Source organism: Rhodococcus aetherivorans (genome assembly GCF_011058165.1).
In the GTDB taxonomy this organism is placed as follows: Bacteria; Actinomycetota; Actinomycetes; order Mycobacteriales; family Mycobacteriaceae; genus Rhodococcus; species Rhodococcus aetherivorans.
This window is the reverse complement of sequence record NZ_JAALEG010000011.1, coordinates 57,672-107,611: the sequence shown is the minus strand read 5'-3', so window position 1 is coordinate 107,611 and position 49,940 is coordinate 57,672. Positions and strand designations below refer to the sequence as shown.

Below are 49,940 nucleotides of genomic sequence, written 5' to 3'. Positions count from 1 at the left end.
AAAAGAGACATCCCGGCCGTGCCGGTGACGGCGGCACCACAGCCCACCGAGGCCGCGCCGCTGGACCTGATGCAGTACGCCCGCGGGTCCGTGCTCAAGCGCGTCGGCCCGGCAGTGGCCGTGTCGGCGCTGGTGGCCCTGATCGTCTACCTGCTGCTGCGGCGCCGCCACCCCTGAGACCGCCTGTTCGCCCCTCCCCTCCTCGAGCGAATGTATCGTTCCGTCGGCCTGATCGAGTGAGCGATACATTCGCTCGGCACGGGCGGGCCGACGGAACCGGCCCCGATCACTGCAGCAGCCGCCAGATCCGGTCGCGGGAGAGCGGCAGCTCGTGCGGCCGGACCCCGATCGCGCGGCGCACCGCGTTCGCCAGCGCGGGCGCCACCGGGTTGAAGGGCGCCTCGCTCATCGACTTCGCGCCCATCGGGCCGAGCGCGTCGTAGGTGTCGGCGAAATACACCTCGGTGCGGGGCAGGTCGGCGTACTGCGGAATGTGGTAGTTCCGCAGCGCATCGGTGACGACGCGGCCGGTGGCGTCGGTGACGAGTTCCTCGTACAGCGCGACCCCGATCGCCTGGGCGGCGCCGCCCTCCACCTGGCCGCGGCACTGCTCGGGGTTGACCACGACGCCGGCGTCGGCGGCCTGCACCGACTGCAGGATCCGCAGCTCGCCGGTGCGCACGTCGACGGCGACGCGGAAGGCCTGCACGTTGAACGACAACGAGCGGGGCAGGCCGCCGTGGCTGCCCTCGGCCCGCAGCGTGCCGCCGGCCGCGTCGAGCAGTTCGCCAGGGCTGACGAGGCGGCCGCCCGCACGCACCCCGTCCGCCTCGGGCACCGCGTCGTCGGGGTCGGTGCCGGTGATCTGTCCGGCGAGTTTGACCATCCGCCGGCGCAGTTCCCGCGCGGCGGCGAGCAGGGCCTTGGCGGCGACGACCGTCCCCGACGATCCGTACGCACCGGTGTCGTGGGTGGTGACGTCGGTGTCGGACTGGCGGATCCGGATGCGGTCGGGGTGGGTGGCCAGCTCGGTGGCGGCGATCTGGGTGTGCACGGTGGTGGTGCCGTTGCCGAACTCGGCGGTGCCGACCCGCGCGAGATAGGTGCCGTCGCGCAGCAGTTCGACGGACGTGTCGGCGACGTGCCCGCCCGGTGGGTTCGACGCGATCATCGCCAGGGCCATGCCCTCACCGACGCGCCACTGCGGCCCGGCCGGTTCCCCGGCACCGCCTCGGCGCATCGCGTCCTGCACCAGGTCCAGGCACTGGTCCAGCCCGTAGCTGCCGAAGATCAGATCGCCGCCCTCCGGGTGCGCGCCCACCAGGTCGTCGCCGGGCACGACGACGTTGCGCCGCCGCAACTCGTACGGGTCCATGCCGAGTTCGACGGCGAGCTCGTCCATCGCTGACTCGATTGCGAAGATGATCTGCCCCAGCCCGTAACCGCGGAACGCGCCGGAGGGACGGTTGTTGGTGTACACGGCCTGGGCGTCGACCCGCTTGTTCGGGCACCGGTACACCTCGACGGATTCGCCGCATCCGTGGAACATCACTCCCGCCGAATGGTTTCCGTAGGCGCCCGCGTCGGAGAGCACATCGATCGCCAGGGCGGTGAGGACGCCGTCGGCACCGGCCGCGACCGTGACGTCCACGCGCATCGGATGCCGGCACGGCGCGACGGTGAGCTGATCGGTGCGGGTGAACTCCCACTGCACCGGGCGTCCGGTGCGCAGGACGGCCGCCGCGACGACGTCCTCGGCGAGCATCTCCTGTTTGGCGCCGAAGCCGCCGCCGACGCGCGCGGCGAACACCCGTACCCGATCGCGGTCGAGACCGAAGATGTGGCACAACTCGTCGCGGACGAGGAACGGCACCTGCGTGGAACTGCGGATCACCAGGCGGCCCCCGGTCGCGAGATCACCGCTGCCGTCGATCCACCCAATGGCGCCGTGGGTCTCGAGGTGGGTGTGCTGCACGCGCTGCGTCTGCCACCGGCCGCGCACGACGGCGGCGGCCGCGGCAACACCGGCGTCGACGTCACCGACCTCGCCGTGCAGTTCGGCGACGAGGTTGCGCGACGGATCGGCGATGCGGTTCTCGGGTCCCTTGTCCGCGTGCAGCAGCGGAGCGCCGGGCCGGCGCGCCTCGTCCGGGTCCAGGACGTACGGCAGCACCTCGTATTCGACGGCGAGCAGGCGACATCCCTCCTGTGCGAGCGCCGGGGTCTCGGCGACGACGGCCGCGACCCGCTGCCCGTGGTGGCGCAGGATCCGGTCGAACAGCACGGTGTCGTCGGGGTCGTCGTCCCGGTGTTCGTGGCGGGCCGTGGAGTACGCGACGGCCGGGGCGTCGCGGTGACAGAGCACCGCGTGCACGCCGGGCAGTGCCTCGGCGGCGGTGGTGTCGATCGAGACGATCCGTGCGTGGGCGTGCGGGCTGCCGAGCACGGCGACGTGCAGCGCACCGGCGACGGTGGTGTCGAAGGTGTAGGGCTCGGCGCCGGTCACCACCCGCGCGGCGGCCGGGGCACGCAGGGACCGCCCGCAGGAGGGCCCGGGCGCGGGCGCCTCCACGTTGGTGACGCCGCGCAGTGCGTCGTCGACGGACCGGTAGCCGGTGCACCGGCACAGGTTCCCCTTGAGCCGGTTCGGCAGGTCCGTCAGATCGTCGTCGGTCAGGGTGGCGGCGGTGACGATCATTCCGGCCGTGCAGAATCCGCACTGGAACCCGGCGGCGTCGACGAACCGCTGCTGCAGCGGATGCAGATCGTCACCGGTACCGAGGCCGGCGACGGTGGTCACGGCGTGGCCCTCGGCACGCACGGCGGGAAAGACGCACGAGTGCACCGCCTCTCCGTCGACGAGGACCGAGCAGGCGCCGCAGTCGCCGGCGTCGCAGCCCTTCTTGACCTCGAAGTGGGCGTGCTCGCGCAGCAGCGTGCGCAGGCACTGTCCCGGCCGGGGGTCGGCGTCGAGTTCGCGGCCGTTGACGGTGAACCTCACGACAGTTCCTCCCGGATCTCGTCGGCCAGGACGGCGGTGACGGCGCGGCGCCAGTCGGCGGCGCCGTGCGCGTCGGTGAAGTACGCGTCGGCCGGCACACCGGTACGCAGCGCGTCGGCGAGTTCGCCGGGCGTGGGTGGCTCGGGGAATCGGAACACGTAGGGCCGCACGGTCGCGGCGGTCACCGACAGCGTGAAGGCGCCGTCGGGGCCGACGCGGCCGATCACCACCGCGCCGGAGCGGCCGAGTGGGGCGAGCGCGATCTTGCGGAACGCGGTGCGCGACGCCAGCGCCGCCGCGGGGACGTGCACGCTGCGCAGCACCTCGCCCGGCCCGAGCAGATTCGTTCCGTTTCCGGTAACGAACTGCTGCACGGGAATCCGTCGCTCCGCGCCGTCCGGCGCCCAGATCAGGGCGGTGGCGTCGAGCGCCGTGGACAGCGAGATCATCGCCCCCGCCGGGAACGCGAGGCAGACATTGCCGCCGACGGTGGCGCGCTTCCAGATCTTCCACGAGGCGAGCAGTGCCGCCGCGCACTGATGGAACAGCGCTGCGCTCGGCCATGTTTCGGTGCCCGACAGCGCTGCGAGGCGTTCCACGGTGCAGGTGGCCGCGATCTCGAGACCCGCGTCGGTGACGGTCAGAGCGGGCCAGCGCAGCCCGGACAGGTCCAGCAGCCGGCGCAGGTACGGCTGCGGCTCGGAGAACAGCCACGTCCCGCCGCCGACGAACGCCGTAGCAGCGTCGGCGACGAGATCCTCTCGGGCGCGGGCTATGTCGTATGCGGTCACGGTGTGCAGGTCCATGCGCTCACCCCGCCTTCGCCACCAGGGCGTCGTGCGCGGCGGCAACCTCCGCGGCCACCGACGTCTCGTCGACGGTGCGCACCTCGTCGCGGCGCACCACCTCGCGACCGTCGATCAGCAGCAGCTCGAGCGGCGGCTGGGAGCCGAGCACGAGCGCCGCGACGGGATCGGTGATGCCCGCATGGGCGAGCGTGTCGATCCGCCACAGCGCGAGGTCGGCAAGCTTGCCGACCTCCAGGGAGCCGATCTCGTTCTCCCGGCCGAGGACCCGCGCCCCGCCGACGGTCGCCAGTTCCAGGCTCTGCCGGACCGTCATCGCGCGCGGCCCGCTGCGGGCCCGGGCGAACAGCGCGGCGTGGTGGGCCTCCTCGAGCATGCAGCACGACTCGTTGCTCGCCGCCCCGTCGACCCCGAGACCGAGCGGCACCCCCGCCGCGTACAGGTCGGCGGCGCGGGCGATGCCGGCACCGAGGCGGGCGTTGGACGTCGGGCAGTGCGCCGCGCCCGTGCCCGAGGCGGCGAGCACCCCGATGTCGCGGTCGTCCAGGTGCACGGCGTGCGCGTACCAGACGTCGGGGCCTGTCCAGTCGAGCGACTCCATGTACTGCACCGGATTGCAGCCGAACCGCTCCATGCAGAAGTCCTGCTCGTCGAGGGTCTCCGCGAGGTGGGTGTGCAGCCGCACCCCCAGATCGCGGGCGAGCACCGCGGACTGCTTCAGCAACTCCGTGCTCACCGAGAACGGCGAGCACGGTGCGAGCGCGATCCGCAGCATGGACCCGAACGACGGATCGTGCCACCTCTCCACGGCCCGTTGGCTCTCGACGAGGATGGTGTCGAGGTCCTCGACGACGTGGTCCGGCGGCAGGCCGCCCGCGCTCGCGCCGAGGTCCATGGATCCGCGGCACGGGTGGAACCGGACGCCGACGTCCGCGGCCGCGGCGATCTCCGCACCGAAGACGTCGCCGCCGTCGCGCGGGACCACGTAGTGGTGGTCGGTGCTGGTGGTGCAGCCGGTGCGGACGAGGTGGGCGAGGGCGCCCTTCGCCGCGACGTGCACGGCGTCGGCGTCGATCCCGCCCCAGACGGGGTACAGCGTCGTCAGCCACTCGAAGAGGGTGTGGTCGACGGCGAGGCCTCGGGTGATCCACTGGTACAGGTGGTGGTGGGTGTTCACCAGGCCGGGCGTCAGCACACAGCCGGTGCCGTCCACGAGGGTGGCGTCGGCGTAGCCGCGCGGCTCGCCGGCGCCCACGGCGACGATCCGGTTGCCCTCGACGACGACGTGCCCGCGCCGGTACTCGGCCCGTCCGGCGTCCATCGTCACCACGTGCGCGCCCTGGATCACGATCGGCCGGGTGGTGTTCGGCTGCATCGGCGTTGCTCCTCACGCTCGTCGACGCTCCCAGTCAACGCCCCGGAAACCGCAACATCCCGGTCGGCACACACGAAACGGAACCGAAATATCGGCTTCGTATTGTGCGATCGTCCAAACCCGTCACCCGGAGGTGAACGCCGTGCTGCTACAGGATGTCCTCGACGCACCGGAGCTCGGAATCCGCCTGCTGCACGGCGACTCCGATGCGCTCACCCGCCCGGTGCTGCGGGCGTGCACGACCGACATGCCCGATCCCACCCGCTACGTGAGCGCGGGATCGTTGGTGTTCACCGGCCTCGTCTGGCGGCGCACCGCGGCGGACGCGGACCTGTTCGTCACGCTGCTCGCCCGCGCCGGGGTCTCCGCCCTCGCCGCCGGGGAGGCGCTGCACGGGCAGGTGCCGTCCGACGTGGTCGAGGCCTGCGTCCGGCACGGGATACCGCTGCTCTCGGTGCCCGAGGAGGTGCCGTTCAGCCGGGTCATCGAGTACATGACCGGCCGGATGGCCGGGGCGCGGATGGACCGGTTGCAGACCGGCCTGGCCCGGCAGCGACGGCTGCTCACCGCGGTCGCCGACGGGTGCAGCCTCGACGAACTCACGGACCGGACCGCCCGGGAGTTCGGGGTGCCGGCGTGGCTGCTCACCGCCACCGGGATGCCCGTCGCCGGCGCCGATCCCCTGCCCGACGAGGATGTCGACGCCCTCACCAGGACCGCGCTGACCGCCGATCGCCTGCCCGCCGAGGTGGCGGGGGGATACACGGTGCTGCCCGTCGGTTCGGGGCTCGCCGACCGGATCGGCTCGTGGTACCTCGTGGTCCGGCACGCCGGCACCCCGGACGCGGAGTGCCTCGACGCCTTCGGCGAACTCGCCGCGGTGGCGGCCCTCGACCGGGTGCGGCGGGAGGAACGCCGCCGGCTCGGGTGGGAGGCCGCGGACCGGACGCCCCCCGGGGGCGACATCGACTGCGGCAGATCACCGGTCGCCGTGGTGGTCGACCGTGCCCCGGCCGGCACCCCGGAGCAGCGCGCCGCGATGCGGGCCGCCGTGCAGGACGCGTTGTCCGGCGCCGTCACCACCGTCGACGTCGCCGGGCGCGTCGTCGCGCTGGTCGACGGCGACGAGTCCGAGGTGGTTGCCGCGCTGCGACGGCGCCTGGGGCGCCTCGCTCCCGCGCTGGCCCGGACTCGCCTACTCGTCGGTGTCAGCGCCTGCGGCACAGGCGAATCCGTTGACGGCGCGGTGCGCTCCGCGGCCGCCGCCGTCGCCGCGGCGCGCGGCGACGCGGGGGCGGTGTGCGTGCGGGCGGCCGAGCTCGATTCCGCGCTCGGGTTGTTCACCGCCGTTCCCGACCAGTTGCGCCGCGCGTTCGCCGGGCGCATCCTCGGGCCCGTGCTCGAGCACGACCGGCGCACCGACGCCGGGCTGCTCGCCACCCTCGAGGCGTTCCTCGACTGCGACGGCTCCTGGCGCCGCACGGCGGACCGACTGCACGTGCACCTGAACACGGTCCGCTACCGGATCGGCCGCGTCGAGGCACTCACCGGCCGCGACCTCGGACGCATCGGCGACCGGCTCGACGTGTACCTCGCCGTGCGCGCCCTGGCATGAGAGCGGCCCGTCAGACGGCGCCGGTGTAGGCGTCCCAGGCGATCCCGGCGTCGGGGGCGTCCTCGCGCTGCACCGTCGCCTGGATGAGACCGTAGGGCCGGTCGTCGGCGTGGAAGACCTCGTTGTCGTTGGCCACGCCGAACCGCTCGAGGTCGTAGACGAAGTGATGCTTGTTGGGGGCCGACAGCCGGATCTCGGCGACGAACGGGTACTTCTCGAGCACGGCGCGTCCCATCTCGAAAAGAGTCTGCTGCAATGCTTTCGACTGAAGGTTCGCGAACCGCTCGAGCATGGTCGCCTTGATCCCGGCGTAGGTGACGTCCCAGTCGACGTCGGTCGTGGTGAACCGCCACTTCGCGACGAGGCTCGTCGCCATCACCCGGTCGCGAGTCGGCTCGAGGACCGTGTACGGATCGGTGAGGAACCCGGCGAACTCGGAACCGGTGGACTTGAGTACGACGAGGTCCTTCAGCCCGCCGATCACCCATTCCCGGCGCGCCCGGCCGGAACCCTGGACGGTCACCGCGGCGGTGCGTACCTCGGAGCCCTTCCGGGTCCAGGTGTGGTCGTGCCCCACACCGTCGACGGCGACGCGCTCCCAGGCGTATTCCTCGATCTCGATGCGAGCCGAGTGGACGGGTTCGACGTCGTCGACGAAGTGCCGCGCGAGGGCGAGGGCGTAGGTCTCGACGAACTCGACGCCCTTGGCGTAGGCGTAGATCGTCTGCTTCTGGGTGTCGGTGGGCAGGACGGTGCCCTGGTCGCCCTCGAGGTGCGCGGCGCCGAAGTCGCCGCGCAGGCAGGACGAGACGTTCATGTCGCGGATCTCGTGCCGCGGGGTGTCGCGGTGGATCCGCACCACGCGGTTCTCGGCCTTGCCGTACTGGTGCGGTCCGAGAACGATCTTGCCGGTCAGTTCGGTCATGGGGTCAGCTCCCGCGGTAGGTGGAGTAGGCGAACGGGGACAGCAACAGCGGCACGTGGAAGTGATTGCCGGCCACAGAGATCCGGAAGGTGACGACGACCTCCGGATAGAAGGGGACGATGTCGCGCTCGGCGAACCAGTCGCCCGTGCCGAAGGTGAGGGTGTAGGTGCCGGGCGGCAGGGGCTCGTCGGTCAGTGCGCGGATCCGGCCGTCGTCGTCGGTGCGTCCCGTCCCGAGGACGCTGCCGTCCGCGCCGGCCAGGGCGACGTGCACTCCGGCTGCCGGAGTCCCGGTGGTGGCGTCGAGCACGTGCGTACTGAGGGTGCTCATCACCCGCCCCCACGGGACGCGACGTCGGCCTCGTCGAGCACGAGACGTTCGAGCCGGAGCCGGGTGATGTCGGCCAGGGCGGAGCGCACCTCCGCGGCCTCGGTGGCGGGATCGTTGCCGAGGCGGCGGTGGAGGATGTCGAGCAGCTCGGCGGCGGACCGCCCGGCCGCGCGCACGAGGTACACGTGCCCGAACCTGTCCTCGTAGGCACGGTTGCCGACGGCGAGGGCGGCAAGGATCCGGGCGTCGGCGGTGGCGACGGCCGACTGCTCCCGCTGCGACGACGCGCTCTCCGAACGTTCCCCGATGCGCGGATGCCCGGCCAGGGCCTCGGCCCGGCCGTGGTCGTCGAGACCCGCGATCGCGACGGACACGGCGTCGAGCAGGGCCGGACGGTCGCCGTACGGGCGTCCGGCGGCCACCCGGGCGGCCCAGGTCGCGCCGGCGCAGCAGGTCGTCAGCAGCGCGACGGCCTCGTGTTCCGGCAGGGCGTCGAACTCGGCGACGGTGTACGGCACGGGAGCCTCCTTCGTTCCGGTGTCTCCACCCTCGCGCAGGCGGGGCGGCTCCCGGGGTGCCCGCAGCTACAAAGTCGGCCGCGGTCCGGCGGAGGGGTTTGGACGATCATCCAGGGCCGCGGTCCGGGCCGACCGCCACCGATCGACCGCCCGGAATGAAACCGGCGGCGACGGAGGTTGGACCCGGCGTGACGGATTCGACGAAGGCAGAGAACACGACGCAGACTCCCCCGCTCGGCCGCTTCGGCGTCTGGCGGCACGCGACCGGCCTCCCACCGGAGACCGGAGCCGAGATCGAGAAGCTCGGCTACGGCACCATCTGGATCGGCGGTTCACCGCCCGCCGACCTCGAGGTGGCCGAACGCCTCCTCGACGCCACCGAGAACATCGTCGTGGCCACCGGCATCGTCAACATCTGGACCGCCCCCGCCGACGAGATCGCGGCCTCCTACCACCGGCTCGAGGAACGCCATCCCGGCCGCTTCCTGCTCGGTGTCGGCGTCGGCCACCCCGAGGCGCACGGTGAGACGTACCGCAAGCCCTACGCGGCACTGGTCGAGTACCTGGACGTGCTCGACCGCGAGGGCGTGCCCGAGGCGCGGCGGGTCCTCGCCGCGCTGGGACCGAAGGTGCTGAAGCTGTCCGCGGACCGGGCCGCCGGAGCCCACCCCTACCTCACCACCCCCGAGCACACCCGCGAGGCGCGCGCCGTTCTCGGCCCGGGCGCCGTGCTCGCCCCCGAGCAGAAGATCGTGCTGTCCACCGACGTCGCCACGGCCCGCACCATCGGCCGCAAGGCCGTGGCCAACCCGTATCTGAAGCTGCGCAACTACCGTGCGAATCTGGAACGCACCGGCTTCACCGCCGAGGAACTCGACAACGACGGCACCGACCGGGTCGTCGACGCGCTCGTCGCGCACGGCGACGCGGAATACATCGCGTCGCGTCTGCGGGAGCACCTCGACGCCGGGGCGGACCACGTCGCGGTCCAGGCCCTGCCGATGCGGGACGACCCGGTTCCGGCCCTGCGGGAGGTCGCCGCGGCGCTCGGGCTCTGAGGCCCGGAACCGCGACGACTCACCGCTCTACGCCCCGGATCCGGACGCAGCAGAACCCCGGTTCCGGGGCGAGTTCCGCGCAGAGCCGGTCGGTCCCGAGTCCGGCGACGACCCCGTCGAGCAGGGCGAGGTTCATCCCGCAGACCAGTTCACGGTGCTCGTTCGCCAGCCGGTCGAACGGGCAGTTCGCCAACCGCATCTGCCCGTCGCCGGACAGGCGCGGCTCGTAGCCGTGCCGGGCGAGCAGCCGCGCCATACGTTCGAGGTCGGTACCTCCCGCGTCCATAGGACCGGGCACCGTTCCGGCGGGCACGGCCGGGGTGGCCGCATTCGCGGCAATACGCCGGCCGTGCTCGACGGCAGCGGTCCGCACCGCCTCCGCGATGGGCACCGAGTCGCGCATCGACCGCTCGATCGCGGCCGCCAGAACCTCCCCGGCGAGGTCGTAGCGCCGCTCGGGCAGGGAGATCGACAGCTCGCGCGACGAGCGCCGATAGAGCTTCGACGGCCGTCCTGCGCCCGGGCCCGTCCGCCCCGAGAGCCTGCGGTACTCCGTCTCGAGCAGGCCCTCCTCCACGAGCCGGTCGAGGTGGAACCTCGCTGCGTGCAGCGGCAGGCCTACCGCGGCCGCAGCCTGCTCGCGCCCGACCGCGTCCGCTTGTGCGGCGACGTAGCGGTAGAGGGACCTTCGAGCCGGGTCTGCCAGCGCACCGATCCCCGACGCCTGTTCGGCGAACTCGTCCTGCACGATTCCCCCTTCTAAAAGAGAAACTTCTTGACGTAATCTACGTCACACCTCTAAAATCAAATCTACTCTCTCTTAGAAGTCAGGAGACTTCGATGAGCCACACGCCCACCTCCCCCACCACGCTCCACTCCACCCCGGCCGGCACGAACGCCGGCGCCCGCCAGGCATTCGTCCTTCTCCGGACCGTGTTCACGGTGGCCCCGATCGCCTTCGGTCTCGACAAGTTCGCGAACCTGCTCACCGACTGGGAGCGCTACTTCGCACCCTGGATCGACGACCTCGTCCCGGGCACCGCCCACCAAGCCATGCTCGCGGTCGGCGTGGTCGAGATCCTCGCCGGCATCGTCGTCGCGATCAGACCCGCCATCGGCGGCTACGTCGTGGCCGCATGGCTGCTCGGCATCATCGTCGACCTGGTCACCCTCGGCGGCTACCTCGACATCGCGCTGCGCGACTTCGGATTGGCGGTTGCCGCCCTCGCCCTGGCCCGGCTGGCCACCGCCCCGGTGACTCGCCGCGGACCCACCCCGGGTACATCGTGAAACCGAGCCACCGGTTCACGGACGTCCGACGGCGACCGTGGACCGGCGGCAGCGACCTCCCCACCGAAAGGTGACTCCGCCATGGACTGGGCCGGATGGGCGCTCTTCGGATCGGTGGCCACCACCGCCCTGACCGCAGTCATGATCGCCGCCCAACTGGCCGGTTACAGCCGCCTGGATCTGCCGCTCGTGCTCGGCACCGTCGTCACCGCCGACCCGGATCGTGCCCGGGTGGTCGGATTCTTCATCCACCTCGCGATCGGCCAGGCCTTCGCACTCGGCTACGCCGCCACCTTCGCGCTGCTCCACCGGGCGACGTGGTGGCTCGGCATGCTGCTCGGCCTGCTGCACGTCGCGGTCGCCTTGACGGTCCTGCTGCCACTACTGCCGGGCGTGCATCCGCGCATGGCCTCCCATCGAGCCGGGCCGCGGAGCACCGCGGTCCTCGAACCACCCGGCCTGCTCGGCCTGAACTACGGTGCGCAGACCCCCGCCGTCGCCGTCGCCGCCCATCTCGTCTACGGCACCGCACTCGGCCTTCTTCTCCAGGTGCGCTGAAATGACTTTCAGGATGACCGATTTCGACGAGAGTGGCATCGAGGACAGGGCGGGCACGCAGACCCGGATCGGGGACTACGGCCTGCTGGGCGACACCCGCACCGCGGCCCTGGTCTCCGGCGACGGATCGCTCGACTGGCTCTGCGTGCCCCGCTTCGACGGAGATCCCGTCTTCGGCCGACTCGTCGGCGGAGCGCCGGCGGGGCGGTTCCGGCTCGGGCCCGAGGGGCATGCCACCGTCGTCCGGCGCCGCTACCGCACGCACACCGCAACGCTGGAAACCACCTGGGACCTCGGCAACACCCGGCTCACCCTGAGCGAGGCGATGATCGCGGAGGTGGCCGGACGGCTGCTCCCGGCGACCGTCCTCGTGCGTCGCCTCTCCGTCGAGGGCGAAACCGCGCGCGCCGTCGTCGAATTCGATCCGAGGCTCGGTGAACGCCACCGCCCCCCGAAGGTGCGGCGCGGTCCCGACCTCGTGTGCGAGTGGGGCTCGCTCGCCCTGTCCCTGGCCTGCGACTCCGGCACCCCGATCCCGCCGGGCCGGCCGACCTCGATCCTCGTGACCCCGCGGCATCCGGTCACCGTCGTCCTGACTGTGGCCCACCGCGAGCCGCTGATCCACCTCCCTCCCGCCGCGGCCTGGGAGCTCGTGACCGAGGACGAGGCACGCTGGCGGGCGTGGACGGCGGAGATCGCTCACGATCTGCCCTGTCGTGAGGCCGTCGTGCGAAGCCTGCTGACGCTGCGGCTGCTCACGTATTCCCCGTCGGGGGCGCCGATCGCCGCCCCGACGACGTCGTTACCCGAGTGGCCCGGCGGGGTCCGGAACTGGGACTACCGCTACGCCTGGCCGCGCGACGCCAGCATCGGCGTCGCAGCCTTCCTGGGCGCGGGCAAGGTCGACGAGGCACGCGGGTTCCTCGGATGGCTCCTGCACGCCAGCCGCCTGCAGCGGCCCCGCCTGCCGGTCCTGTTCACCCTCGACGGCCGGCACGCCCCCGCCGAACGCACCCTGCCGGGATGGCCGGGCTTCGCGGGCAGCGTACCCGTGCGGCTCGGCAACGACGCGGCCGATCAGCATCAGCTCGACGGCTACGGCTGGGTCGTCGACGCCGCATGGACGTTCGTCCGCTCCGGTCGGCCGCTGAATTCGGAAACCTGGCGCATGGTAAGGGGATTCGCCGATCACGTCTGTGCACGGTGGCGTGACCCGGACGCCGGCATCTGGGAGATCCGGGGCGACGCCGACCACCACGTGCACTCCAAGATGATGGCCTGGCTCGCCCTCGACCGGGCCCTGCGCATCGCCGAGACCCACCGCCTGTCCAGCCGTCGTCGCCGGCGCTGGCTCGCGGCGCGAGACGACCTCGCCGACGAGGTGCTCGCCCGCGGCTTCGACCGGATCGGAAATCGGTACACCCGCACCTACGGGTCGCGTGACATCGATGCCGCCCTGCTCGTGCTCCCCGTCCTGGGCATGGAGGATCCGGACTCGCACCGGGTGCGCGGCACGATCGACGCGATCCGCAGCGAGCTGTCGGCCGGAGGCCCTCTGCTCTACCGATATCCCCCCGGACAGGACGGGCTGCCCGGCGTCGAGGGCGCGTTCCTGCCGTGCTCCTTCTGGCTGGTCCAGGCGCTGGCCTTCACCGGCCGGCGGACCGAAGCCGGGGAACTGTTCGAAACGCTGCTGCGGCGCGCCGGCCCCCTCGGCCTGCTCCCGGAAGAGGTGGACCCGGGCACCGGCGCCTACCTCGGCAATTACCCGCAGGCGCTCACCCATGCCGCGGTGGTACAGGCCGCCCTCGCCCTCCGGGCTCACGGGGGAAGCGGATGAGCGGGGCCTCCGGGACCTTCTCTCCCCGGCTCCGGTGTGGAACAGTTTCCTCATGGCGATCCTCACGATCGCAGGCGTCGCGACAGCGGTGAGCGCATTCGCCTTCTACCGCCGGTGGCACCTGCGGTGGGGAGCGACGACCGCCGAGCACGCCGGTGCGATGCCCGGAGACGACATCCTCTCCTCGGCGACGTTCACTGCGACCCGTGCCCTCACGATCGAGGCGCCGGCCGAGTGCGTGTGGCCGTGGATCGTCCAGGTCGGCTACAACCGGGCCGGCTTCTACTCCTACGACCGTCTCGACAATCTGGGGCGGCCCAGCGCGACGACGATCGATCCGCGCCTGCAGTGCATCGAGGTCGGCGACGTGGCGGCGCCGATGGCGAGTCGGGCCACGGCGGCGACGTCCTTCCGGGTGCACTCCTTCGATCCGGGGCGCTGCCTCGTCTGGGCGAAGCCGGATTCGACGTGGTCGTGGCGCCTCGATCCCATCGACGACGGGCGACGGACCCGGCTCGTGAGCCGGTTGAAGGCCTCCTACCGGCCCACGCCGTCGCTTCCGCTCACCGTCGCGCTGATGGAACTGGCCGATTTCCCGATGATGCGCAGGATGCTGCTCGGCATCCGGGAACGCGCCGAACGCCTCGCCGGAGACGATCCCGCCTGCTCCCGGCAACGTCTGGAGGACACATGACTCGTACGACCGGCGACCTCGGCATGCTGCGGGCCGCGATGGAGGGCCCGGTTCTCGGACCCGGCGACGCGGACTACGACGAAGCGCGCACGGTGTGGAACGCCGACATCGACCGCCGCCCGGCCGCGATCGCACAATGCCGGAGCACCGCCGACGTGAAGGCGGCGATCGCCTACGCGACCGAGCACGGAATGGAGATGGCCGTGCGCGCGGGTGCGCACAGCACCGCGGGCGCCTCGGTCGTCGACGACGGCCTGGTGATCGACCTCGGATCGATGGATCACGTCGTCGTCGACCCGGAGAGCAGGCGAGTACGGGTCGGCGGGGGCGCCCTGTTGCGTGACCTCGATGCCGCCACGCAGGCCCACGGGCTCGCCGTCCCGGCCGGTCTGATCAGTCACACGGGCGTCGCGGGACTGACGCTGGGCGGAGGAATGGGCTGGCTCACCCGGCAGGCCGGATTGAGCATCGACAACCTCGAGTCGGCCGAGGTCGTCACTGCCGACGGCCGGATCCTGCGTGCCGCCGAGGACGAGAATCCGGACCTGTTCTGGGCGATCCGGGGCGGCGGCGGCAACTTCGGGGTGGTGACGGAGTTCGAGTTCCGCCTGCACGAGGCCGGCCCCGTCGTGCAGTTCGGGCTCCTGTTCTGGGGCCTGGATCAAGGCACCGAGGTGTTGCGGCTCGCCCGGGAGGTCATCGATACGCTGCCCCGCGAGCTGAACATCGTGATCGCCGGCGTGAACGCCCCACCCGCCCCGTTCGTGCCCGAGCAATACCACCTCCAGCCCGGCTATGCCTTCCTCGTCACCGGTTTCGGAGCACCGCAGACGCACGAGGACGCGCTGGCGCGGATTCGGCGCGCTCTGCCACCGCTGTTCGAGTTCGTCACGCCGATGCCCTACGTCGACGTGCAGCAGCTGCTCGACGAGGGCAACGCGTGGGGCTTCTACTGCTACGACAAGGGTTGCTACGTCGAAGATCTCTCCGACGATCTGATCGCGACAGTCGTCGATGTCGTGCCGCAGAAGAACTCGCCCCTGTCGCTCCTGTTGTTCTACCGGCTGGACGAGGCGTACTGCGAAACGAGGGAGGACGACACCGCTTTCGGCGGCGGACGGACGCCACGCTTCGCCGTCTTCATCGTCGGCGTCTGCCCCGATCCCGGTCTGCTGCCACCGGAGCGGGCGTGGGTGCGGTCCGTCTGGGAGGCCCTGCGCCCGTATTCGGTCGGCATCGGCGCGTACGTCAACTCCATGGCCGAGTTCGAACAGGACCGGGTGCGCGCCGCCTACGGCCCCACCAAATATGCCCGACTGGCCGAGATCAAGGCGAAGTACGATCCGCACAACGTCTTTCATCGGAACCCCAACATCGTTCCCGATGTACGGCGCGCGTGACACCGACGGATGACCGCCCCACGTCCGGTGGGACGTGACCGGGCGACTACTCCCCCGACGGCCGATACGGATCGGTGATCTCACGGAGCAGGGTGAGCGCCTCGCGCAGCTGCTTCATCCGGCGCGCGCCGAGATGCTCGGTCCACTCGGCCTCGATCCGCGCCTCCTCGGCCCGGGCGACGTGGCCGGCCTCGGCGCCGCGCGGAGCGATCCGCACGAGTCGCGCGCGGGCGTCGGTGGGGTCGACCGTGCGTTCGACGTAGCCGGCCCGCTCGAGCTGGTCGACGAGGAAGCTGGCTGTCTGCTTGGCCACCTGGGCCTGTTCGGCGAGAACTGTCAGCCGGGTCCCACCGGGTCCGATCCGGGCGGCCACCCGCGCCTGGGCGAGCGTGATGTCGTCGTAGCCGGCGCGCCGCAGCGCCGCGAGAATGCGGTTCTCCGCCGAGCGCTGGGCGATGAACATCAGCACGGCGGCACTGAGGTCCTCGGCCATCATCCTCCCTTGCCGATAGTCCGATCATCGAACTATATTGGTACCAACATCGTACTGATTGTGCCCGTCCGGGAGGTGCGATATGACCGGCGAACCGATCGCCGGGGACTCGATTCCCCGCGGCCACGACGCCGTGCGCGTCTTCGAGGGCGCGAGTGCTGTCCGGCTTCGCGGACGTCTTCGAGCTCGAACGCACCAGGACCCGGGCACCGGTGTTCCGCTGAGACGGAAGGCTCCGGCGATGAACGACGACGAGGTGTGGGCCGCGATCGACAGCGAGCGACGACGCACGGCCGACCTGCTCGGGCAGCTGTCCGACGACGAATGGGCACAGCCGTCGCTGTGCGACGGCTGGACGGTACGCGACGTCGCGGCCCACCTGACCCTGCAGCAGCTGACCGTCGGGGACTGCGTCCGGATGGTTCTGCGTCATCCCGGCCCGCTGAACTCGATGATCTGCGCCGCCGCCCGCCGACGGGCGACCCTGCCGACCGACCGGTTGATCGCGGACCTGCGCGCGACGATCGGTTCCCGCCGCCGCAACGTGGGGCTGACCAGCCTCGAGCCCCTGAGCGACATCCTCGTGCACGGCCAGGACATCGCGATCCCGCTGCACCGCGACCTCGAGATGCCGGTGACCGCGGCGGCCGCGGCGGCCACCCGCGTGTGGTCCTTCGGCGGCAGGGGCAAGGCCCGGGTCTTCCGCTCCCTTCCGCTGCGCGGCTACCGGCTCACCGCCACGGACGTCGAATGGTCGGCCGGGGAGGGGCCGGAGATCCGGGGGCCGATCTCCGCGATCCTGTTGCTGCTCACCGGCCGCCGCGTGGCGCTGCCCCTGGTGTCCGGGCCGGGCGCGGACGAGTTGCGCGCGCGGTTGCCGGCCGGGTGATCAGGTTTCGGATGCGGCACGGCCCGCCCGGTCCGCTCCGCGCCACACCGCGGTATGACGAGTTCTCAACCCATGTGGGCGCGCAGCAGATCCTGGAACGGCGTGCCGGGGGCGCGCAGCGAGTTCCCCGACGAGCGCGGCCGCGCCGGGGAGGACGCGGGCGTGAAGCCGTCCACACCGGTCCGTTCACCGACGACGAGCGCTGCGAGTTCCTCGGCCGCCCGCCGGATCCGGCTGCCGAGGGCGGCGCCGGCCTCCCCGTCGCCGAAGTCCTCGGTCGCGGCGAACACGCCCGTGGGGACGACCACCGCGCGCAGGAACGTCAGCAGTGGACGCATCGCGAAGTCGAGCACCATCGAGTGCCGGGCCGAGCCCGCGGTCGCGGCGACGATCGCGGGCATGCCGTTCAGCGCGTCGGTGTCGAGCACGTCGAAGAACATCTTGAACAGGCCGCTGTAACTCGCGGTGAACACCGGAGTGACGGCGATCAGACCGTCGGCGTGCGACACCTGCTCACGCGCCCGCGCGACGGCCGGGGCCGGCAGGCCGCCGGTGGCGACCGTGATCGCGAGATCGGTTGCGAGATCGCGGAGTTCGATCACCTCGACATCCGCGGACTCACCCCGCGCGCCGACCGCCGCGGTGACGGCGGCGGCGATCCGGTCCGCCAGCAGACGCGTCGACGACGGTTGCGAGAGCCCGGCGGTGACGACGACGATGCGGCGGCTCATCGGGCGTCGGCCTCCTCGGCGGCGGACAGATCCACCTTTGCGGGAACCACGAGGCGGTGCGGGGAATCCGGACCCGCGGCGACGAGCGAGGCGTGCGTCGGGGGCTCCGACGGCACGTGCGCCGGGCGGCGTCGTTCGAACTCGGTGCGCAGCACGGGCACGACCTCGCGGCCGAGGATCTCGATCTGCTCGAGCACCACGTCGAGGGGCAGACCGGCGTGGTCCATGAGGAACAGCTGCCGCTGGTAGTCGCCCGCGTAGTCGGCGAAGCCCAGGGTGCGCTCGATCACCTGCTCGGGGGTGCCGACGGTCAGCGGGGTCGTCGCGGAGAAGTCCTCGAGCGACGGTCCGTGACCGTAGACGGGGGCGTTGTCGAAGTACGGCCGGAAGACGCGCTTGGCCTTCTCCTCGGTCTCCGCCATGAACACCTGGCCGCCGAGGCCGACGATCGCCTGGTCGGCGGCGCCGTGGCCGTACTGCTCGAACCGGGTGCGGTAGAGGCTGATCATCTGCTGGATGTGTTCCCGGTTCCAGAAGATGTTGTTGTGGAAGAAGCCGTCGCCGTAGAACGCGGCCTGCTCGGCGATCTCCGGCGAGCGGATCGAGCCGTGCCACACGAACGGCGGGGTGTCGTCGAGCGGCCAGGGGGTCGAGGTGTAGCCGCGCAGCGGGGTGCGGAACTTGCCTTCCCAATCGAGGGCCTTCTCCCGCCACAGGCGGCGCAGCAGGTGGTAGTTCTCGATCGCGAGCGGGATGCCCTGGCGGATGTCCTTGCCGAACCACGGGTAGACCGGGCCGGTGTTGCCGCGGCCCATCATGAGGTCGACGCGGCCGCCCGAGAGGTGCTGCAGCATCGCGAAGTCCTCGGCGATCTTCAGCGGATCGTTCGTCGTGATCAGCGTCGTGGCCGTGGAAAGGATCAGTTTCTCGGTCCTGGCGGCGATCCAGCCGAGCATGGTGGTGGGCGACGACGGGACGAAGGGCGGATTGTGGTGCTCGCCGCTCGCGAAGACGTCGAGCCCGACCTCCTCGGCCTTCAGCGCGATCTCCGTCATCGCGACGATGCGTTCGTGCTCGGTGGGTACGCGGCCCGTGGTGGGGTCGCGGGTCACGTCGCCGATGGTGAAGATGCCGAACTGCACGATGAGCCTCCGTCAATAGTTGATTACTCAACTATACGAACCGGTGCGGTGCGGGCGATATTCCGGCCACCCGGACACCGGCGCGGCGGCATGTCAGAAGACGGGCAGGCCCAAGCGGCGCCGCAGGCGCAGGTCGACCAGATACGCCTTCCACGGAATGCTCCACAGTCCCGGCGTCAGCCGGTGCACGGCGCGCAGCAGGCGCAGGTACCGGGCGAAGGCGCGCTGGTCGTCCGACGACCACTCGAATTCCATGACCGCGCGGAATTCCGGCGGTAACGCTCCTCGTGTGACGAGCCGGAACGGGCGGCCGAGCGCTCGGTGTATCGCGTAGCCGGCCCGGCCCAGCCGGACCTCGAGGAAACGGAGGTCCGCCAGGGCGGCGAGATAGGTACGGACTTCGTCCGTCATCGACACCTCGTCCAGGCCCGCACGCCACACGCTGTCGTACTCCTCGCGCGTGACCGGCCACGCCCCGGGCCGCACGTTCAAGGTGGTGCCCAACGTGGCCCCGTCGCGAAGCACCCGCTCGTACTCGGCGTCGGTCAACGGACCGTGCAGGTATTCGTACTGGTCGACGAAGTACTTCAGCAGGCACACCGCCACCCACAACTGCAGCTTGGGAGAGTTGGCGCTGTAGGGGGTCACCGAATCCGGCCCGGACACGACCCGGGCGTGGATTCGCCGTACCGCTTCCCGCACGTAGGCGCGATCGTCCTCGTTGCCGAATACCGCCACCGCGAGGTACGTCGTGGTGGTGCGGGCGCGCTTGACGGGATGCAGATCCGCCCGGCCGGAGTGCACCGCGCTCTCGATCACTCCCTGCCCCACTCCGGGCACGGCCAGTTGCATGATGACATTCGCCGCGTTGATCGATCCCCCCAGAGGCGAGACAAGATCACCGACGGTACGGATCGTCCGCATACACCCTCCATCTGACAACGATCGTACTCACTTTACGCTGCACATCGACCCCACCTCAACGGCCCGCAGACCATTCGATCGAGCGTCGCCGGGTGCTCGCTACGGAGCGGGACGCGAGCGGGACCGTCTGCCGGGTCCACGATTCGGGCCCGCCCTCGGAGGCAGCCGAGGCACCATGTGTCGATCGGCATCGACGCCGGCGCGCCCGACCGCACAGGGCCGGCCGTCCACGGCCGGAAGTCACGAGGAAGGCACGGCATGGAACATGTCGACCGCGGCGCCCTGGACGCCCAGCGCGGACACTGGCAGCGCACCTATCGCGACAACCCGACGATGTACGGGCCCGCACCGAGCGAGCCAGCCCGGCGCGCCCTCGAGCTGTTCGACCGCGAGCAGGTGCGTGAGGTCCTCGAACTCGGCGCCGGCCAGGGCCGGGACACGCTGGCCTTCCTCCGGGCCGGGTTGTCGGTGACCGCGCTCGACTACGCGCCCGAGGGCCTCGGCGAACTCCGGCGCGGCGCGGCCGAGGCCGGCGTGGCCGACCGGCTCACGACCCGCGTGCACGACGTGCGTGAACCCCTGCCCGTCGCCGACGCGTCCGTCGACGCCGTCTACAGCCACATGCTCTTCAACATGGCCCTCACCACCGAGGAGATCGACGCGCTCGGCACCGAAGTGCATCGGGTGCTGCGCCCGGGCGGCTGGCACGTCTACACCGTGCGGCACACCGGCGACGCCCACTTCGCCACCGGGACGGACCGTGGCGACAACCTGACCGAGCACGGCGGGTTCGTCGTCCACTTCTTCGATCGGGCACTCGTCGAGCGTCTGGCGCAGGGATTCACCGAACCGCAGGTGGAAGCCTTCGAGGAAGGCGGCCTGCCGCGGCGACTGTGGCGCGTCACGCAGCAGAAGATCCGGCCCACGCCCGCGGGATGACGCCCTTTCGCGCATTTCGCGCCCCCGGACACCCGCCGGACGCGAGGATGGGCGACATGGTCGGCAGGCTCGCCCTCGTAGGGCTGATCGCGGCGTGCAGCATCGCGACCGCCGCACCCACGGCGGGCGCCGAACAGCGTGCCGCAGAGGCAACGACCGGCCCGCCGCAGGGCACCTTCGGCGCCGCGCTCGCCTACTCGCTGGCGCATCCCGGCGTCGTCCCGGCCGGGACGAACGATGTCGACTGCGTGCCCACACCGGCGCACCCCGAACCGGTGGTGCTCGTCCACGGCTTCCTCGAGAACTCCTACGCCAACTGGGCCGGATTGGCACCGGCGCTGAAGGCCGAGGGGTACTGCGTGTTCGCACTCGACTACGGCGCACCGCCGGGCGAGCCGTTCAAGGCGCGCGAGCCGATCCCGGACGCCGCCGGCGAACTGGCGGCGTTCGTCGACACCGTCCTGGCCGAAACCGGCGCCGAGCGAGTGAGCATCGTCGGTCACTCCAAGGGCGGCGCCGTCCCCCGGTGGTACGTGCGGTTCCTCGGCGGGGCGGACAAGACCAGCCGCATCGTCGGGCTGGCGCCGGCGAACTACCCTTCGCTCGGGCCGCCGTCGGTCGCGCAGGATGCCGTGCTCGCCGAGCTCAACGCCGGCAGCGACACCGTCGAGGGCGTCTCCTACACGGTCGTCGCCACCAGATACGACCAGGTGATCATCCCCTACACGGCGTCGTTCCTCACCGGGCCCGGCGCGCAGAACATCCTGCTGCAGGACGTGTGCCCCGCGAACACCGCCGACCACGTCTCGATCCCCTACGATCCGGTCGCCGAGCAGCTGGTGCTGGCCGCGCTGGACCCGGCCGGGGCGCGGCCGGTCGTGTGCTGAGCGCCGCCCCTACCCGCCGGGCAGGCGCCGCGTTCCGCCGATCACGAGGGTGACCTCCACGTCGACGTCGCGCAGCCCGGCCTCGTTCAGGGCGTCGCGCAGGGTCGCCGGATCCGCCTCGGGCGGCGGCCCGAGCGCCTCGATCCACAGCACGGACTCGCGGAATCCGATGTCGGTGATCACCCAGCCCTGCTCCTGCGCCCACTGCTCCGCGACGGGGGCGACGTCGGCCTTCAGCGTCTCCTGCCGGATCACTCGCGTGCTGGACACCCCCAGGGGGACCGCGACGAGCACGACCGCGGCGACGACCGTGAGCACGCTGAGGCCGCGCAGGTCCCCGACCGTACGGCCGGCGCGGTGCGCCGCCCCGCGCACCCCCGCCAGCAGAAAGACCAGGGTGCCGGTGGCGACGATGGCGGCGACGTTGGTGGCGAACAGCAACAGGGCCCCACCGGCCTGCCGCGGCGCGCCGGACTCGAGGGTCAGGCCGACCACCGCGAGCGGCGGCACGAGCGAGATCGCGATCGCCACCCCGGGCAGGGTGTCGGACACATCGCGGCGCACCAGCGCGAAGGCCCCGACCGCACCGGTGGCCAAGGCGGCGACGAGGTCGATCATCCGCGGCGCGACCCGTCCCGCCACCTGGCTGTTGTTCTGCGCGAGCACGTCCAGCGGATCGAGCAGGCCCACCGCGAATCCGGTCGCGACCACCGCGGCCGATCCTGCCACGACGAGCAGCGCGGAGGCGATCAGGTTGCGGTGGTCGTTGAGGACGACGGCCAGCGCGGTCCCGACGATCGGCGTCATCAGCGGCGCCACGATCATGGCGCCGATGACGGTGGCGGTCGAGTCCGCGACGACGCCCGCCGAGGCGATGACCGCGGCCAGCACGAGCAGGGTCCAGAACGTCGCGCGCCGGGAACGGGGCCGGGCGTCCTCGGACAGGAACAGGGTGGAGGTCATCCGCTCGATGTCCTCGGTGGTGGGTCTCACGAAAGCCTCCTGGTGCGTCGTTCCGCGAGTGCATCACAGCAGACGCCGCGCGCCCACAGGATCGGGACACCGGTCCCTTCCGTCCGGGACACCGGTCGCGACACGATGTCCCGCACCGGACGGAGGAGGACGCACGCGGTGACGACGGACGAGGCGGCGGCGACACGACCCTCGACGCTGATCGCTGCCCTCCCGCACCGCTACCGTGCCGTGCTGCACTTGCGCATCGCGTGTGGCCTGTCGATCACCGACACGGCCCGTGCCCTGAACACCGATGCCACCTCCGTCCGGCTCGCCCAGCACCACGCCCTGAACCTGCTCCGGCAGCAGCTCGGCCACTCCCGGAACATGTCGGACCCCCGGCGCACACTGATCACAGAACCGGGGACCACCTCGCCCGGACGTACCGAGGAGGAGCGAGTGCCATGGAAACGGGGTGTGGGGCCTTCTTCAGCTGGACCTCACGACGGGTGACGTTGCCGCACTGCCTGCGTGCCGTCGCGGCGGGAACACCCACGCAGTCCGGGCTGACTCTCGATCACCGGGTCGCCTCGGGCACCGTCCGCGGCCGGCTGCTGGCCTATCACGACGCCGACGACGACGCCGACTACGTGGCCCTGCTGGTCGGCGACGTGGCCGGATCGGACGACGTGCCCGTGCGGGTGGTCGACGAGGAGCGACTGCTGGTGGAGGGTGCGCGCAGCACCGAGCCGGCGGAGATCCTCGTGGGCGCCCCCGACGCCCGCGACCCGGATGCGGAGCAGCGGGAGCTCGACCGGCAGCTGTGCCTGGGCGGCCCCGTGCGTTCCATGCTCGCGCATTCCGGTGCCCGTTCGGTCACCGTGGACTGGTGCGCGGTGGCCGCGGCATAGCTTGCGCGGAACGGACTTGACCTCGAGTCGACTCGAGGTTGAACGATGAGCGACGTCAGTTCATCGGCCCTTCCGGAGGACACCATGAGTGTTGTCAAGCCTCTCGACCGCACCACCACGTCGACCCTGCCCGCCTTCTCGCTCAGCCGTCCGATGGCGGTGCTCGTCCCGGTCGTCGTGGCTCTCGTCGCCAACGTCGCACTGTGGCTCGTCGGCCTCGCCGCCGGCGGCTCGTTCGAGGTGACCAACGGCGACACCGTCGAAAGCGCCGCCCCGGGCGGCGTTCTCGTCATGACCGTCGTCCCGCTCACCGTCGGCATGAGTCTCGCGGCGCTGCTCAGCCTGCGCTGGTTCGGCATCATCCGCGTCGCCGAGGTCGTCGGCGCGGTGGCCGCGCTCGGCACCATCGCGTCGACGATCGTCGCCGACTTCGACACCCCGAGCACGATCACGCTGTCGCTGATGCACGTGGTGATCGCACTTGTCGTCGTCGCGGGGCTCGAGGCGATGCGCAACCGCATTGCAGCCCAGCGGTAACCACCGGGGCGACGCAACCGTCCCGGGGAACCGGCCCGAAGGTCCCGATTGTCGCGGGACCTTCGGGCCGCCGCCGCACCCTCCGGCGACGGTGACCTACGGCACGGAGACCGACGCGTCTTCCGTTCCTCCCCAGGCACCTTCGCGGCGATGCGGGCACCGCCTGCAGGTGGTGCCGGTCGCACACGCGGCGCCGGCATTTCGTCCACATGCTTCGTCCACAGGACCGAAGTACCCGACCGCCCGGGACGTACGTCCCGAGATCTGTTCCCCGGCCGACCGTTCCGGGCACAGGGCGATTCGCGACAAGCAGTATTCCGCCCTAGAGTCGCTCCCCGGTGCGACGCGTCCGGCATGCGCCGCGCCGCACACGGACAGGATCGCGGAGGTGGCGGACATTGTGGACCCGAGACTGTGTGCGCTGATCCGCAGTAACGTCGAGGCCGTGTCCGCCCGCCCGGACGGCCTGCAAACCCTGTCGAAAGCGTTCTACGCCAACCTGTTCGCGCGTCATCCCGAGACCCGGCAGTACTTTCCCGCCGCCATGGGCGAGCAACGCGAACGCATCCTGCACGCCGTCGTCCACGTGGTGGACCGGCTGAGCCGACCCGAGACCGTCGTCCCGTTCCTCGAGCAGCTCGGCCGCGACCACCGCAAGTACGGCATCGAGCTGTGGCAGTACAAGGCGCTCACCGAGGCCCTGATCGATGCGGTGGCGCAGGCCGCCGGCGACGACTGGACCACCGAGCTCGACGACGCATGGCACCACGCGCTGCACCTCGTCGCCACCACGATGACCGAGGCCGCGGCCGCCGAAACCGGCCCCGCCGCCTGGGTGGGCACCGTCGTGGAGCACCGCAGACCGCTCGACGACGTCGCCGTCGTGCGCCTGCGGCTCGACCAGCCGATGGCGTACGAGCCGGGACAGTACGTGAGCGTGCAGGTTCCGGGGCGGCCGCGCATGTGGCGTTACCTGTCACCGGCGACGCCGCCGGACGCGGACGGCGCCGTGGAGTTCCATGTCCGTCGCGTCTCCGGCGGCTGGGTGAGCCCGTACATCGTGAGCCACGCCCGCGTCGGCGAGACGTGGGTGCTCGGCTCACCGATCGGCGCCCTGGGGGCGGAGACGATGCGGCCCGGCCCCGGTCGGCCGCGCCCGCTGCTGATGATCGCGTCGGGTACCGCGATCGCCCCTATGCGGGCCCAGCTCATGGCCCTCGCCCGGCGTCCCGCCACGCGGGCGGTCACCGTGTTCTACGCCGGGCGCTACCCGTGCGATCTCTACGACCTGCCGACCCTGTGGCACCTCGCCCGCACCAACCCGTGGCTGACGGTCGTGCCCGTGACCGAGTCGCCGACCGACCCGTGGTGGTTCACCGGCCCCACCGATCCGCCGGCCGGGCTGTCCCTCCTGGAGGGCCCGGTGAGCCGGTGCGTCGCCGAGGCCGGGGACTGGTCGGGGCACGACGTGCAGATCGCCGGGTCCCCCGCCATGATCCAGGCGACCAAGTTCCGGCTGCAGGCCACCGGCGTGCCCGCGGACCGCATCCGCCACGACCCGCTCTACTGACGACCGCGCTCGGTCAGGACCGGTTGAGCCGCGCGATCCGGCCGCTGAGGACCGTGGCGAACGCGCACCACACCGCGTACGGGCCGAGCGCAGCCCCCGCCGCGGGCTTCGCGAGGGCGGCGCGGCGCGCCAGGTCGGCGCTGCTCACCGCGAGCGCCCCGGCGACCACCGTCGCCGGCACGAGCCGATGCGTCTTGAAGAACACCCACGACCAGGACGCGTTGAGTGCCAGGTTCACCGCGAGGGCGGCCCGGTAGTAGGTGGCCTCGTCGACCCGCGCCTCCGATTCGAGCTCGTCGATGGCCACCGCGGAACTCACCGCGATGTCGCCGTACAGCGCCGTCCACACGACGGGGAAGACCGCACTCGGCGGCTGGAACGACGGCTTGCGCAGTCGCCGGTACCAGCGTGTGTCCACGTCCCGGGAGGCGATCGATCCCACCACCGCCGTCGCGGCGGTCGCCGCGGTCGTTCCGAGCAACGTGCGGCCGAACATGCTCGACATACCTGCTCTCCTTACTCCCGCCGTCGGCGAGGTCGTCACATCGCGAGGTCGTGGATCTGGGGGAAGGGCCGCTGCGGATGCGGCGGCGAGGGCTCGGGATCCGGCTCCGGCGGGAACGGCGGCTGCGGCTCCGGTGGGGTCGGCACCGGGTTCGGCTCCGGTGGGAACGGCGGCGGCGGCGTGGGCGTCGGCGGGATCGGCGGGGCAGGCTCGGGTGAGCCCGGCTCCGTGTCCGGGTCCGGTGCGGTCAGGCCGGGGACGATCATGGCGGGTCACTTCCGATCATCGGCGAGCGGTGTTCCGGGGATACCCGGTGCCGCGGCGGCGCAACCCCAGGTTCGGCACGTCAACGACGTCGACGGCCCGCACGTCTCCGTAGTGCTTGTGCAGAGCCCTAACTGTGACGACATCCGTGCGGCTCCTCCCCTTCGGTCCCATCGTGCGCGTGCGGCGGGATGCCCGCACCCCGAACGCCCCGGGGCTCACTGCCAGCGACGGCGCACCCGCTTGTACACGGAGTCGACCACGAGGACCGCGGGGATGCCCAGCAGCGCGACCCCCAGCGCCTCGAGCGGCGGAACCGCGTGCCCGAGAACGTCGGCGACCGGGCCGACGCCGAGGAAGACGACGAGGGCGACGAGTTCGGCGAGCACGGCCCACAGCAGCAGCCGGTTCGAGCCCCACCCGAGCTGCCACGGTGGCCGGGTCGCGCTGCGGCAGGCGAACGCGGCGCCCACCTGACCGAGGACGACGGCGGTGAACGCGGCACCGGAGGCAGCGAGAAGCGCCGCCCCGGTGGGAAATTCGCCCCCGGGACGCCAGCCCGCGACGAGCAGCGCCACGAGGAACGCGCTCATCTCGACGATCGCCTCGGTCGGCCCGAGCACACCGAACACCCGGACCAACAGGGTTCCGTCGACGAGGTGGCGGCGTTCCGGCGGGCGTTTCAGCGTGTCCCGGCTCGGGGGCTCGCCACCGAGGGCGAGCGCCGGCAGCAGATCGGTGCCGATGTCGATGCACAGGATCTGCAGCACCCCCAGGGCGAGCGGGAACTGCCCGCCCGACAGGCCCCACAGCGCGAAGGGCGTCAGTTCGGCCACGTTGGAGGTCAGGTGATAGCTGAGGAAGCGGCGGATGTTGGCGTAGGTGGCACGGCCCTGTTCCACCGCGGTGAGGATGGTCGCGAAGTCGTCGTCGAGCAGCACCAGATCGGCGGCCTCGCGCGCAACGTCCGTGCCGCCCTCACCCATCGCCACCCCGATGTCGGCCTGCCGCAGGGCCGGTCCGTCGTTGACGCCGTCACCGGTCATCGCCACCACGTGGCCGCGGTCCTGCAGGGCCTTGGCCACACGCAGCTTCTGCTCGGGCGAGACGCGGCTGATCACGATGCCGTCCCGGTCGAGCAGGGCACCGAGCAGCTGATCGTCCTCGGGCAGGTCCTTGCCCTGCACCACCAGGCCCGCGGGCCCGAGCAGCCCGATCTCGCGGGCGATGGCGCGCGCGGTCTCTGGATGGTCGCCGGTGAGCATCGCGACCTTGATGCCGGCGCCGCGGGCGGCCCGCAACGCGGCCGGGACGGCGGTCCGCGGCGGATCCTCCATGCCGAGCAGGCCGAGGAGTTCGAGGTCGCGTTCGGCGAGGTCCGGGTCGGTCTCCACGCCGGGATCGGTCAGGGTCCGGCGGGCGACGGCGAGCACCCGCAGGCCCCGCGACGCCATGTCCGCGAGCGCCTCCTCCGCCCGGTCGACGAGTTCGCCCGGGTCGGCGCAGCGCGGAAGCACCGCGTCCGGGGCGCCCTTGAGGAGCAGCTGCCCGCCCACGATCACCGATTCGCGGCGGCGCCGGGGGTCGAACACGAACCGGCGGGTGACCGGCCCCGGCTGTGCGCCGGGGCCGGCGAGACGGGCCGCGAACGCGGCGATCGCCGCCTCCATCGGGTCACCGACCGCCCGCCACTCGTCGTCGTCGTCGAGGGTGATCCCACCCTTCGAGGCGGCCGCACCGGCGAGACCGGCGGTCGCGGCCGCCGCCACCGCCGGCTCCGGGCCGGTCACCTCACCGGTGGGCGCATACCCCTCCCCGCGCACCGCCACGGTCCCGGCCGGGGTCCACGCCTCGACGACGTTCATCTGGTTCTGGGTGAGCGTGCCCGTCTTGTCGGTGCAGATGAACGTCGTCGAACCGAGGGTCTCGACGGCCTCGAGGTTGCGCACCAGCGCGTTGTCGCGGGCCATGCGCTGCGCCCCCATCGCCAGCGACAGCGTCACGGTGGGCAGCAGCCCCTCGGGCACGAGGGCGACGGTGATGCCCACCGCGAAGAGGAAGGCGTCCTGCCAGGAGATCCCCACCAGGAGAGACACGGCGAAGAACACCGCGCCGACGCCGACGGAACCGAAGGCGAGCGTCCGGACGATGCGCTGGATCTCCAGATCGAGCGGGCCGGGTGGACGTCGCACCGAAGTGGTCAGGGCCGCGATACCGGCGAGGCGGGTGTTCGCACCCGTCGCCGTGACGATCCCTTCGGATTCGCCCTCGGCGACGAATGTTCCGGCGAACACGGCCGCGCCGGCCGTGCGGAGCACCGGTTCGCTCTCCCCGGTAAGGGTGGATTCGTCGAAGGTGCAGCGGCCCGCGACCGCGAGGGTCAGATCGGCCGGGACCCGGCCGCCGCCGGTGAGCACGACGACGTCGCCGACCACCAGGTCACGGGCGTCGACGGTGCGCACCGCCCCGTCGCGCCGCACGACGATGGTGGTGGGCAGCAGCTCCCCCAGGCGTTCGGCGGCCTTCTCGGCGCGCTCCTGCTGCACGAAGGCGAAGATGCCGTTGACGACGATCACCACGATCACGGCGATGCCCAGCTCCGGCATACCCGCGACGAACGCGAGGGCCGAAGCGAACCACAACAGCAGCGCGAAGAAGTGCGTGAGCTGCGCGATCAGCCTGCGCCACCACGGCACCCGTCGCGCGGCCGGAAGCTGGTTCGGCCCGTCCCGGCGGAGCCGCGCGGCGGCCTCCCGGCCGGTGAGCCCGTCGCTGTCGAGCAGCCGCGCACCGGAATCTGCCTGCACACCGCCTCCTCGCCCACGGGATCGACGTGTCACCGCGACGAGGAGCGGGTACAGCACGCCGGGACCGGTCCCGCCGCTGCGGCAGCCCCAGCGTATCGGCATCCGGTCCGGGCCGTGGGACGTCGCGGGACACGGCTGCGCCCCGCCGGTTCCGTGCCGGCGGGGCGCAGCCGATCGTCCTCAGGCGTGTTCGAGGCGGATGCCCTTGGTCTCCTTCATGAAGACGCAGGCGATGCCGGTCAGCACGCACAGCACCATGATGTACACGCTGAACGCCCATCCGATGCCGCGGCCGATCAGGAGCTGATTCAGGTACGGGGCGGTTCCGCCGAACACCGCGACGGAGAACGAGTACGCGAAGCCGATCGCCTGGGTCCGCAGCCGGGTGGGGAAGCTCTCCGACAGCGTCGCCGACAGCACCGACGCGGGGACGGACACGACGAGCAGCGCGACGGTCGTCGCGACGAGCAGGGTCCATCCGGCCGAGGAGATCATCATCGTCAGCGGCAGCTGCAGCACGAGCATCAGTGCGGCGAACGCGAACAGCATCGGGCGGCGGCCGATCCGGTCGGACAGCATGCCCCAGAAGGGCAGGGAGACGAGCGCGATCGACTGGGCGATCACCGACATCCAGTAGGCGACGTCGGGGTCCATCCCCTGCTGGGTGATCGCGTAGGTGGCGACGTACGACGTCCAGGTGTAGTGGGCGGCGGTGATGCCGGAGGTCATGCCGATCATCAGCAGGATCGCGCGGACGACGGTCTTCCGCGGGATGCGCGGCTGCTCGTCCTGCTCCTGGTGGGCGTCGAACACGTCGCTCTCGTCCATGCTGCGACGCAGGTACAGGGCGACCAGGGCCAGGCAGGCGCCGATGAGGAACGGGATGCGCCAGCCCCATTCGGCGACGGCGGTTTCGGAGAGCGACGAGGTGACGGCGCCACCGATGCTGTAGGCGAGGACCGAGCCACCGAAGATCGCGATGAAAGCGACGCTGCCCCACATCCCGCGACGGTGCGGCGGGGCGATCTCACCGACGTACGAGTAGGCGGTGGCCGATTCGCCGCCGTGGGCGAAGCCCTGCATGATCCGCGCGGCGAGCAGGATCAGCGACGCCCACGCCCCGATGGACTCGTAGGTGGGCATGATGCCGATGACGAGGCTGCCCGTCGCCATCATGAGCATCGTGGTGACGAGGACGAACTTGCGGCCCCGCCTGTCGGCGATGCGGCCGAACACGATGCCGCCGAGGGGGCGCATGAGGAAGCCGACGGCGAAGACCGCGAGCGTCGACAGCAGCGCGGAGATCGGATCGGAGTTGTTGAACATCACCGCGGCGATGAACGGTGCGAAGACCGCGTAGGCGCTCCACTCGTACCACTCGAGCACGTTGCCGACCGCGCTGGCGAACAGCGATTTCTTCTTCGATGCCAGGGTGGGCGCGGTGTCGACCGCACCCCGGGTGTTCCGGACGTCGGTGTTCACGTCGTATCTCTTTTCGTTCGCGGGAGCGGTGGCCGAATGTCACATGGGTTCGATGTGACCGAACCCGTGTGACATTCGGTCACGCCGGAGGGGACGGACCGTCAGGCGGTCGGGGTGGGGATCGTGCGGTCGCGCAGGTCGCTGCGCCGGATCTTGCCGGTCTGGGTCTTGGGGAGGTTCTCGACGATGTGGACCCGGCGGGGCCGCTTGTAGGCGGCGAGGCGGTCGCGGACGAAGTCCACGAGCTCGCGCTCGGTGGCGTGGGCGTCGCGTTCGAGCGACACGTACGCCACCACGGATTCGCCCTGGTAGTCGTCGGGCTGGCCGACGACGGCGGCCTCGTGGACGGCGGGATGCTCGTACAGGGCGTCCTCGACCTCGCGGGGCCACACCTTGTATCCGGAGACGTTGATCTGGTCCTTCAGGCGGTCCACCAGGTAGACCCAGCCGTGCCGGTCGATGATCGCACCGTCGCCGGTGCGCAGCCGCCCGTCCGGCAGGGTGGCGGCGGACGCCTCGGGGTTGCGCCAGTACCCGGAGATCACCTGCGGGCCGGACAGTTCCAGTTCACCCTGCTTGCCGGGTTCGACGTCGGCGCCGTCCGCGTCGACGACACGCGCGTCGAGCAGGGGCAGCGGGACGCCGATCGCGAGGGTGCCGCTGGCGGGGTCGACGGGTGCCCGCCGCCCGGGCGGTACCGCGATCACGCCGGAGGAGGTCTCGGTCATGCCGTAGGCGTTGTGGATGTACTTGCCGAACTTCGCTTCGAACTTCTCCACGGTCGCGGGCGGGATCGGCGCGCCGCCGGAGTAGAGGGTCTTGATCGAGGCGAAGTGGCGGGCCTCGGCGCCGGGGGTTTCGTACAGGGCGTTGAACACCGTGATCGAGCCGATCGTGAACGTGACCCCGTGCTCGACGAGGGCCTCGAGCGCGACCTCGGCGTTGAAGCGGTTCGCGAAGACCAGGGCGGTGTCGTGCACCAGCGCCAGCGTGGCGTTGATGACGGCGCCGGTGATGTGGAACAGCGGGGCGACGGCGAACACCGCGTCGCCGGCGGCCAGGCCGACGAAGGAACCGAAGGTGGTGGCCACGGCCAGCACGTTGGCGTGTGTGTTCATCGCACCCTTCGGCGGACCGGTGGTGCCCGAGGTGTAGGCGAGCAACGCGACGTCGTCGCCGGTGATCTCGACGTGGGGCGGCCGCCGGCCCCGGTGTTGTTCGATCAGCTCGACGAGGTCACCGTCGGGCGCGGCCACGGCGCGGTCCGTCGACGGGAAGACCCGGGCGTCGTCGCGGGTCTGGAAGTCCAGGTCGCTGGTGCTGAGGATCCACCGCACGGAGCTGTCGCGGACGGTGTCCGCGGTCTCCGCGACGGCGGTGTCGGCGCACACGATGCCGACGATCTCGGCGTCGTCGACGAGGCGGCGCAGTTCGGCCCGCCGGTACATGGGGTTGAGCACGAGCGCCGCGGCCCCGAGCTTCCACAACGCGAGCAGGGTCAGCGCGTACTGGGGGATGTTCTGCAGGTAGATGCCCACCCGGTCGCCGCGCTGCACCCCACGGGCGGCGAGGGCGACGGCGAGGGCGTCGGAGAGCTCGTCGGTCTCGCGGGCAGTCAGCACACCGTCGAAGTAGGCGATGGCCTTGCCGTCCGGGTTGGCATCCACGCGGGCGCGCCACGCGTCCACCAGGGAGACGAACGGCACCGCCGGCTCGGGATCGAGCCCGTTCGGGTAGAGCGCGGTCCAGGGGCGCTTCTCGGACGTCACGACGCAGTTCCTTCCACTCGACTGCGGAACCTTCCCCACCACGACCGATCGCTCGGTCGGTAAGCGGTCTGTTAGTAGTGTCCTGGGCCACACAAGCGCCTGTCAAATCGGGCACACCACACTCGCGCCGTCCGCGTCGACGGCCTGGCCTGGGCATTCCCGGAGTGGGAGAATCGGAGATCGACCGGCTCCCGGCGCACGATGCGACGAGCGGTCGGAAATCGTCGGTGGGCGGTCGAGGACCGCACGTCGGTGCGAGCGGACACGTCTGACGGAAGGCCGAGACGATGGACGACCTGGAGACCCGGCACGCGCAGGTCCTGCTCGAATGGGACGACGGACGCGCCGGCTACGGACCCGGCGCGACGGTGCGCATCGGCCGCGACCGATCGATGGACGTCACCCTCGACGACCCGGTGGTCTCCCGCGAACACGCGTTCCTGCACTGGGACGACGGGTGGTATCTCGTCGACTCCGGCAGCAAGAACGGGCTTTTCGTCGACGGCCGCCGGGTGGAGCGGGTCCGGGTCACCGGGACCGTCGTCGCCAGGCTCGGCGACCGGGCCGAGGGACCCGACCTCCGGATCTCCGTCGCCGAACCCGAGGCGACCCGCGAACGCAGATGGGGGCTGCTCGACCAGCTGACCGCGGTCCGCGCCGGCGACACCCGCGGACCGCTGCGCCGGCCCCGCCCCGCGCCCCGGCCCGGCGACGTGTCGATCGGCCGCGCCGCCGACAACGCCGTCGTCGTCCCCGACGTCCTGGCCTCCCGGCAGCACGCGGCCCTGCGCACCGGACCGTCCGGTCTCGAGATCGAGGACCTCGGCAGCGTCAACGGCACCTTCGTCGCCGGCACCCGGATCACCCGCGCCGCCCTCACCGAGGGCGACGTCGTGACGATCGGCAACACCGACCTCGTCGTCCGGGACGGCACCCTCGTCCCCCGGGAGAAGGTGGCGGCTCCCGCGACCGGTGGCCTGCGGGTCCGCGCCGTCGGGCTGACCATCGACGGGAATCGTCGACTGCTCCACGACGTCACCCTGGCCGCGCCGCCCGGCACGCTCACCGCCGTCATCGGCCCCTCCGGCGCCGGCAAATCCACCGTGGCCAAGATCGTGTCCGGCACCGGCAACCCCACCGACGGGGTCGTGGAGTTCGACGGCCACAGCGTGCACGCCGAATACCAGGCCCTGCGCTCCCGGATCGGTCTCGTCCCCCAGGACGACGTGCTCCACCGGCAACTCACCGTCCGCGAGGCCCTCGGCTACGCCGCCGAACTGCGGCTGCCGCCGGACACCACCCGCGCCGACCGCGACGAGGTGATCGCCCGGGTGCTCGCCGAGCTACAGCTCACCGAGCACGCCGGCACCCGCGTCGACCGCCTCTCCGGGGGCCAGCGCAAGCGCGCGTCGGTCGCCCTCGAACTGCTCACCGGGCCGTCGCTGCTGATCCTCGACGAACCCACCTCCGGCCTCGACCCGGCGCTCGACCGGCAGATCATGACCACGCTGCGCCGCCTCGCCGACTCCGGCCGGGTCGTCCTCGTCATCACGCACTCGCTGTCCTACCTCGAACTGTGCGACCAGGTGCTGCTGCTCGCCCCCGGCGGCAAGACCGCCTACGTCGGGCCGCCCGGCGAGGTCGGCGCCGCCCTCGGCAGCACCGACTGGGCGGAGATCTTCGCCCGCGTCGCGGCCGAACCCGACGCGGTGCACGCCGAGCACCTCGCCCGCAGCGCGGCCGTCGACCATCCCCCCGCCGCCGACAGCTGAGCACCGTCGCCCGGCGGCAGATGCGGCTGATCCGTGCCGACCGCGGCTACCTCGTCTTCCTGTCACTGCTGCCGTTCATCCTCGGCGGGCTGTCGATCCTGGTGCCCGGCAGCGACGGATTCGGCCCACCGAGCCCGGGGGCGGAGCCCGGCGAGCTGGCGTTCATCCTCATCCTGCTGATCCTCGGCGCCTGCTTCATGGGCTCGTCGCTCACCGTCCGGGACCTCGTCGGTGAACGGATGATCTACCACCGCGAACGCGCCGCCGGGCTCGCGCCCTCGGCGTACCTGATCGCGAAGATCGTGGTGTTCTGCGCCGCCGCGATCGTGCAGTCGCTCGTGCTGGTCCTCGTCGTCCTCGTCGGCAAGGGCACCCCCGGGCCCGGCAGCGTGATCCCCTCCGGCAGCGTCGAACTCGTCGTCGACATCGCGCTGACCACGTGCGCCTGCGTGGTGGTCGGCCTGGCCCTGTCGGCCGTCGCCCGGTCCGGCGAACAGGTGATGCCGCTGCTCGTCGTGACGGTCATGGTGCAACTCGTGCTCAGCGGCGGCCTGATTCCCATCACCGGGCGCGCCGTGCTCGCCCAGCTGTCGTGGCTGTCGCCGTCGCGCTGGGGCTATGCCGCGACCGCCTCGACCGTCGACCTGCGTGCCAAGGACCTGACCGCCGAGGCCGACGTGCTGTGGCAGCACGCCCCGTCGTGGTGGCTGCTCTCCGCCGGGATGCTGCTCCTCCTCGGCATCGTCTACGCCACGTTCACCTACACCCGGTTGCGGCTGCGCGCCCGGTGAGCGCGATGCCGATGTCTCACACGAGGACGAGCGCGACGGCGACCGCGATGTCGAGGACGGCGCAGAACTCGGCGAAGGAACGGTCCACGGTGACCCGGAGCCGATGGTGGACAAGATCCCACACGCCGTGCAGGAACCATCCGGCCGCGACGATGTACCGGGCGACGTCCGGATCGACGGCGAGCGCGACCAGGCCGAGCGCCCCGAAGGCGACCATGCCGGCCGCCTGGACGAGGAAACGGCGGTCGCGCAGCCGGCCGCGCACCGCGCCCACGACGACCACGGCCGCCGCCGCGGCGCCGATCAGCACCGTCGACCGTACGACGTCCAGCGCCCGCACCACGAACCACGCCGTGTAGGAGGCCGGGAACACCACCCACACCGCACGCGGGCGGTCGAGCACGGCCGTGACGAGATACAGGAACGGCAGCAGCATCATCATCTCGGTGAGGATCTCGACGCTCGCCTCGGCGGGCGTGCCGATCAGAGCGAACGCAAGAGCCGCCACCGTCGGCCAGCGCTGCGCCAGGAAGGCCGGCCCGGCCGAGCGGCGCGATGCGGGGCGGGCCGTGCTCACGGCCGTCGTGGTGTCCATGAGGTCTCCCGGGGGCAGTGGTGGGGGATGCCTCCACGATCGGCGGCCGGGGCCGGCCGGGCGAGACCCGGGCGCCGGACAGGTCCGGAAATTTGGGATCCCTGTCCGCCGGACACGTCGCGTCCGGGCCCGGCCCCGGTTACGGTCGACGGTGTGGACGAACGACTCGTGGTGGTCGTCGGCTACGACCGGGCGGAGCTGCTCGACATCGCCTGCGTGACGACCACGTTCGCGGCGGCGAACCGGTTCGGCGCGGTCCCGGCGTACCGGGTCGAGCTGGCCACCCCCGGCGGGGCCGCGATCACCTGCGACACCGGGCTCGTGCTGGCCGGACAGCGACGGCTCGAGCGGCTCGTCGGAACGCTCGACACCCTCGTGGTCTCCGGTGGCTTCGGGCACATCGACATGGCCGACGACGCCCGGTTCGTCGGCCACGTGCGCCGCCTGGCGCGGGACAGCCGCCGGGTGGCGTCCGTGTGCACGGGCGCCTCCGTCCTCGCGGCCGCCGGTCTGCTCGACGGCCGTCGCGCCACCACCCACTGGGCGTTCGCCGATCGGCTCGCCGCGCGGTATCCGCAGGTGCAGGTGGATCCGTTGCCGATCTTCGTGCGCGACGGGCACGTCGCCACCGCCGCCGGCGTCACCAGCGCCCTGGACCTCGCCCTCGCGTTCGTCGAGGAGGACCACGGCCCCGACATGGCCCGCCGGGTCTCCCGGGCCCTCGTCACCTACCTGCAGCGGCCGGGCAACCAGGCGCAGATGAGCATGTTCACCACGGCCCCCGAACCGAAGGACCGCGGGATGCGGCGCCTCGTCGACCACATCACCACCCACCTCGACGGCGATCTGTCGGCCGCCGCGCTCGCCGCGCGCGCCGGGATGAGCGAACGGCACCTCACCCGGATGTTCCTGCACCACCTGCACGACACACCCGCCCGCTACGTCCGCCGGGTTCGGCTCGAGTCCGCCGCCGTCCTGCTCACCACCACGTCGCTACCGGTCACGGCGGTCGCGGCGCGCTGCGGCTTCGGCACGGCCGAGACGCTGCGGCAGGCGTTCACCCGTCGCTACGGGGCGTCACCGGCGGCGTTCCGCGCCGGTCACTCGCGTACCGCGGCCCGGCACACCGGGGCCGGCTGAGCGGGTCTCAGGACAGGTACTCGGGGTCCGGGCAGGTCTTGTGCGACCAGTCCGACCCGAGGCGGCCCTGGTGCGAGTCCTCGGGGCACTCGCCGCTGCGCTCGCCCGCGCGCGCCAGGGACACCACGACGGATTTCGAGGTAGGGCAATTGCTCTGGCGTGCAGTCGAATCCAGCGGTACCAGCTCGTTGGTCTCGGGATAGTAGGCGGCCGCCGAGCCGCGCGGCGTGTCGTACTCGACGATCCGGAACGACCGCGCGCACCGGACCCGCTCGTCGCCGTCCCACCGGGTGAACAGGTCGACCAGGTCGCCGTCGTCGAAGCCGAGGGCGGCGATGTCGTCGCGGTGCAGGAAGATCACCCGCCGCCCGCCCTCGATGCCGCGGTACCGGTCGCTCAGCCCGTAGACGGTGGTGTTGAACTGGTCGTGGCTCCGCAGGGTCTGCAGGATCACGTGCCCCGCGGGCACCTGCAGCACGTCGATCGGGGAGACCGCGAACTCGGCCCGCCCGGAGGCGGTGTGGAAGGAGCGCGAATCGCGCGGCGGATGCGGCAGGACGAAGCCGCCCGGCCGCCGCACGTTCACGTCGTAGCTCTCGCACCCGGGCACCACCCGCGAGATCAGGCCGCGGACGACGCCGTAGTCGTCGCGCATCGCCTTCCAGTCGAGGCCGTACCGGTCCCCCAGCGTGGCCTCGGCGATCCGGGAGACGATCTCGACCTCGGACTTCAGGTGCGCGCTCGCCGGCGGCAACGGTCCGCGGGACGCGTGGACCGAGCACGTGGAGTCCTCGACCGTCACGAACTGCGGGCCCGACGCCTGCACGTCCTGCTCGGTGCGGCCCTTGGCCGGCAGGATCAGCGCCGTCTCCCCGCACACGAGATGCGACCGGTTGATCTTGGTGGAGACCTGCACCGTCATCCGGGCCCTGCGCATCGCCGCCGCGGTGACGTGGGTGTCCGGCGCGGCCTGCACGAAGTTGCCCCCGAGCCCCATGAAGAAGCGGGCCCGGCCGTCGCGCAGGGCCCGGATGGAGTCGACGGTGTCGAAGCCGTTCTCGCGCGGCGGATCGAAGCCGAACTCCCGTTGCAGCGCATCGAGGAAGTGGGCCGGCGGCCGCTCCCAGATACCCATGGTGCGGTCGCCCTGCACGTTCGAATGCCCGCGCACGGGGAACAGACCCGCGCCCCGCTTGCCGATGTTGCCCTGCGCGAGGGCCAGGTTGGTGACCTCCTTGATGGTGGCCACCGCGTTGCGGTGCTGGGTCAGGCCCATCGCCCAGCAGAACACCGTCGCGCGCGAGTCGCGCAGCAGCGTCGCCGCCTCGGTGATCTGCTCCCGCGACAGCCCCGTGGCGGTGGTGACGACGTCCCAGTCGACGCCGGCGACGTGGTGGCGCCACTGCTCGAAACCGTGGGTGTGCCGTTCGATGAACTCGTGGTCGAGCGCGTCCCATTCCACGAGCAGCGAACCGAACGCCTGCAGCAGCGCGAGGTCGCCGTTCAGCGCGATCGGCAGGTGCAGGTCCGACAGGTCGGTGCCGCGGCCGACGACCCCGCGTGGGGTCTGCGGATTGCGGAAGTTGACCAGGCCCGCCTCGCGCAGCGGGTTGATCGACAGGATCGTGGCGCCATTGCGTTTCGCCTTCTCGAGGGCGGTCAGCATGCGCGGATGGTTCGTCCCCGGATTCTGGCCCTGCAGGACGATGAGCTCCGCGTGGTACACGTCGTCGAGCGTGACGCTCGCCTTGCCGATGCCGATCGACTCCTGCAGCGCGATGCTGGTGGACTCGTGGCACATGTTGGAGCAGTCGGGCAGGTTGTTCGTGCCGAAGGCCCGGGCGAACAGCTGGTAGGCGAATGCCACCTCGTTCGAGGCACGCCCGGAGGTGTAGAAGATCGCCTCGTCGGGGCTGTCGAGCGCCTCGAGTTCCGCACCGATCAGGGCGAACGCCTCGTCCCAGTCGATCGGCTCGTAGTGGGTGGCGCCGGGCCGCTTGATCATCGGATGCGTGATGCGGCCCTGCCGGCCGAGCCAGTGCTCGCTGTGCGAATCCAGGTCGGCGATGCTGTGTGCGGCGAAGAACTCGGGAGTGGCACGGCGCCGGGTCGCCTCCTCCGCCACCGCCTTCGCACCGTTCTCGCAGAACTCGGCGACCGATCGATGTCCCGGGTCCGGATCGGGCCACGCACAGCTCATGCAGTCGAAGCCCTCGGCCTGGTTCAGCCGCAACAGCGTCTGCGCCGTCCGGATCGGTCCCATCCGTTCGAGGGACCGCTTCAGCGACACCGCCACCGCGGTCGGGCCCGCGGCGTGATCCTCGGCGTCGTCGACCTCGAGGTCGCGCTCGTCGTAGTCCCGATCGTGTCTGCGCATCGCCGGCCCCTCGTCGTCCACACCGTGTCCGCGGTCGTCCACACCGTGTCCGCGCGCCCGGGTGCCCCGCGCACGCGTGTCGGTGCACTGCCTACCCGCGCGGCCCGCTCCCGAAACCGCGTTCACGAAGGTCGGCGGGCATCGCGGCAGCGTCGTACGGTGGCCCCATGAAGTGGTCGAAAGCCCTCGGAATCCCCGCCGCGGCGATGGCCGCGGTCGCCTCGTACGACCTGCTGCAGCGACGCCACGCGCTGCTGCGCAACTTCCCCGTCGTCGGGCACGGCCGCTACCTGCTCGAAGCGGTCGGTCCCGAGTTGCGGCAGTACATCACCACCGGCAACGACGAGGAGCGCCCCTTCACCCGCGATCAGCGTCGCTGGGTGTACGCGTCGTCGAAACTCGTGAACAACACCTTCGGTTTCGGCACCGACAACGACGTCGAATACACCGACGGTTACACGATCATCAAGCACCGCACGTTCTCCGAGACCCCGCCGTCGGCGGCGCCGCACGCCGGGGAGGAGCTGCGGATCCCGTCGGCGAAGATCCTCGGCGGGGCGCGCGGGCGGGCGAAGGCGTTCCGGCCGCAGTCGATCGTCAACATCTCGGCGATGAGCTTCGGCTCGCTGAGCGGGGCCGCCGTCTCGGCGCTCAACCGCGGTGCCGCCGCCAGCGGGTGCCTGCACAACACCGGCGAGGGCGGGCTGTCGCGCTACCACCGCAACGGGGCAGACCTGATCTTCCAGATCGGCACCGCGTACTTCGGCTGCCGCGACGAGGAGGGCCGGTTCGACCTGGCCCGGCTGAAGGCCGTCGTCGAGTCGGCGCCGGTGCGGGCGATCGAGATCAAACTGAGCCAGGGTGCCAAGCCCGGCCTCGGCGGCCTGCTGCCCGGAGCCAAGGTGACCCCCGAGATCGCCGAGATCCGCGGCATCCCGGAGGGCCGCGACTGTGTCAGCCCGTCGCGGCACACCACGTTCCACGACGTCGACAGCATGCTCGACTGGATCGAGCTGATCGCCCACGAGACCGGGTTGCCGGTCGGCATCAAGTCGGCGGTCGGCGACATGGCGTTCTGGCAGAACCTCGTCGACGCGATGTGCAACTCCGACCGCGGCGTCGACTTCGTGACGATCGACGGCGGCGAGGGTGGCACGGGCGCCGCGCCGCTCGTGTTCACGGACGCGGTCTCGCTGCCCTTCCGCAGCGGCTTCGCCCGGGTCTACAAGCTGTTCACGGAGGCGGGCCTCAGCGACGACGTGACGTTCATCGGCGCCGGCAAGCTCGGACTGCCCGACAACGCGGTGGTGGCGATGGCCCTGGGCTGCGACATGGTGAACATCGCGCGGGAGCCGATGCTCGCGATCGGCTGCATCCAGGCCCAGAAGTGCCACACCGACCGGTGTCCGACGGGCGTCGCCACCCAGAACCCGTGGCTCGAGCGGGGGCTCGACGTGGAGCTGAAGTCGGTGCGCGCCGCCAACTACATCCGGGCGCTGCGCCGGGACATCTTCAAGCTGGCCGAGGCGTGCGGCGTCGCGCATCCCGGTCTGATCACCCCGACCGACGTCGAGGTGGCGGACGGCAACCGCCGCGCGATCACGCTCGCGGAAATGTACGGCTACCAGCCCGGCTGGGGCCTGCCCGGCGCGTCGGACCGGGAAGAGATCACGCGGCTGATGCTCGGGGTCGCCGCGGCCGAGGGGGGCGAGGGCTCGCCCGGCGCGCGCACAGTGCCGTGACGCGGGTCGGGTCGCTGTCCAGAATCCGGACAGTTCGGGGCGCCGATCCCGCGTCACGCTGGAGCACGACCACTCGCGACACCGCGGAACCCGCCGGGAGGCAGATCGTGATCGACAAGATGTACGCCACGGTTCTCACCGTCGGCGGTGTCGTGTTCGCCGGCTGCCTGCTCCTCGGCGAGGCGATGGACGCGATGGGCGGCGGGGGCGGCGGTCGCGCCACCGGACTGCGCGCGCTTCCGGGCGACACCGCCGAACAGGCCGAGTGCCTCTGCTAGAGTCTGCCGCGTGTCCGCTACCGCCGTGCCTCGCGTCCGCCATGAACTGGCGCTGATCGCTGTCGGCGTGCGCGCGGTCGCCGACGTCGACTGTCGTCGCTGACTCCCGTCACCAACCCTTGCGGCATCGTTGCCGCCCCCGGTTGCCGAGGAGTCGCGTCGCCCCGTCCGGCGTGACATTCGTCGGCCCGACTCGTTCGGGTCCACGTCTCCACCACCTTCGTCCGTCCTGCGGAGCGTCTCCTCGAACCGGTGTGTCCGGGTCTTCCCCCGGTCTCGCACAGAGACACTCCTGCAGGAAAGGCATCACCTCATGAAGAGACGTTCGGGTCTGTTCGTCACCGCCCTCGCCGCCCTCGGCGCGACCGTGCTGACCGCGTGCTCCGGCGGATCCAGCGACACCGTGGGCGGAGGTGAGAGCAGCGGCGACGGCTCCGGCGGCACGATCAACCTGTACGCGTACGCCGTGCCGAAGCCCGGATTCGACAAGCTGATCCCCGCCTTCCAGGCCACCGAGGAGGGTGCGGACGTCGAGTTCCAGCAGTCCTACGGCGCCTCCGGCGATCAGTCCCGGAAGGTCAAGGACGGCGCCGAGGCGGACTTCGTCAACTTCTCCGTCGAGCCGGACATCACCCGTCTCGTCGACGCCGGGCTCGTCGAGGCCGATTGGAACTCCGGTCCGTACAACGGAATTCCCTTCGGTTCGGTGGTGACGATCGTGGTGCGCGAGGGCAACCCCAAGAACATCACCGACTGGGACGACCTGCTGCAGCCCGGCCTCGAGGTCGTCACGCCCAACCCGTTCAGTTCCGGCTCGGCCAAGTGGAACCTGCTCGCCCCCTACGCGGCGAAGAGCGACGGCGGCGCGAACCCGCAGGCGGGTCTGGACTACGTCACCACACTCGTGAACGAGCACGTCAAGATCCAGCCCAAGTCCGGTCGCGAGGCCACCGAGGCGTTCCTGCAGGGCTCCGGCGACGTGCTGCTCAGCTACGAGAACGAGGCGCTGTTCATCGAGCGCAACGGCGACCCTGTCGAGCACGTCACCCCGCCCACCACCTTCAAGATCGAGAATCCGGCTGCAGTGCTCACGAATTCGAAGAACGCCGAGAAGGCACGGGCGTTCGCGGACTTCCTCTACACCCCGCAGGCGCAGCGTCTGTGGGCGGAGGCGGGCTTCCGTCCCGTCGACCCCGCGGTGGCGGAGGAGTTCGCGGCCGACTTCCCGCAGCCGGCGAAGCTGTGGACGATCGCGGACCTGGGCGGCTGGAAGGCTGTCGACGAGCAGTTGTTCAAGGCCGAGACCGGCTCGATCGCCGTGATCTACGACAACGCCACGAAGTAGAGCCCGGACAGTGAGTATCACCGACAGCGCCACCGGGGTGGGATCGAGGCCGGCTCCCGCCCCGGCGACGCGCCGCCGCACTCCGCTGCGTGCAGCCACCGGCACGGTCGGACCGCTCGGCATCGGAGTGGCCGTGCTGTGGCTGTCCGTCATCGTTCTGTTGCCGCTCGCGGCGCTGGCCACCGAGGCGTTCGCCGACGGTCCGAGTGGCTTCTGGAACGCCGTCACCGCCCCGGCCGCGCTGGCGACGCTGCGGATCACCGTGGTCGTCTCCGCAATCGTCGCGGTCGTCAACGTGGTCATGGGCACCCTCATCGCGTGGGTACTGGTGCGCGACGAGTTCCCGGGCAAGAAGTTCGTCAATGCGCTGATCGACCTGCCCTTCGCGCTGCCCACCATCGTGGCGAGCATTGTGCTGCTGGCGCTGTACGGGCCGGAGAGCCCGATCGGTATCCATCTCAACGCCTCCCAGCCGGGGCTCGTCGTCGCGCTGGCATTCGTGACGCTGCCGTTCGTGGTGCGTTCGGTGCAGCCGGTGCTCCTCGAAGCGGACCGAGAGGTGGAAGAGGCCGCGGCGTCCCTCGGCGCGAACAACCTGACCATCTTCCGGTCCGTGGTACTGCCCGTGCTGACCCCGGCTGTCGTCAGCGGTGCCGGGCTCGCGTTCGCCCGTGCCCTCGGCGAATACGGATCGATCGTGCTCATCGGCGGCAACATCCCGTACGAGACCCAGGTGGCGTCGCAGTACATCCAGCAGCAGATCGAGATCGACCGCCCGGTGAACGCTGCCGCGGTGTCCGTGGCACTGCTGCTCATCGCCTTCGTCGTGCTGTTCGTGCTGCGCCTGGCAACGGGACGCAGCCTGCGCCGGGAGGAGGAGGACCGATGAAGGTCTCCCCGTGGACGCGAATCTCGCTGCGGACGATCGCACTCGGCTACCTGTTGGTCCTGTTGCTCGTTCCGATCGGGGTGATCCTCTACCGCACATTCGAGAACGGCGTGGGTGCGTTCCTCCAGTCGATCAGCACGCCCGCGGCGATCTCGGCGTTGAACCTGTCGCTGCTGATCGTCGCCATCGTGGTGCCCGTCAACGTCGTGTTCGGTGTCGTCGTCGCACTTGCGCTCGTGCGCGGCCGGTTCCGCGGCCGCGGGCTGCTGCAAGCCGTGGTGGACCTGCCGTTCGCCGTCTCACCGATCGTCGTCGGTGTCGCCCTGATCATGCTGTGGGGTGCCGGCGGGTGGTTCGGAGGTGTCGAATCCCTCGGATTCAAGGTGATATTCGGGCTACCGGGCATGGTGATCGCCACGATCTTCGTCACCTTGCCGTTCGTCGTGCGCGAGGTCGAACCGGTGCTTCACGAGATCGGCCAGGAACAGGAGCAGGCCGCCGCGACACTCGGCGCGAACGGCTGGCAGACGTTCCGGCGCATCACCCTCCCCTCGATCCGGTGGGGCCTGACGTACGGCGTGGTCCTCACCGTCGCCCGCGCGCTCGGCGAGTTCGGGGCTGTCATCATGGTCTCGTCCGGCTTCCCCGGCGTGTCCCAGACCCTGACGTTGCTGGTGCACTCCCGCTACATCGACGACCACAACACCTTCGGCGCCTACTGCGCCGCGACCCTGCTCATGGCCATCGCCGTGATCGTGCTGTTGCTGATGACCCTGCTCGACCGCAAGAGGAGTACCAGATGATCACCGTCACGGGCGCACGAAAGAACTACGGCGACTTCGCGGCCCTCGACGACGTCGACATCGAGATCCCGTCCGGGTCGCTCACCGCGCTGCTCGGACCCTCGGGCTCCGGTAAGTCGACGCTGCTGCGGTCCATCGCCGGACTGGAAACCCTCGACGACGGCATCGTGCGCATCGGCGGCGACGACGTGACCGGCGTGACCCCGCAGAAGCGGGACATCGGTTTCGTCTTCCAGCACTACGCGGCGTTCAAGCACATGACCGTCCGCGAGAACGTCGCGTTCGGACTGAAGATCCGCAAGCGGCCCAAGACCGAAATCGGCCGCCGCGTCGACGAACTGCTCGGCATCGTCGGGCTCGACGGGTTCCAGCAACGCTATCCGGCACAGCTGTCCGGCGGCCAGCGCCAGCGCATGGCCCTGGCCCGCGCCCTCGCCGTCGATCCCAAGGTGCTGCTGCTCGACGAACCGTTCGGCGCGCTCGACGCCAAGGTGCGCGCCGACCTGCGCACGTGGCTGCGCCGCTTGCACGACGAGGTGCACGTGACCACCGTGCTGGTCACCCATGATCAGGAGGAGGCGCTCGACGTCGCCGACCGGATCGCCGTGATGAACCGGGGCCGCATCGAGCAGGTCGGAACCCCGCGGGACCTGTACGACCGGCCCGCGAACGACTTCGTGATGTCGTTCCTGGGCAATGTCTCCAGGCTCAACGGAAAGCTGGTGCGGCCGCACGACATCCGTCTCGGTCGCGAACCCGATCTCGCCCGCGCCCAGGACGCGGGCACCGCCGGGTCCGTGGGTGTCACCCGCGCGACGGTGGAGCGGGTCGTGCACCTCGGGTTCGAGGTCCGCGTCGAGCTGCGCAACGCCGCGACCGGTGAGGACTTCACCGCGCAGGTCACCCGCGGCGACGCACGCGCTCTCGGTCTCGCGCCCGGCGAGACCGTCTATGCGCGCGCGACCGAGGAACCGGCGCTGCCGGAGACGACGCGGGTGCCGATCGGCTAGAGCCACGCCCGCCCACCGGCGCCTCACACGGCCGAATGTCACACAGGTTCAGTTGGATCGAACCCGTGTGACATTCGGCCATTCAGGCGTGCGGTATCACCCCGCAGACTGCTCGGGTCCTGCGGCGGGTTCGAATCACCCGGATCGGAATCCGTGACGAGCAGGACCCCGCCGGGCGACAGTGATCTCCACGCGCCCCGCCCGCTCGGTGTGCACGCCGATCACTCACCCGAGATCCGTGAAAGGTACTACCCGATGAACGCTTTCCCCGGTGGGTCGGCGTGAGCGCGCCGACCGGGATCCGTCCCGCGCCGGCGAGCACCGCCGAGCCCGACGACGCCGGGCTGGTCGTCGCCCCCGCCCGCCACCCGCTGCGCTGGCTGGTCGCCGCCCTCGCCCTCGTCCTGGTGGCGCAGTTCGTGCACGGCCTGGCTACCAACCCGGGCTGGGACTGGGCGACGTTCGCCCGGTACTTCACCGCACAGTCCGTGCTCTCGGCCCTGGTGGTGACCATCGAACTCACCGTGTGGGGAACGGTTCTCGGATTCGGGCTCGGCGTGCTGCTCGCCGTCGGCAGGCTGTCCAGGAATCCCGTCCTGCAGGTGATCTCCTGGGTGTACATCTGGGCGTTCCGATCCATCCCGCTCATCGTGCAACTGCTGTTCTGGTTCAACATCGCGTACCTGTACCGAACGCTGTCGCTGGGTGTCCCGTTCGGACCGTCGTTCTTCGAGTTCGAGGTCACCGGCGTGATCTCCGGCTTCACCGCCGCGGTGATCGGCCTGGCCCTGCATCAGGCCGCCTACTCGGCGGAGATCATCCGCGCCGGCATCATCTCCGTGGACCACGGCCAGATCGAGGCGGCGCAGGCCCTGGGCATCCCTCGCCGCCGGCAGTTCTTCAAGATCGTTCTGCCGCAGGCCATGCGATCGATCCTGCCCAACGCCGCCAACGAGGTCATCAGCCTGTTCAAGGGCACCTCGATCGTCTCCACGATGGCGATCGCCGAGCTGTTCTATCAGGTGCAGGTCGTCTTCGGCCGCAACGGCCGGGTCGTGCCCCTGCTCATGGTGGCCACCGTCTGGTACATCGTGCTCACCACCGCGTTGTCGATCGTCCAGTACTACGTGGAGCGGCACTACGCGCGCGGCTCGTCCCGCGCCCTCCCGCTCACCCCCTGGCAGAAGACCGTCGCCAAGTTCCGCGAGATCCGCGACTCGGGTATCGCCGCACCCCGGGGAGCCACCCGATGACCACGCCGGTCGATCCCACCCCGTACGCCGTCGACGTCCGGGGCGTGCACAAGTCGTTCGGATCCCTCGAGGTCCTCAGGGGTGTCGACCTGAAAGTCCGCAAGGGCGAGGTCACGGTGATCCTCGGTCCCTCCGGCTCCGGCAAGTCCACCCTGCTGCGCACCCTCAACCATCTCGAGAAGGTCGACCGCGGCACGGTCCGCATCGACGGCGAACTCGTCGGCTACCGCCGCCGGGGCAACAAGCTGCACGAGATGCGCGAGAGGGACATCCTCCGTCAACGGTCGCGCATCGGATTCGTGTTCCAGAGCTTCAACCTCTTCCCGCACCTGACCGTGCTCGAGAACGTGATCGAGGCGCCGATCTCCGCGCAGCGTCGCGACCGCGCCGAGGTCGAGACGCTCGCCCGGGAACTGCTCGACCGGGTCGGCGTCGGCGACAAGATCCACGACTACCCCAAACAGCTGTCCGGTGGGCAGCAGCAGCGGGTCGCCATCGCCCGCGCCCTCGCGCTGCGCCCGGCCGTGATCCTGTTCGACGAGCCGACCTCCGCGCTCGACCCCGAACTGGTCGGCGAGGTGCTCGAGGTGATCCGCGACCTGGCCCGCGACGGTGCGACCCTGGTGATCGTCACCCACGAGATCGGCTTCGCGCGTGAGGTTGCCCACACCGTCGTGTTCATGGACGGCGGCGTCGTCGTCGAACAAGGTCCGCCCGCGCAGGTTCTCGACCGGCCCACCCAGGAGCGCACCCGCGCCTTCCTGTCCAAAGTCCTCTGAAGTCCTCCCGAAAGGCAATGATGTCCGCGTTGACCCGACGCACGAGGCTGGTCGCCTCGGCCCTGACCGCCGTCGCCCTGCTGTCGGTCGCCGCCTGCGGCACCGACGAGCCCGACGCGGCCGGCGCCGCCGGCTACAACCTCACCGCCGACCAGAACCGCATCACCACCGACCCCGTACCCGAGATCGCGGCCGAGGTCCCGCAGTCCATCCGCGACCGCGGCACCCTCATCGTCACGGGGTCCGCCGGCACCGCACCTCCGCTGCGGTTCTACGCCGACGACGACAAGACCATCATCGGCTCCGAGACCGACTTCGCACATCTCCTCGGCGACGTTCTCGACCTCGACGTCGAGCTCACCGCCGCGGACTGGGCGCAGAACTTCGTGCGCGTCGACTCCGGTGAGGCGGACGTGTTCATCTCCAATGTCACCGTCACGGAGGAACGCAAGGAGAAGTACGACTTCTCCACCTATCGCCTCGACAACCTCGCCTTCGAGGTGAAGAAGGACAGCGGGATCGAGGTGAAGGACCCGAAGGATGTCGCGGGTCTGAAGGTCGGCGTGAGCTCCGGCACCAATCAGGAGGCGCTGCTCGTCGAGTGGAACGAGCAGAACGTCGCCGCGGGCCTCGAGCCCACCGAAATCCTCTACTTCCAGAACGCCACCGACTACTACCTCGCGCTCGGCTCCGGCCGCATCGACGCCTACTTCGGGCCCAATCCGTCCGCGTCGTTCCACGTCATCCAGGCCGGTGAGACCGAGATCGCCGGCACGTTCTCCGGCGCGGGCCCGGACCTGCAGGGCGAGATCGCGGTCCTGACCAAGAAGGACAACGGCCTGATCGAGGCGATCAACGCGGCGCTCAACCACGTCATCGAGAACGGCACCTACCAGCAGGTGCTCGACCGATGGGGTATCGCGAACGAGGCGGTCGAGACGTCGGTGATCAATCCTCCGGGCCTGCCGAAGAAGCAGTAACCGGACGACAGCCAGGGAGGGACAGCAATGAGCCGGGTGGAGCCCCGGGCCGACGTCGTGATCGTCGGGGGTGGCGTCATCGGATCGGCGGCGGCGTGGCGTCTGGCCACCCGCGGGAAGTCGGTGACCCTGCTCGAGCAGTTCGAGCCGGGTCATCGCCGCGGCGCCTCGCACGGCAGTTCCCGCATCTACCGGCAGGCCTACGACGGCGAGTTCTACACGGCGCTCGCCGGCCGTGCCCTGCCGCTCTGGCGGCACCTGCAGGACACCACGGGCACGGAGGTACTGACCCTCACCGGCGCGGTCGACCACGGACTGCCCGCCGTCGTCGAGTTGCGTGCCCGGTCGCTGGCCGCCCTCGGCATCCGGCACGAGGTCCTCGAGCCGTGCTCCGCGGAACGTCGTTGGCCCGGGATACGGTTCGACACGGCCGTCGTGCATCATCCCGAGGCGGGCCGGCTGCACGCCGACCGCGCGGTCGCCGCGTTCCAGGAGGCCGCGGCGCAGGCCGGGGCCGACGTGCGGCACGGGATCGTGGTCGAAAGCCTGCACAGCCACGGACACGGCGTCGACGTGGTCACCCCGGACGCGGTGGTGCGCGGCCGGCATGTCGTCGTCGCGGCCGGCGCATGGTCGCACCGGTTGCTCACCCGGGCTTCGGATCCGGCGCCCCGCCTCCCGGCGATGCGCACGACGCAGGAGCAGCCCGCGCACTTCGTTCCCGTCACGGGGCCCGACTGGCCGAGCTTCGTCCATCACCCCGGCGCGTTGCTCACGACAGCCGGCATCTACGGGCTCGGCTCCGAGGACGGCATCAAGATCGGCGAGCACGGCACCGGACCCGAAGTGACGCCCGAGACGAGAACCTTCCGGGCCGACCCCGCCGGCGTCGCGCGGCTCGCCGCCTACGCTGCCCGGTGGCTGCCCGGCGTCGACCCGGGCAGCGCCGTGGCCGACACCTGCCTGTACACCAGCACACCCGACAGCAACTTCGTCGTGGACCGCATCGGCGCCGTCGTCGTGGCCGCGGGCTTCTCCGGGCACGGCTTCAAGTTCGCCCCCGCAATCGGGGAGCTGATCGCGGGGCTCGTCGAGGGCACGGCCGTCGCGCCGGAGCCGTTCCGGTTCGGCACCCGCGAGGCGGTGACCGCGCGATGACCACCGCCCGCCGCATCCAGGTCTGCCCCGTGCGGCAGGACGACCCGCTGGCCGCCCCGCTGCTCGCCGAACTCGCCGTCGAATACAGCACCCGCTACGAACGTCCGCTCGACGAGCAGATCCACACCCTCACCACCCACCCGGCCGACGAGTTCGCCGAACCCGACGGGACGTTGCTGATGCTCGTCGAGGACGGAGAACCCGTCGCCGGTGGCGCGTTCCGCCGTTACGACGCGACCACCGCAGAGCTCAAGCGCATCTGGACGTCGAAGGCGCACCGCCGCCGCGGACTCGGCAGACTCGTGCTGGAGGAACTCGAGGCCGAGGCGGCCCGGAGGGGGTACGCCCGCATCTACCTGACCACCGGGTGGCGTCAACCCGAGGCGGTCGCGCTGTACCTGGCCGCGGGATACACCGCCCTGTTCGATCCCGGCCGACCGGCCGAGGAGATCGGGCCGCACCCCTTCGAGAAGACGCTGATCCGGTTGCGGACGGACTGAACCGCGCCGAGCGGCTCGAAGCAGTGCACGAATCGGACATCCGCAGCCGTCGTGACGGGTGCGGACGTCCGATTCTCGTGTGAACTCTCCGCCGCCACGATCCTCCCGAAGACCCCCCACCAGGCCCGGCAGCATCGCGAGCCCGCGGTGCTGCCGGTGCGCCCTGCTGCCGGACGCCCCTGTGACGCCACCGATCCCCGCCGCACACCGACCAGGAGTCTCGCCGATGACCTCGACAACACCCGTCCACCTCGCCGTCGCGCTCGACGGCGCCGGTTGGCATCCCGCCGCGTGGCGTGAAGAGAATTCACGC

At 71.1% G+C, this 49,940-nt stretch carries 46 protein-coding genes and 1 pseudogene (1 of these 47 only partly in view); 28 read left to right on the top strand and 19 right to left on the bottom strand.

Annotated elements, in window-relative coordinates; genetic code table 11:
- Positions 1 to 286: 286 nt before the first annotated feature.
- Genes G6039_RS07290 through G6039_RS07280 form a run of 3 tightly spaced genes read right to left on the bottom strand, consistent with a single transcriptional unit; the run spans position 287 to position 5,182 of the window.
- Positions 287 to 3,001 (bottom strand): molybdopterin-dependent oxidoreductase, encoded by a 2,715-nt coding sequence (locus G6039_RS07290; RefSeq protein ID WP_043796813.1) that lies wholly within the window; start codon positions 2,999 to 3,001, stop codon positions 287 to 289.
- Entirely contained in the window at positions 2,998 to 3,807 is an 810-nt protein-coding gene (locus tag G6039_RS07285) for an FAD binding domain-containing protein (RefSeq protein ID WP_043796815.1), read from the bottom strand. The genes G6039_RS07290 and G6039_RS07285 overlap by 4 nt, the downstream gene beginning before the upstream one ends.
- Before the next feature lie 4 nt (positions 3,808 to 3,811).
- On the bottom strand, positions 3,812 to 5,182 hold the full coding sequence (locus G6039_RS07280) for an 8-oxoguanine deaminase (RefSeq protein ID WP_006944138.1): 1,371 nt from the start codon (positions 5,180 to 5,182) through the stop codon (positions 3,812 to 3,814).
- A 142-nt stretch (positions 5,183 to 5,324) separates the two neighbouring features.
- Here G6039_RS07280 and G6039_RS07275 point away from each other — a divergent pair, with 142 nt between their 5' ends.
- Complete coding sequence (locus G6039_RS07275) at positions 5,325 to 6,797, top strand: PucR family transcriptional regulator (RefSeq protein WP_043796904.1); 1,473 nt, start codon at positions 5,325 to 5,327, stop codon at positions 6,795 to 6,797.
- Between the two features lie 10 nt (positions 6,798 to 6,807).
- Here the strand turns inward: G6039_RS07275 and pucL are convergent, their stop codons facing one another.
- The 3 genes from pucL to uraD are packed head-to-tail and all read right to left on the bottom strand — an operon-like array spanning position 6,808 to position 8,571.
- Positions 6,808 to 7,722 (bottom strand): factor-independent urate hydroxylase, encoded by a 915-nt coding sequence (gene pucL / locus G6039_RS07270; RefSeq protein WP_006944142.1) that lies wholly within the window; start codon positions 7,720 to 7,722, stop codon positions 6,808 to 6,810.
- A gap of 4 nt (positions 7,723 to 7,726) precedes the next feature.
- Positions 7,727 to 8,053 (bottom strand): hydroxyisourate hydrolase, encoded by a 327-nt coding sequence (uraH, locus tag G6039_RS07265; protein ID WP_006944145.1) that lies wholly within the window; start codon positions 8,051 to 8,053, stop codon positions 7,727 to 7,729.
- Positions 8,053 to 8,571: a 2-oxo-4-hydroxy-4-carboxy-5-ureidoimidazoline decarboxylase gene (uraD, locus tag G6039_RS07260; RefSeq protein ID WP_043796817.1), complete on the bottom strand. Its 519-nt coding sequence runs from the start codon at positions 8,569 to 8,571 to the stop codon at positions 8,053 to 8,055. The genes uraH and uraD overlap by 1 nt, the downstream gene beginning before the upstream one ends.
- Before the next feature lie 155 nt (positions 8,572 to 8,726).
- Between uraD and G6039_RS07255 the strand changes: the two genes are divergently transcribed.
- Positions 8,727 to 9,629: an LLM class F420-dependent oxidoreductase gene (locus tag G6039_RS07255; protein WP_029546642.1), complete on the top strand. Its 903-nt coding sequence runs from the start codon at positions 8,727 to 8,729 to the stop codon at positions 9,627 to 9,629.
- Positions 9,630 to 9,648: 19 nt separating this feature from the next.
- On the opposite strand, the gene G6039_RS07250 is transcribed toward G6039_RS07255, so the two are convergent.
- Positions 9,649 to 10,377, bottom strand: coding sequence for a helix-turn-helix transcriptional regulator (locus tag G6039_RS07250; protein ID WP_029546643.1), 729 nt, complete (start codon positions 10,375 to 10,377; stop codon positions 9,649 to 9,651).
- 92 nt (positions 10,378 to 10,469) lie between these two features.
- Here G6039_RS07250 and G6039_RS07245 point away from each other — a divergent pair, with 92 nt between their 5' ends.
- From G6039_RS07245 to G6039_RS07225, 5 genes are all read left to right on the top strand, one after another.
- Complete coding sequence (locus G6039_RS07245) at positions 10,470 to 10,919, top strand: hypothetical protein (RefSeq protein WP_043796821.1); 450 nt, start codon at positions 10,470 to 10,472, stop codon at positions 10,917 to 10,919.
- A gap of 81 nt (positions 10,920 to 11,000) precedes the next feature.
- Positions 11,001 to 11,477: a hypothetical protein gene (locus G6039_RS07240; RefSeq protein WP_006944153.1), complete on the top strand. Its 477-nt coding sequence runs from the start codon at positions 11,001 to 11,003 to the stop codon at positions 11,475 to 11,477.
- 13 nt (positions 11,478 to 11,490) lie between these two features.
- Positions 11,491 to 13,317 (top strand): glycoside hydrolase family 15 protein, encoded by a 1,827-nt coding sequence (locus G6039_RS07235; RefSeq protein ID WP_051445974.1) that lies wholly within the window; start codon positions 11,491 to 11,493, stop codon positions 13,315 to 13,317.
- 52 nt (positions 13,318 to 13,369) lie between these two features.
- Positions 13,370 to 14,011: a hypothetical protein gene (locus G6039_RS07230; protein WP_006944155.1), complete on the top strand. Its 642-nt coding sequence runs from the start codon at positions 13,370 to 13,372 to the stop codon at positions 14,009 to 14,011.
- The gene (locus G6039_RS07225; RefSeq protein WP_043796824.1) at positions 14,008 to 15,411 is read left to right on the top strand and encodes an FAD-binding oxidoreductase; all 1,404 of its coding nucleotides are present in this window, start codon (positions 14,008 to 14,010) and stop codon (positions 15,409 to 15,411) included. The genes G6039_RS07230 and G6039_RS07225 overlap by 4 nt, the downstream gene beginning before the upstream one ends.
- A 46-nt stretch (positions 15,412 to 15,457) precedes the next feature.
- Here the strand turns inward: G6039_RS07225 and G6039_RS07220 are convergent, their stop codons facing one another.
- A complete protein-coding gene (locus G6039_RS07220; RefSeq protein WP_080688420.1) occupies positions 15,458 to 15,904 on the bottom strand; it encodes a MarR family winged helix-turn-helix transcriptional regulator in 447 nt (148 codons plus the stop codon).
- Positions 15,905 to 16,145: 241 nt separating this feature from the next.
- On the opposite strand from G6039_RS07220, the gene G6039_RS07210 reads away from it, so the two are divergent.
- The gene (locus G6039_RS07210; RefSeq protein WP_043796825.1) at positions 16,146 to 16,793 is read left to right on the top strand and encodes a maleylpyruvate isomerase family mycothiol-dependent enzyme; all 648 of its coding nucleotides are present in this window, start codon (positions 16,146 to 16,148) and stop codon (positions 16,791 to 16,793) included.
- A 65-nt stretch (positions 16,794 to 16,858) separates the two neighbouring features.
- Here G6039_RS07210 and G6039_RS07205 read toward each other — a convergent pair whose 3' ends face one another.
- From G6039_RS07205 to G6039_RS07195, 3 genes are all read right to left on the bottom strand, one after another.
- On the bottom strand, positions 16,859 to 17,524 hold the full coding sequence (locus G6039_RS07205) for a CE1759 family FMN reductase (protein ID WP_043796827.1): 666 nt from the start codon (positions 17,522 to 17,524) through the stop codon (positions 16,859 to 16,861).
- The gene (locus G6039_RS07200) at positions 17,521 to 18,666 is read right to left on the bottom strand and encodes an LLM class flavin-dependent oxidoreductase (protein WP_006932509.1); all 1,146 of its coding nucleotides are present in this window, start codon (positions 18,664 to 18,666) and stop codon (positions 17,521 to 17,523) included. Before G6039_RS07200 ends, G6039_RS07205 begins: the two co-directional genes overlap by 4 nt.
- A 93-nt stretch (positions 18,667 to 18,759) precedes the next feature.
- Entirely contained in the window at positions 18,760 to 19,590 is an 831-nt protein-coding gene (locus tag G6039_RS07195) for an oxygenase MpaB family protein (protein WP_043796829.1), read from the bottom strand.
- 258 nt (positions 19,591 to 19,848) lie between these two features.
- Between G6039_RS07195 and G6039_RS07190 the strand changes: the two genes are divergently transcribed.
- The gene (locus G6039_RS07190; RefSeq protein WP_043796830.1) at positions 19,849 to 20,529 is read left to right on the top strand and encodes a class I SAM-dependent methyltransferase; all 681 of its coding nucleotides are present in this window, start codon (positions 19,849 to 19,851) and stop codon (positions 20,527 to 20,529) included.
- A gap of 47 nt (positions 20,530 to 20,576) precedes the next feature.
- Positions 20,577 to 21,416 (top strand): esterase/lipase family protein, encoded by an 840-nt coding sequence (locus tag G6039_RS07185; RefSeq protein WP_080688417.1) that lies wholly within the window; start codon positions 20,577 to 20,579, stop codon positions 21,414 to 21,416.
- Between the two features lie 9 nt (positions 21,417 to 21,425).
- On the opposite strand, the gene G6039_RS07180 is transcribed toward G6039_RS07185, so the two are convergent.
- Positions 21,426 to 22,409: a DUF389 domain-containing protein gene (locus G6039_RS07180; RefSeq protein WP_006932499.1), complete on the bottom strand. Its 984-nt coding sequence runs from the start codon at positions 22,407 to 22,409 to the stop codon at positions 21,426 to 21,428.
- Positions 22,410 to 22,834: 425 nt separating this feature from the next.
- Here G6039_RS07180 and G6039_RS07170 point away from each other — a divergent pair, with 425 nt between their 5' ends.
- The 3 genes from G6039_RS07170 to G6039_RS07160 all read left to right on the top strand — a co-directional run bounded on the left by G6039_RS07170 (position 22,835) and on the right by G6039_RS07160 (position 25,388).
- The gene (locus G6039_RS07170) at positions 22,835 to 23,281 is read left to right on the top strand and encodes a hypothetical protein (RefSeq protein ID WP_065923311.1); all 447 of its coding nucleotides are present in this window, start codon (positions 22,835 to 22,837) and stop codon (positions 23,279 to 23,281) included.
- 45 nt (positions 23,282 to 23,326) lie between these two features.
- Positions 23,327 to 23,818, top strand: coding sequence for a DUF6069 family protein (locus tag G6039_RS07165; RefSeq protein ID WP_037201237.1), 492 nt, complete (start codon positions 23,327 to 23,329; stop codon positions 23,816 to 23,818).
- 400 nt (positions 23,819 to 24,218) lie between these two features.
- Positions 24,219 to 25,388: a globin domain-containing protein gene (locus G6039_RS07160; protein ID WP_043796911.1), complete on the top strand. Its 1,170-nt coding sequence runs from the start codon at positions 24,219 to 24,221 to the stop codon at positions 25,386 to 25,388.
- 13 nt (positions 25,389 to 25,401) lie between these two features.
- Here G6039_RS07160 and G6039_RS07155 read toward each other — a convergent pair whose 3' ends face one another.
- From G6039_RS07155 to G6039_RS07135, 5 genes are all read right to left on the bottom strand, one after another.
- Positions 25,402 to 25,893 carry a TspO/MBR family protein gene (locus tag G6039_RS07155; RefSeq protein ID WP_080688418.1) on the bottom strand — a complete coding sequence of 164 codons (492 nt, stop codon included), beginning with the start codon at positions 25,891 to 25,893 and terminating at the stop codon, positions 25,402 to 25,404.
- Positions 25,894 to 25,928: 35 nt separating this feature from the next.
- Positions 25,929 to 26,159 (bottom strand): hypothetical protein, encoded by a 231-nt coding sequence (locus G6039_RS07150; protein WP_029546658.1) that lies wholly within the window; start codon positions 26,157 to 26,159, stop codon positions 25,929 to 25,931.
- Positions 26,160 to 26,375: 216 nt separating this feature from the next.
- Entirely contained in the window at positions 26,376 to 28,964 is a 2,589-nt protein-coding gene (locus tag G6039_RS07145) for a cation-translocating P-type ATPase (RefSeq protein WP_051445975.1), read from the bottom strand.
- A gap of 180 nt (positions 28,965 to 29,144) precedes the next feature.
- Positions 29,145 to 30,446 carry an MFS transporter gene (locus tag G6039_RS07140; protein WP_029546660.1) on the bottom strand — a complete coding sequence of 434 codons (1,302 nt, stop codon included), beginning with the start codon at positions 30,444 to 30,446 and terminating at the stop codon, positions 29,145 to 29,147.
- Positions 30,447 to 30,547: 101 nt separating this feature from the next.
- Positions 30,548 to 32,215, bottom strand: coding sequence for a class I adenylate-forming enzyme family protein (locus tag G6039_RS07135; protein WP_043796835.1), 1,668 nt, complete (start codon positions 32,213 to 32,215; stop codon positions 30,548 to 30,550).
- Positions 32,216 to 32,502: 287 nt separating this feature from the next.
- Here G6039_RS07135 and G6039_RS07130 point away from each other — a divergent pair.
- Positions 32,503 to 34,778 (top strand): annotated as a pseudogene (locus G6039_RS07130) (FHA domain-containing protein).
- Between the two features lie 16 nt (positions 34,779 to 34,794).
- On the opposite strand, the gene G6039_RS07125 reads toward G6039_RS07130, so the two are convergent.
- Complete coding sequence (locus G6039_RS07125) at positions 34,795 to 35,373, bottom strand: hypothetical protein (RefSeq protein WP_043796838.1); 579 nt, start codon at positions 35,371 to 35,373, stop codon at positions 34,795 to 34,797.
- 153 nt (positions 35,374 to 35,526) lie between these two features.
- Here G6039_RS07125 and G6039_RS07120 point away from each other — a divergent pair, with 153 nt between their 5' ends.
- Positions 35,527 to 36,513 carry a GlxA family transcriptional regulator gene (locus G6039_RS07120; protein ID WP_006943609.1) on the top strand — a complete coding sequence of 329 codons (987 nt, stop codon included), beginning with the start codon at positions 35,527 to 35,529 and terminating at the stop codon, positions 36,511 to 36,513.
- Positions 36,514 to 36,520: 7 nt separating this feature from the next.
- Here G6039_RS07120 and G6039_RS07115 read toward each other — a convergent pair whose 3' ends face one another.
- On the bottom strand, positions 36,521 to 38,890 hold the full coding sequence (locus G6039_RS07115) for an FdhF/YdeP family oxidoreductase (RefSeq protein ID WP_043796923.1): 2,370 nt from the start codon (positions 38,888 to 38,890) through the stop codon (positions 36,521 to 36,523).
- Positions 38,891 to 39,057: 167 nt separating this feature from the next.
- Here G6039_RS07115 and G6039_RS07110 point away from each other — a divergent pair, with 167 nt between their 5' ends.
- The 13 genes from G6039_RS07110 to G6039_RS07055 form a co-directional block, all read left to right on the top strand.
- Complete coding sequence (locus G6039_RS07110; protein ID WP_102800091.1) at positions 39,058 to 40,632, top strand: FMN-binding glutamate synthase family protein; 1,575 nt, start codon at positions 39,058 to 39,060, stop codon at positions 40,630 to 40,632.
- A gap of 107 nt (positions 40,633 to 40,739) precedes the next feature.
- On the top strand, positions 40,740 to 40,910 hold the full coding sequence (locus tag G6039_RS07105; protein ID WP_155951821.1) for a hypothetical protein: 171 nt from the start codon (positions 40,740 to 40,742) through the stop codon (positions 40,908 to 40,910).
- A 10-nt stretch (positions 40,911 to 40,920) separates the two neighbouring features.
- Complete coding sequence (locus G6039_RS31395) at positions 40,921 to 41,013, top strand: Ms4533A family Cys-rich leader peptide (RefSeq protein WP_312026504.1); 93 nt, start codon at positions 40,921 to 40,923, stop codon at positions 41,011 to 41,013.
- A gap of 210 nt (positions 41,014 to 41,223) precedes the next feature.
- The gene (locus tag G6039_RS07100; RefSeq protein ID WP_006943619.1) at positions 41,224 to 42,255 is read left to right on the top strand and encodes a sulfate ABC transporter substrate-binding protein; all 1,032 of its coding nucleotides are present in this window, start codon (positions 41,224 to 41,226) and stop codon (positions 42,253 to 42,255) included.
- Positions 42,256 to 42,265: 10 nt separating this feature from the next.
- Positions 42,266 to 43,144 (top strand): sulfate ABC transporter permease subunit CysT, encoded by an 879-nt coding sequence (gene cysT, locus G6039_RS07095; RefSeq protein WP_373566454.1) that lies wholly within the window; start codon positions 42,266 to 42,268, stop codon positions 43,142 to 43,144.
- Entirely contained in the window at positions 43,141 to 43,947 is an 807-nt protein-coding gene (gene cysW, locus G6039_RS07090) for a sulfate ABC transporter permease subunit CysW (RefSeq protein ID WP_010594194.1), read from the top strand. Before cysT ends, cysW begins: the two co-directional genes overlap by 4 nt.
- The gene (locus tag G6039_RS07085) at positions 43,944 to 44,957 is read left to right on the top strand and encodes a sulfate/molybdate ABC transporter ATP-binding protein (RefSeq protein ID WP_029546667.1); all 1,014 of its coding nucleotides are present in this window, start codon (positions 43,944 to 43,946) and stop codon (positions 44,955 to 44,957) included. Before cysW ends, G6039_RS07085 begins: the two co-directional genes overlap by 4 nt.
- 281 nt (positions 44,958 to 45,238) lie before the next feature.
- Entirely contained in the window at positions 45,239 to 46,210 is a 972-nt protein-coding gene (locus G6039_RS07080) for an amino acid ABC transporter permease (RefSeq protein ID WP_006943626.1), read from the top strand.
- Complete coding sequence (locus G6039_RS07075) at positions 46,207 to 46,989, top strand: amino acid ABC transporter ATP-binding protein (RefSeq protein ID WP_029546668.1); 783 nt, start codon at positions 46,207 to 46,209, stop codon at positions 46,987 to 46,989. Before G6039_RS07080 ends, G6039_RS07075 begins: the two co-directional genes overlap by 4 nt.
- A gap of 20 nt (positions 46,990 to 47,009) precedes the next feature.
- Positions 47,010 to 47,969 (top strand): ABC transporter substrate-binding protein, encoded by a 960-nt coding sequence (locus G6039_RS07070; protein ID WP_029546669.1) that lies wholly within the window; start codon positions 47,010 to 47,012, stop codon positions 47,967 to 47,969.
- A 27-nt stretch (positions 47,970 to 47,996) separates the two neighbouring features.
- Positions 47,997 to 49,127, top strand: a complete 1,131-nt coding sequence (locus G6039_RS07065) for an FAD-dependent oxidoreductase (protein WP_043796842.1) — start codon at positions 47,997 to 47,999, stop codon at positions 49,125 to 49,127.
- The gene (locus G6039_RS07060) at positions 49,124 to 49,627 is read left to right on the top strand and encodes a GNAT family N-acetyltransferase (protein WP_043796843.1); all 504 of its coding nucleotides are present in this window, start codon (positions 49,124 to 49,126) and stop codon (positions 49,625 to 49,627) included. Before G6039_RS07065 ends, G6039_RS07060 begins: the two co-directional genes overlap by 4 nt.
- Before the next feature lie 226 nt (positions 49,628 to 49,853).
- A protein-coding gene (locus tag G6039_RS07055; RefSeq protein WP_044476334.1) for an LLM class flavin-dependent oxidoreductase crosses the window boundary here: on the top strand, positions 49,854 to 49,940 show its 5' portion. It continues 1,158 nt past the right edge of the window; only the first 87 of its 1,245 coding nucleotides appear in the window; the start codon lies at positions 49,854 to 49,856; its stop codon lies off the right edge, out of view.

Excerpts from the sequence above, each read along its gene's own strand:
- G6039_RS07190 (WP_043796830.1), top strand. The coding sequence starts at position 19,849 with ATGGAACATGTCGACCGCGGCGCCCTGGACGCCCAGCGCGGACACTGG.
- G6039_RS07165 (WP_037201237.1), top strand. The coding sequence starts at position 23,327 with ATGAGCGACGTCAGTTCATCGGCCCTTCCGGAGGACACCATGAGTGTT.
- G6039_RS07155 (WP_080688418.1), bottom strand. The coding sequence starts at position 25,893 with ATGTCGAGCATGTTCGGCCGCACGTTGCTCGGAACGACCGCGGCGACC.
- G6039_RS07230 (WP_006944155.1), top strand. The coding sequence starts at position 13,370 with ATGGCGATCCTCACGATCGCAGGCGTCGCGACAGCGGTGAGCGCATTC.
- G6039_RS07235 (WP_051445974.1), top strand. The coding sequence starts at position 11,491 with ATGACCGATTTCGACGAGAGTGGCATCGAGGACAGGGCGGGCACGCAG.
- G6039_RS07280 (WP_006944138.1), bottom strand. The coding sequence starts at position 5,182 with ATGCAGCCGAACACCACCCGGCCGATCGTGATCCAGGGCGCGCACGTG.
- uraH (WP_006944145.1), bottom strand. The coding sequence starts at position 8,053 with ATGAGCACCCTCAGTACGCACGTGCTCGACGCCACCACCGGGACTCCG.
- G6039_RS07115 (WP_043796923.1), bottom strand. The coding sequence starts at position 38,890 with ATGCGCAGACACGATCGGGACTACGACGAGCGCGACCTCGAGGTCGAC.
- G6039_RS07125 (WP_043796838.1), bottom strand. The coding sequence starts at position 35,373 with ATGGACACCACGACGGCCGTGAGCACGGCCCGCCCCGCATCGCGCCGC.
- G6039_RS07085 (WP_029546667.1), top strand. The coding sequence starts at position 43,944 with ATGATCACCGTCACGGGCGCACGAAAGAACTACGGCGACTTCGCGGCC.
- G6039_RS07240 (WP_006944153.1), top strand. The coding sequence starts at position 11,001 with ATGGACTGGGCCGGATGGGCGCTCTTCGGATCGGTGGCCACCACCGCC.
- G6039_RS07065 (WP_043796842.1), top strand. The coding sequence starts at position 47,997 with ATGAGCCGGGTGGAGCCCCGGGCCGACGTCGTGATCGTCGGGGGTGGC.
- G6039_RS07205 (WP_043796827.1), bottom strand. The coding sequence starts at position 17,524 with ATGAGCCGCCGCATCGTCGTCGTCACCGCCGGGCTCTCGCAACCGTCG.
- G6039_RS07195 (WP_043796829.1), bottom strand. The coding sequence starts at position 19,590 with ATGCGGACGATCCGTACCGTCGGTGATCTTGTCTCGCCTCTGGGGGGA.
- G6039_RS07245 (WP_043796821.1), top strand. The coding sequence starts at position 10,470 with ATGAGCCACACGCCCACCTCCCCCACCACGCTCCACTCCACCCCGGCC.
- G6039_RS07170 (WP_065923311.1), top strand. The coding sequence starts at position 22,835 with ATGGAAACGGGGTGTGGGGCCTTCTTCAGCTGGACCTCACGACGGGTG.
- G6039_RS07075 (WP_029546668.1), top strand. The coding sequence starts at position 46,207 with ATGACCACGCCGGTCGATCCCACCCCGTACGCCGTCGACGTCCGGGGC.
- G6039_RS07220 (WP_080688420.1), bottom strand. The coding sequence starts at position 15,904 with ATGGCCGAGGACCTCAGTGCCGCCGTGCTGATGTTCATCGCCCAGCGC.
- G6039_RS07070 (WP_029546669.1), top strand. The coding sequence starts at position 47,010 with ATGTCCGCGTTGACCCGACGCACGAGGCTGGTCGCCTCGGCCCTGACC.
- pucL (WP_006944142.1), bottom strand. The coding sequence starts at position 7,722 with ATGACCGAACTGACCGGCAAGATCGTTCTCGGACCGCACCAGTACGGC.
- G6039_RS07185 (WP_080688417.1), top strand. The coding sequence starts at position 20,577 with ATGGGCGACATGGTCGGCAGGCTCGCCCTCGTAGGGCTGATCGCGGCG.
- G6039_RS07255 (WP_029546642.1), top strand. The coding sequence starts at position 8,727 with ATGAAACCGGCGGCGACGGAGGTTGGACCCGGCGTGACGGATTCGACG.
- G6039_RS07060 (WP_043796843.1), top strand. The coding sequence starts at position 49,124 with ATGACCACCGCCCGCCGCATCCAGGTCTGCCCCGTGCGGCAGGACGAC.
- G6039_RS07100 (WP_006943619.1), top strand. The coding sequence starts at position 41,224 with ATGAAGAGACGTTCGGGTCTGTTCGTCACCGCCCTCGCCGCCCTCGGC.
- cysW (WP_010594194.1), top strand. The coding sequence starts at position 43,141 with ATGAAGGTCTCCCCGTGGACGCGAATCTCGCTGCGGACGATCGCACTC.
- G6039_RS07150 (WP_029546658.1), bottom strand. The coding sequence starts at position 26,159 with ATGATCGTCCCCGGCCTGACCGCACCGGACCCGGACACGGAGCCGGGC.
- G6039_RS07225 (WP_043796824.1), top strand. The coding sequence starts at position 14,008 with ATGACTCGTACGACCGGCGACCTCGGCATGCTGCGGGCCGCGATGGAG.
- G6039_RS07285 (WP_043796815.1), bottom strand. The coding sequence starts at position 3,807 with ATGGACCTGCACACCGTGACCGCATACGACATAGCCCGCGCCCGAGAG.
- G6039_RS07210 (WP_043796825.1), top strand. The coding sequence starts at position 16,146 with ATGAACGACGACGAGGTGTGGGCCGCGATCGACAGCGAGCGACGACGC.
- G6039_RS07110 (WP_102800091.1), top strand. The coding sequence starts at position 39,058 with ATGAAGTGGTCGAAAGCCCTCGGAATCCCCGCCGCGGCGATGGCCGCG.